The 55,461-nt window shown below is 59.2% G+C and carries 60 protein-coding genes and 1 riboswitch; of the genes, 31 read left to right on the top strand and 29 right to left on the bottom strand.

The annotated features are described in order from the left end of the window. Positions 1–57: 57 nt before the first annotated feature. The 3 genes from BOA8489_RS13765 to BOA8489_RS13755 are packed head-to-tail and all read right to left on the bottom strand — an operon-like array spanning position 58 to position 3,274. Positions 58–519 carry a DUF6173 family protein gene (locus tag BOA8489_RS13765; protein WP_093974735.1) on the bottom strand — a complete coding sequence of 154 codons (462 nt, stop codon included), beginning with the start codon at positions 517–519 and terminating at the stop codon, positions 58–60. After that, entirely contained in the window at positions 519–1,568 is a 1,050-nt protein-coding gene (locus BOA8489_RS13760; RefSeq protein WP_093974732.1) for an MBL fold metallo-hydrolase, read from the bottom strand. The genes BOA8489_RS13765 and BOA8489_RS13760 overlap by 1 nt, the downstream gene beginning before the upstream one ends. After that, positions 1,568–3,274: an acyl-CoA dehydrogenase family protein gene (locus tag BOA8489_RS13755; RefSeq protein WP_093974824.1), complete on the bottom strand. Its 1,707-nt coding sequence runs from the start codon at positions 3,272–3,274 to the stop codon at positions 1,568–1,570. Before BOA8489_RS13755 ends, BOA8489_RS13760 begins: the two co-directional genes overlap by 1 nt. A gap of 125 nt (positions 3,275–3,399) precedes the next feature. Here BOA8489_RS13755 and BOA8489_RS13750 point away from each other — a divergent pair, with 125 nt between their 5' ends. After that, entirely contained in the window at positions 3,400–4,350 is a 951-nt protein-coding gene (locus BOA8489_RS13750) for an L-threonylcarbamoyladenylate synthase (RefSeq protein WP_093974730.1), read from the top strand. A 256-nt stretch (positions 4,351–4,606) separates the two neighbouring features. Here the strand turns inward: BOA8489_RS13750 and BOA8489_RS13745 are convergent, their stop codons facing one another. The 4 genes from BOA8489_RS13745 to fabA all read right to left on the bottom strand — a co-directional run bounded on the left by BOA8489_RS13745 (position 4,607) and on the right by fabA (position 8,315). Further along, positions 4,607–5,395, bottom strand: a complete 789-nt coding sequence (locus tag BOA8489_RS13745; RefSeq protein ID WP_093974728.1) for an enoyl-ACP reductase FabI — start codon at positions 5,393–5,395, stop codon at positions 4,607–4,609. Between the two features lie 4 nt (positions 5,396–5,399). Further along, a complete protein-coding gene (gene fabB, locus BOA8489_RS13740) occupies positions 5,400–6,620 on the bottom strand; it encodes a beta-ketoacyl-ACP synthase I (RefSeq protein ID WP_093974726.1) in 1,221 nt (406 codons plus the stop codon). Between the two features lie 274 nt (positions 6,621–6,894). Next, positions 6,895–7,629: a CBU_0592 family membrane protein gene (locus tag BOA8489_RS13735; protein WP_176440306.1), complete on the bottom strand. Its 735-nt coding sequence runs from the start codon at positions 7,627–7,629 to the stop codon at positions 6,895–6,897. Between the two features lie 176 nt (positions 7,630–7,805). Beyond that, positions 7,806–8,315 (bottom strand): bifunctional 3-hydroxydecanoyl-ACP dehydratase/trans-2-decenoyl-ACP isomerase, encoded by a 510-nt coding sequence (gene fabA / locus BOA8489_RS13730; protein WP_093974822.1) that lies wholly within the window; start codon positions 8,313–8,315, stop codon positions 7,806–7,808. 184 nt (positions 8,316–8,499) lie between these two features. Here fabA and irrA point away from each other — a divergent pair, with 184 nt between their 5' ends. Continuing rightward, positions 8,500–8,916 (top strand): iron response transcriptional regulator IrrA, encoded by a 417-nt coding sequence (gene irrA, locus BOA8489_RS13725; protein WP_093974722.1) that lies wholly within the window; start codon positions 8,500–8,502, stop codon positions 8,914–8,916. Positions 8,917–9,095: 179 nt separating this feature from the next. Then, complete coding sequence (locus tag BOA8489_RS13720; RefSeq protein ID WP_370807221.1) at positions 9,096–10,979, top strand: SLC13 family permease; 1,884 nt, start codon at positions 9,096–9,098, stop codon at positions 10,977–10,979. 199 nt (positions 10,980–11,178) lie between these two features. On the opposite strand, the gene BOA8489_RS13715 is transcribed toward BOA8489_RS13720, so the two are convergent. Together BOA8489_RS13715 and BOA8489_RS13710 are read right to left on the bottom strand one after the other, a co-directional pair. After that, positions 11,179–11,838, bottom strand: a complete 660-nt coding sequence (locus BOA8489_RS13715) for an SOS response-associated peptidase (protein WP_093974720.1) — start codon at positions 11,836–11,838, stop codon at positions 11,179–11,181. Between the two features lie 60 nt (positions 11,839–11,898). Next, positions 11,899–13,461 carry a bifunctional metallophosphatase/5'-nucleotidase gene (locus BOA8489_RS13710; protein ID WP_093974718.1) on the bottom strand — a complete coding sequence of 521 codons (1,563 nt, stop codon included), beginning with the start codon at positions 13,459–13,461 and terminating at the stop codon, positions 11,899–11,901. Positions 13,462–13,589: 128 nt separating this feature from the next. Between BOA8489_RS13710 and BOA8489_RS13705 the strand changes: the two genes are divergently transcribed. Genes BOA8489_RS13705 through arsC form a run of 3 tightly spaced genes read left to right on the top strand, consistent with a single transcriptional unit; the run spans position 13,590 to position 15,312 of the window. Then, a complete protein-coding gene (locus BOA8489_RS13705; protein ID WP_093974818.1) occupies positions 13,590–13,928 on the top strand; it encodes a DUF952 domain-containing protein in 339 nt (112 codons plus the stop codon). Next, complete coding sequence (locus BOA8489_RS13700) at positions 13,925–14,971, top strand: quinone-dependent dihydroorotate dehydrogenase (protein ID WP_093974716.1); 1,047 nt, start codon at positions 13,925–13,927, stop codon at positions 14,969–14,971. Before BOA8489_RS13705 ends, BOA8489_RS13700 begins: the two co-directional genes overlap by 4 nt. Beyond that, on the top strand, positions 14,968–15,312 hold the full coding sequence (gene arsC, locus BOA8489_RS13695) for an arsenate reductase (glutaredoxin) (RefSeq protein ID WP_093974714.1): 345 nt from the start codon (positions 14,968–14,970) through the stop codon (positions 15,310–15,312). Before BOA8489_RS13700 ends, arsC begins: the two co-directional genes overlap by 4 nt. Here the strand turns inward: arsC and BOA8489_RS13690 are convergent. The 3 genes from BOA8489_RS13690 to BOA8489_RS13680 are packed head-to-tail and all read right to left on the bottom strand — an operon-like array spanning position 15,309 to position 17,569. Then, positions 15,309–16,643 (bottom strand): MATE family efflux transporter, encoded by a 1,335-nt coding sequence (locus BOA8489_RS13690; protein WP_370807218.1) that lies wholly within the window; start codon positions 16,641–16,643, stop codon positions 15,309–15,311. The two genes, arsC and BOA8489_RS13690, sit on opposite strands and share 4 nt — an antisense overlap. Continuing rightward, positions 16,644–17,135, bottom strand: a complete 492-nt coding sequence (locus BOA8489_RS13685; protein ID WP_093974713.1) for a PaaI family thioesterase — start codon at positions 17,133–17,135, stop codon at positions 16,644–16,646. Continuing rightward, the gene (locus BOA8489_RS13680) at positions 17,132–17,569 is read right to left on the bottom strand and encodes a PaaI family thioesterase (protein WP_093974814.1); all 438 of its coding nucleotides are present in this window, start codon (positions 17,567–17,569) and stop codon (positions 17,132–17,134) included. Before BOA8489_RS13680 ends, BOA8489_RS13685 begins: the two co-directional genes overlap by 4 nt. A 118-nt stretch (positions 17,570–17,687) precedes the next feature. On the opposite strand from BOA8489_RS13680, the gene BOA8489_RS13675 reads away from it, so the two are divergent. From BOA8489_RS13675 to BOA8489_RS13630, 10 genes are all read left to right on the top strand, one after another. Beyond that, positions 17,688–18,056, top strand: coding sequence for a MerR family DNA-binding protein (locus BOA8489_RS13675; RefSeq protein ID WP_093974711.1), 369 nt, complete (start codon positions 17,688–17,690; stop codon positions 18,054–18,056). A 166-nt stretch (positions 18,057–18,222) separates the two neighbouring features. Next, positions 18,223–18,627: a MerR family transcriptional regulator gene (locus BOA8489_RS13670; protein WP_093974709.1), complete on the top strand. Its 405-nt coding sequence runs from the start codon at positions 18,223–18,225 to the stop codon at positions 18,625–18,627. Between the two features lie 26 nt (positions 18,628–18,653). Further along, positions 18,654–20,432, top strand: a complete 1,779-nt coding sequence (locus BOA8489_RS13665; protein WP_093974707.1) for an acyl-CoA dehydrogenase C-terminal domain-containing protein — start codon at positions 18,654–18,656, stop codon at positions 20,430–20,432. A gap of 13 nt (positions 20,433–20,445) precedes the next feature. After that, on the top strand, positions 20,446–20,658 hold the full coding sequence (locus BOA8489_RS13660) for a hypothetical protein (protein ID WP_093974705.1): 213 nt from the start codon (positions 20,446–20,448) through the stop codon (positions 20,656–20,658). A gap of 3 nt (positions 20,659–20,661) precedes the next feature. Further along, a complete protein-coding gene (locus BOA8489_RS13655) occupies positions 20,662–21,177 on the top strand; it encodes a hypothetical protein (protein WP_093974702.1) in 516 nt (171 codons plus the stop codon). Next, entirely contained in the window at positions 21,174–21,809 is a 636-nt protein-coding gene (locus BOA8489_RS13650) for a glutathione S-transferase family protein (RefSeq protein WP_093974699.1), read from the top strand. The genes BOA8489_RS13655 and BOA8489_RS13650 overlap by 4 nt, the downstream gene beginning before the upstream one ends. Before the next feature lie 16 nt (positions 21,810–21,825). Next, a complete protein-coding gene (locus tag BOA8489_RS13645; protein ID WP_093974696.1) occupies positions 21,826–23,037 on the top strand; it encodes an acetyl-CoA C-acetyltransferase in 1,212 nt (403 codons plus the stop codon). A gap of 47 nt (positions 23,038–23,084) precedes the next feature. Beyond that, a complete protein-coding gene (locus tag BOA8489_RS13640; protein WP_093974694.1) occupies positions 23,085–23,597 on the top strand; it encodes a hypothetical protein in 513 nt (170 codons plus the stop codon). Continuing rightward, positions 23,590–25,797: a 3-hydroxyacyl-CoA dehydrogenase NAD-binding domain-containing protein gene (locus BOA8489_RS13635; RefSeq protein ID WP_093974692.1), complete on the top strand. Its 2,208-nt coding sequence runs from the start codon at positions 23,590–23,592 to the stop codon at positions 25,795–25,797. Before BOA8489_RS13640 ends, BOA8489_RS13635 begins: the two co-directional genes overlap by 8 nt. A 104-nt stretch (positions 25,798–25,901) precedes the next feature. Continuing rightward, positions 25,902–25,988: riboswitch (glycine riboswitch) on the top strand. Positions 25,989–26,137: 149 nt separating this feature from the next. Then, positions 26,138–27,364 carry a D-amino acid dehydrogenase gene (locus BOA8489_RS13630; protein WP_093974690.1) on the top strand — a complete coding sequence of 409 codons (1,227 nt, stop codon included), beginning with the start codon at positions 26,138–26,140 and terminating at the stop codon, positions 27,362–27,364. 94 nt (positions 27,365–27,458) lie between these two features. Here the strand turns inward: BOA8489_RS13630 and rpsD are convergent, their stop codons facing one another. After that, positions 27,459–28,079, bottom strand: a complete 621-nt coding sequence (gene rpsD / locus BOA8489_RS13625) for a 30S ribosomal protein S4 (RefSeq protein WP_093974688.1) — start codon at positions 28,077–28,079, stop codon at positions 27,459–27,461. Between the two features lie 188 nt (positions 28,080–28,267). Next, positions 28,268–29,173, bottom strand: coding sequence for a lipid A-modifier LpxR family protein (locus BOA8489_RS13620; RefSeq protein ID WP_093974686.1), 906 nt, complete (start codon positions 29,171–29,173; stop codon positions 28,268–28,270). Between the two features lie 129 nt (positions 29,174–29,302). Here BOA8489_RS13620 and BOA8489_RS20495 point away from each other — a divergent pair, with 129 nt between their 5' ends. Continuing rightward, on the top strand, positions 29,303–29,443 hold the full coding sequence (locus BOA8489_RS20495) for a hypothetical protein (protein WP_176440305.1): 141 nt from the start codon (positions 29,303–29,305) through the stop codon (positions 29,441–29,443). Positions 29,444–29,447: 4 nt separating this feature from the next. Here BOA8489_RS20495 and BOA8489_RS13615 read toward each other — a convergent pair whose 3' ends face one another. From BOA8489_RS13615 to BOA8489_RS13595, 6 genes are all read right to left on the bottom strand, one after another. Further along, positions 29,448–29,801, bottom strand: coding sequence for a hypothetical protein (locus BOA8489_RS13615; protein ID WP_141138301.1), 354 nt, complete (start codon positions 29,799–29,801; stop codon positions 29,448–29,450). 71 nt (positions 29,802–29,872) lie between these two features. Continuing rightward, entirely contained in the window at positions 29,873–30,004 is a 132-nt protein-coding gene (locus BOA8489_RS20955; RefSeq protein ID WP_281256198.1) for a hypothetical protein, read from the bottom strand. Between the two features lie 121 nt (positions 30,005–30,125). Beyond that, the gene (locus BOA8489_RS13610) at positions 30,126–30,866 is read right to left on the bottom strand and encodes a hypothetical protein (RefSeq protein ID WP_141138300.1); all 741 of its coding nucleotides are present in this window, start codon (positions 30,864–30,866) and stop codon (positions 30,126–30,128) included. Between the two features lie 66 nt (positions 30,867–30,932). Then, the gene (gene lepA / locus BOA8489_RS13605) at positions 30,933–32,732 is read right to left on the bottom strand and encodes a translation elongation factor 4 (RefSeq protein WP_093974680.1); all 1,800 of its coding nucleotides are present in this window, start codon (positions 32,730–32,732) and stop codon (positions 30,933–30,935) included. Positions 32,733–32,792: 60 nt separating this feature from the next. Continuing rightward, positions 32,793–34,040, bottom strand: a complete 1,248-nt coding sequence (locus BOA8489_RS13600) for a hypothetical protein (protein ID WP_093974678.1) — start codon at positions 34,038–34,040, stop codon at positions 32,793–32,795. Between the two features lie 341 nt (positions 34,041–34,381). Further along, complete coding sequence (locus BOA8489_RS13595; RefSeq protein WP_093974675.1) at positions 34,382–34,690, bottom strand: DUF4389 domain-containing protein; 309 nt, start codon at positions 34,688–34,690, stop codon at positions 34,382–34,384. A 295-nt stretch (positions 34,691–34,985) separates the two neighbouring features. Here BOA8489_RS13595 and BOA8489_RS13590 point away from each other — a divergent pair, with 295 nt between their 5' ends. Both BOA8489_RS13590 and BOA8489_RS13585 read left to right on the top strand, forming a co-directional pair. Next, positions 34,986–35,234: a ParB N-terminal domain-containing protein gene (locus BOA8489_RS13590; RefSeq protein WP_093974673.1), complete on the top strand. Its 249-nt coding sequence runs from the start codon at positions 34,986–34,988 to the stop codon at positions 35,232–35,234. A 15-nt stretch (positions 35,235–35,249) separates the two neighbouring features. After that, on the top strand, positions 35,250–36,179 hold the full coding sequence (locus BOA8489_RS13585; RefSeq protein ID WP_093974671.1) for a ketopantoate reductase family protein: 930 nt from the start codon (positions 35,250–35,252) through the stop codon (positions 36,177–36,179). A 3-nt stretch (positions 36,180–36,182) separates the two neighbouring features. Here the strand turns inward: BOA8489_RS13585 and argF are convergent, their stop codons facing one another. Beyond that, on the bottom strand, positions 36,183–37,109 hold the full coding sequence (gene argF / locus BOA8489_RS13580; RefSeq protein ID WP_093974669.1) for an ornithine carbamoyltransferase: 927 nt from the start codon (positions 37,107–37,109) through the stop codon (positions 36,183–36,185). A gap of 85 nt (positions 37,110–37,194) precedes the next feature. Further along, on the bottom strand, positions 37,195–38,358 hold the full coding sequence (locus tag BOA8489_RS13575; RefSeq protein ID WP_093974667.1) for an aspartate aminotransferase family protein: 1,164 nt from the start codon (positions 38,356–38,358) through the stop codon (positions 37,195–37,197). Between the two features lie 337 nt (positions 38,359–38,695). Between BOA8489_RS13575 and BOA8489_RS13570 the strand changes: the two genes are divergently transcribed. From BOA8489_RS13570 to rimO, 5 genes are all read left to right on the top strand, one after another. Further along, positions 38,696–39,247 (top strand): GcrA family cell cycle regulator, encoded by a 552-nt coding sequence (locus BOA8489_RS13570; RefSeq protein ID WP_093974665.1) that lies wholly within the window; start codon positions 38,696–38,698, stop codon positions 39,245–39,247. A gap of 473 nt (positions 39,248–39,720) precedes the next feature. After that, positions 39,721–40,137: a GGDEF domain-containing protein gene (locus tag BOA8489_RS21100; RefSeq protein ID WP_093974663.1), complete on the top strand. Its 417-nt coding sequence runs from the start codon at positions 39,721–39,723 to the stop codon at positions 40,135–40,137. A gap of 72 nt (positions 40,138–40,209) precedes the next feature. Further along, on the top strand, positions 40,210–40,353 hold the full coding sequence (locus tag BOA8489_RS20490; protein WP_176440304.1) for a hypothetical protein: 144 nt from the start codon (positions 40,210–40,212) through the stop codon (positions 40,351–40,353). A 228-nt stretch (positions 40,354–40,581) separates the two neighbouring features. Next, complete coding sequence (locus BOA8489_RS13560; RefSeq protein ID WP_306345762.1) at positions 40,582–40,827, top strand: EAL domain-containing protein; 246 nt, start codon at positions 40,582–40,584, stop codon at positions 40,825–40,827. 201 nt (positions 40,828–41,028) lie between these two features. Continuing rightward, on the top strand, positions 41,029–42,393 hold the full coding sequence (gene rimO / locus BOA8489_RS13555) for a 30S ribosomal protein S12 methylthiotransferase RimO (protein ID WP_093974659.1): 1,365 nt from the start codon (positions 41,029–41,031) through the stop codon (positions 42,391–42,393). A 54-nt stretch (positions 42,394–42,447) separates the two neighbouring features. Here rimO and BOA8489_RS13550 read toward each other — a convergent pair whose 3' ends face one another. Together BOA8489_RS13550 and BOA8489_RS13545 are read right to left on the bottom strand one after the other, a co-directional pair. After that, on the bottom strand, positions 42,448–42,702 hold the full coding sequence (locus BOA8489_RS13550; protein ID WP_093974656.1) for a DUF6455 family protein: 255 nt from the start codon (positions 42,700–42,702) through the stop codon (positions 42,448–42,450). A 77-nt stretch (positions 42,703–42,779) separates the two neighbouring features. Further along, a complete protein-coding gene (locus tag BOA8489_RS13545; RefSeq protein ID WP_093974654.1) occupies positions 42,780–43,490 on the bottom strand; it encodes a M48 family metallopeptidase in 711 nt (236 codons plus the stop codon). Between the two features lie 114 nt (positions 43,491–43,604). Here BOA8489_RS13545 and BOA8489_RS13540 point away from each other — a divergent pair, with 114 nt between their 5' ends. From BOA8489_RS13540 to BOA8489_RS13525, 4 genes are all read left to right on the top strand, one after another. Beyond that, on the top strand, positions 43,605–43,850 hold the full coding sequence (locus tag BOA8489_RS13540; protein WP_093974652.1) for a DUF8831 family protein: 246 nt from the start codon (positions 43,605–43,607) through the stop codon (positions 43,848–43,850). 22 nt (positions 43,851–43,872) lie between these two features. Then, positions 43,873–44,976 carry a histone deacetylase-like amidohydrolase gene (locus tag BOA8489_RS13535; protein ID WP_093974651.1) on the top strand — a complete coding sequence of 368 codons (1,104 nt, stop codon included), beginning with the start codon at positions 43,873–43,875 and terminating at the stop codon, positions 44,974–44,976. Between the two features lie 70 nt (positions 44,977–45,046). Next, positions 45,047–45,619 carry a nitroreductase family protein gene (locus BOA8489_RS13530; RefSeq protein ID WP_093974649.1) on the top strand — a complete coding sequence of 191 codons (573 nt, stop codon included), beginning with the start codon at positions 45,047–45,049 and terminating at the stop codon, positions 45,617–45,619. Further along, positions 45,616–46,302 carry an EI24 domain-containing protein gene (locus BOA8489_RS13525; RefSeq protein ID WP_093974647.1) on the top strand — a complete coding sequence of 229 codons (687 nt, stop codon included), beginning with the start codon at positions 45,616–45,618 and terminating at the stop codon, positions 46,300–46,302. The genes BOA8489_RS13530 and BOA8489_RS13525 overlap by 4 nt, the downstream gene beginning before the upstream one ends. Here BOA8489_RS13525 and BOA8489_RS13520 read toward each other — a convergent pair. Both BOA8489_RS13520 and mce read right to left on the bottom strand, forming a co-directional pair. Further along, on the bottom strand, positions 46,299–46,580 hold the full coding sequence (locus BOA8489_RS13520) for a DUF1467 family protein (protein WP_093974645.1): 282 nt from the start codon (positions 46,578–46,580) through the stop codon (positions 46,299–46,301). The two genes, BOA8489_RS13525 and BOA8489_RS13520, sit on opposite strands and share 4 nt — an antisense overlap. Further along, positions 46,580–46,984 (bottom strand): methylmalonyl-CoA epimerase, encoded by a 405-nt coding sequence (mce, locus tag BOA8489_RS13515; RefSeq protein ID WP_093974812.1) that lies wholly within the window; start codon positions 46,982–46,984, stop codon positions 46,580–46,582. The genes BOA8489_RS13520 and mce overlap by 1 nt, the downstream gene beginning before the upstream one ends. A gap of 150 nt (positions 46,985–47,134) precedes the next feature. On the opposite strand from mce, the gene BOA8489_RS13510 reads away from it, so the two are divergent. Further along, positions 47,135–47,836 (top strand): response regulator, encoded by a 702-nt coding sequence (locus BOA8489_RS13510; protein WP_093974643.1) that lies wholly within the window; start codon positions 47,135–47,137, stop codon positions 47,834–47,836. On the opposite strand, the gene BOA8489_RS13505 is transcribed toward BOA8489_RS13510, so the two are convergent. Then, a complete protein-coding gene (locus BOA8489_RS13505) occupies positions 47,833–48,531 on the bottom strand; it encodes a GNAT family N-acetyltransferase (protein WP_093974641.1) in 699 nt (232 codons plus the stop codon). The two genes, BOA8489_RS13510 and BOA8489_RS13505, sit on opposite strands and share 4 nt — an antisense overlap. A gap of 119 nt (positions 48,532–48,650) precedes the next feature. Here BOA8489_RS13505 and BOA8489_RS13500 point away from each other — a divergent pair, with 119 nt between their 5' ends. Then, complete coding sequence (locus BOA8489_RS13500; RefSeq protein ID WP_093974810.1) at positions 48,651–49,283, top strand: MT-A70 family methyltransferase; 633 nt, start codon at positions 48,651–48,653, stop codon at positions 49,281–49,283. Here the strand turns inward: BOA8489_RS13500 and BOA8489_RS13495 are convergent, their stop codons facing one another. Next, positions 49,284–50,015: a BglII/BstYI family type II restriction endonuclease gene (locus tag BOA8489_RS13495; RefSeq protein WP_093974639.1), complete on the bottom strand. Its 732-nt coding sequence runs from the start codon at positions 50,013–50,015 to the stop codon at positions 49,284–49,286. After that, positions 50,015–51,793 (bottom strand): aspartate--tRNA ligase, encoded by a 1,779-nt coding sequence (gene aspS, locus BOA8489_RS13490; protein ID WP_093974637.1) that lies wholly within the window; start codon positions 51,791–51,793, stop codon positions 50,015–50,017. The genes BOA8489_RS13495 and aspS overlap by 1 nt, the downstream gene beginning before the upstream one ends. 173 nt (positions 51,794–51,966) lie before the next feature. Between aspS and carB the strand changes: the two genes are divergently transcribed. Then, positions 51,967–55,299, top strand: a complete 3,333-nt coding sequence (gene carB / locus BOA8489_RS13485) for a carbamoyl-phosphate synthase large subunit (RefSeq protein WP_093974635.1) — start codon at positions 51,967–51,969, stop codon at positions 55,297–55,299. The last annotated feature ends 162 nt before the right edge of the window (positions 55,300–55,461 follow it).

Raw genomic sequence — 55,461 nt, 5'->3', positions numbered from 1 at the left:
TGCTATCGCAATCTTTTGCCGGTGTCACGACCGAACCGCACGACCTATGGCCGCACCTCAGCCGTTGTCCAGCGCTTTGACCAGATCAAAACCGATGCGGCGCGCCGGTGTGGCATTATCCGGCTTTGGGTTGGCGCGCAGTACGACATTCAACTGGCTTACGTGCTGCACCAGTTGTATGCGCGCGCCCATACCGTCAGTGCCGTAAAACGTCACAATATCGGGATCGAAATACCCCAAACCCTCGATCCGCAAAATCCCCGCACCCGTGTCCGTCAGGCCCATCGCGACCTCTTGTTCGCCGTCGAGCTGTTCTTCGAAATTCTTGATGTAAAGGATCAGCCGCTCATAGGCCCATTCGGCCTCAGATTTCTGCGCGACGGGCTTCTTGGCAATCGCGTCCGGCAGAGGCGCATCTTCCGGGCCGGGACACGGCCCCTCGCCGGTATGCACCGCGCGCGCCAAACGCATTGCCGCGGCTTCGGCATGCTCTGCGGTAGTCTCGATCTTTTCATCCATCACACGTCTCCCCGCACCTGCCATGCCCAGACGCCATCCTCGCGCATCTCGCGTGTCACGCGACCATCATGCCAAAGATGCAGGCAATGTGCCATGGCCTCGACCAGAGCCAGCCCGTATTCGCCGCTCGGTATGTCGCGCTTGAACAGAGTGCGGAAACACTCCGCTGCTGTGTGCGGCTCAACCAGAAATGCTTCCAGCCGCTGCAACGCCCCGTGATGGTTCTGAATCAACTGATCCAGCCGCGTCTCGGTGCCGATGAATGGCAGCTTATGCCCAGGCAATACCAACTGCCCCGGGGTCGCGAAGGTCTGAAACCGCTCGCATGACTCCAGCCACTCTGCCAACGGATCGGCCTCCGGCTCCGTCGCATAGACCCCGATGTTGGGCGAGATCGACGGGATGATCTGATCCCCCGCCAGAACGACCTGCGAATCCTCGGACCAAAGCGTCAGATGCTCCGGCGCATGACCGTTGCCCTCCAGGACCAGCCATCCACGCCCCCCTAGCACCAACCGGCTATCGCCTGTGACACGCGTGTACCCAAGCGGTATCGGCGCGACCGCATCCGCAAAGTTGAAAGGTCGCTCATTGGCGCGGCTTGCCAGTATCTCGGCCGACATCCCCGCAGATTTCCAGAACGCCATCGTCTCTGGCGGCGGCACCGCTTGCTCGTCCAGCGTCAGCATCCGCGCCATCAGCCACGCCGTGCGCGACATCAGCAACTCGGCCCCATGCTCGGTGACGAACCAGCCCGCAAGCCCGACATGATCGGGATGATGATGCGTCACCAAAACCCGCGCGACGGGTTTGCCTGCCAATGGCCCCTCCAGCAACTTTTGCCAGATCGCCCGCGTACGCCGCGAATTGAAGCCGGTATCGACGATGGTCCAGCCATCATCGCCATCCAGAATATAGACGTTCACATGATCCAGAGCCATCGGCAGCGGCAAGCGCGCCCAGAGGATTCCATCAACCACCTCAGTGACTTCACCTTCAGGAGGCGGTGTCTCGAACGGATAACGTAGTTTTCGGGTCAGTTTTGCCATCAGGCAAGTAGGTCATCCACGCTCAGGTCGTAAAGCCCTTTATCCCCGACCCGCACCTGTGCGCAGAGCGCGTCATGTTCAGGCAACAACCGGTCGATATAGAACCGGGCCAAACCCGCCCGCGGCCCTTTTCCATCTTCCGCCAAAGCCGCCTTCAAATGCGCATCCGCGCCCAGGACCCGCGCAAAAGCGCGCAGGAACGGAACCGCCACTGCATTACGCGCGCCCTGATCCTGCGCGACCAACCACTCGGATGTCTCGCGCAGCGTCTCCGCCGCACTCCAGACCGGCTCACCAAGCTCGGGCAGGACCGCGCGCGCAGCCTCGGCATTCGCTTCGACCTCGTCCAGAAGCCTGAACGCCGCCTCGCCGCCGTCGGACAATTTACGCCCCACCAGATCCATCGCCTGAATACCGTTGGTACCTTCATAAATCGGCGTGATCCGCGCGTCGCGCACAAACTGCGCTGCGCCGGTTTCCTCGACAAACCCCATGCCACCGTGAATCTGCAGCCCCGTTCCCGAGACCTCAACCCCCACATCCGAACCAAAGGCTTTGGCAATCGGCGTCAGAAACGCCGCCCGCGCCATCCAGGCCTCGTCGCCTGTGGCCTTCTCCATGTCCAAAGCCACCGCGCAGGCATAGCAAATCGCCCGCGCCGCAAAGACGTCGGCCTTCATGCCCATCAACATCCGACGCACATCGGCGAACTCGATAATCGCCCCCGTGCCGCCGACAGCCCCCTGCTTGCGCTCCGAGGCAAAAGCCGCCGCCTTCTGATACGCCGCCTCGGCCACTCCGACCCCCTGAAAACCGACGGCAAGCCGAGCCGCGTTCATCATCGTGAACATCGCCGCCATCCCACCGTTCTCGGGACCGACAAGCCAGCCCGTCGCGCCGTCATAATTCATGACTGCCGTTGGCGATCCGTGCAGACCCATCTTGTGCTCAAGACTGACCACGTTCAGCGCATTGGCAGTTCCTAGCGTGCCATCCGGATTGGGAAGATACTTCGGAACCATGAACAGACTGATCCCCCGCGTTCCCGCAGCCGCATCCGGCAGTCGCGCCAGAACCAGATGACAGATGTTTTCCGAAAGATCATGGTCACCCCACGAGATGAAAATCTTCTGCCCGCTGATCGCAAAACTGCCGTCCCCATTCAGCTCGGCCTTGGTGCGCAACGCGCCGACGTCACTCCCCGCCTGCGGTTCGGTCAGGTTCATCGTGCCCGACCATTTGCCGGTCAACAGCTTGGGCATGTACAGCGCCTTGATCTCTTCCGAGGCGTGGGCTTCCAAAGCTTCGATCTGCCCCTGCGACAGCAACGGGAGCAACTGAAATGACAGACACGCGCCCGACAGAAACTCATTCACCGCAAACTGAACCGTCTCCGGCAACCCCATGCCGCCACGTTCCGGCGACGCAGCCAGACCAACCCAGCCACCGTCACAAAACGCCGCATATGCCGCATCAAAACCGGGCGTGACACGCACAACACCGTCTTCCAGACGCGCACCCTGCAAATCCGAGGCCCTGTTCAAAGGCGCGACAACCTCGTCGCAAAGACGACCCGCTTCCCCAAGAACCGCAGAAACGGTCTCGGCGCCTGCATCTTCAAAACGTTTGGTTTCAGCAAGTTGATTATACCCGACAACCGCCGAAAGCACGAACTCAACATCTGAAACTGGCGAACGAAAGGACATCCCGACCTCATCTGTCAGCTTGGCAATTTCCCCCGGCGGCGCTAAGCCCACCCCCGAGGCTGCCCGCACATTGCGCGCAAGCACAGCAGCCCCACAACCTGAACGCAGCGTCACGAAAGCGGCAAATGAACGAAACGGTCGAAACACGCATCCTTGGCACAAGCCAGGCCGAGATTGCCGAGGCGGGTCAAAGACTTGCCGACGGCGAACTGGTCGCGTTCCCCACCGAAACCGTCTACGGCCTTGGAGCAGACGCAACGAACGACCTTGCCGTCGCAGGTATCTTCGCTGCCAAAGGCCGGCCAAGCTTCAACCCGCTGATCGCGCATGTCGCCGACCTTCGGGCCGCCGAAACACTCTGCGACTTCAATGAGGATGCACTCCGGCTTGCCGCCACCTTCTGGCCGGGCGCACTCACGCTGGTCCTGCCACTGAAGCCAAATACACGGGTCTCGAAGTTGGTCACGGCAGGCGGCGCGCATCTCGCCCTGCGCGTGCCATCAAGCCCCATCGCGACCGCGCTTCTGCAGGCCGCCAAAACACCCATCGCCGCACCGTCGGCGAACCCCTCCGGCAAGATTTCTCCCACCACCGCTGCACATGTCCTGAACGGACTTTCCGGTCGGATCGACGCCGTAATCGACGCAGGCCCCTGCCCGGTCGGTCTTGAAAGCACCATCGTGGGGTTTGACGAAGGCCCTGTCCTGCTGCGCGCAGGCGGTATTCCTGCCGAAGCCATCGAGGCATGCCTTGGAACCAAACTGCGAACGCACACGGAAAAAGGCATGCCAACAGCCCCGGGACAACTCGCTTCGCACTACGCACCGAAAAGCCGGGTTCGGCTGAATGCAACCAAGCCTGAAGCTGAGGAATTCCATATCGGCTTCGGGCCCATCGACGGTGACATTTCGCTGTCGCGAAACGGGGACCTTCAGGAAGCCGCCGCGCATCTGTTCGAAGCCCTTCACATTGCGGATGCCACAGGGCGCGCCATTTGCGTCGCCCCAGTTCCGAACACAGGCCTTGGGCGTGCGATAAACGACCGCCTCACCCGGGCCGCTGCGCCGCGCAACTGACTCTTTTATTGCGCCACCTCCGATGTCGCGGTGGCGGGGCTCCGCCCTGCTCGTCGCCGAAGGCTCCTCGCCCCCAGGATTTTTCTGACCCAAAGGACTGACGATGGGAAAGGATTGCCTTTTCAAGTGCGCAACACGGCGGCGCGCGACTGCTGGACAAGCGTCCACCGCTCATCACGGCGCCGACAATTTTATTCAAATTGTCTTTCTTTTTGGCTTAAATATCCAATTCTCTGCCGGTTGGTTCAGGTCCCCTTCAGAGATTCTCTGCCTGCATCATACCAAGAATGTGATACCCGCCATCGACGCGGATAATCTCGCCAGTGGTAAACGCTCCATGATCTGACGCCAAATACACCGCTGTGCCACCGACCGCTTCCAGAGTCGCGTTGGACCTCAAAGGCGCGTTCATTTCCGTGGTCTTGTAGGTCTTGCGCGCACCGCCAATCGCCGCCCCCGCTAGCGTCTTCATTGGCCCCGGTGAGATCGCATTCACACGAATACCCTCGGGCCCCAGATCGTTCGCCAGATACCGCACCGCCGATTCCAAAGCCGCCTTCGCAACCCCCATGACGTTGTAATTCGGCTGTACCCGGATCGACCCCATATACGTCAGCGTCATCATCGACCCGCCATTTGTCATCAACGGCCGCGCCCTGCGCGCCACGTCGACAAACGAATAGCAAGAAATATCCAGCGAGTTCCTGAAGTTCGCGCGACTGGTGTCGATGAAACGCCCCGTCAACTCGTTCTTGTCCGAATAGGCAATCGAATGCACCAGAAAGTCCAATGACCCCCAACGCTCCGACAGAACCTTGAACGCCGCGTCCATCGACGCGTCATCCGTCACATCCACATCCACCAGAATGTCCGACCCGACGCTCTCGGCCAAAGGCTGAAGGCGCTTGCCGAACGCCTCGCCCTGATATGAAAACGCCAGCTCGGCGCCTTCTTCCGCCAAAGCCTTCGCAATCCCCCAAGCGATCGAACGCTCGTTCGCGACGCCCATGACCAGCCCGCGTTTTCCTGTCATCAATCCCGGCATTCTATCACCCGTGGTATTTGCTCATCGCAAGTGTCGCATTCGTGCCGCCAAATCCAAAGCTGTTTGACAACACCGTATCGAGATCCGCATCCCGCGTCTCGGTCACGATCTCTTCAGGGCGCAGCGCGGGGTCCAGCTCGGTCACATTGATCGACGGCGCGATAAACCCGCCCTGCATCATGATCAGCGAATAGATCGCCTCGTGCACGCCCGTCGCGCCCAGCGAATGCCCGGTCATCGACTTAGTCGAGGAAATCGGCGCGTGATCGTCGCCGAACACGCGGCGTACCGCTTCGACCTCGGTGATGTCACCGACCGGCGTCGACGTCCCGTGCGCATTAATGTAATCGACCTTGCGATCCCCGATCGTCGAGATCGCCTGACGCATCGACCGCTCGCCGCCCTCGCCGGACGGCGCGACCATGTCGTAACCATCGGACGTCGCCCCATAGCCCGTCACTTCCGCGTAAATCTTGGCACCGCGCGCCTTGGCATGTTCCAGTTCTTCCAAAACAACCATGCCGCCACCGCCGCCAATGACGAAGCCATCGCGTGTCGCATCGAACGCCCGCGCGGCTTTCTCCGGCGTGTCGTTATACTTTGATGACATAGCGCCCATCGCGTCGAACAGGCAGGACAGCGTCCAGTCCAGTTCCTCACCGCCACCGGCAAAAACGACATCCTGCTTACCCATCTGGATCAGTTCGGCACCATTGCCGATGCAATGCGCCGACGTCGAACAGGCCGACGTAATGGAATAGTTCACGCCCTTGATCTTGAACGGCGTCGCAAGGCATGCCGACACGGTCGACGACATACAGCGCGTCACCATGAACGGCCCCATGCGCTTGGGCGCACCCTTATTGATCACGCAATCGAACGCCGTGAAAAAGTTCGAGGTCGACGGGCCACCCGATCCGGCGACCAGACCGGCACGCTCGTTCGAAACCTCCGCCTCTTTCAGCCCGGAATCCGCAATCGCCTGCTCCATCGACAGATAGGCATAAGCCGCCGTCGGCCCCATAAAGCGCAACTGACGCTTGTCGATATGATCGGCCAATTCGATCTGCGGCTTGCCGTGAATCTGACTGCGAAACCCATGCTCGGCATATTCCGGCGCGGCAACCACACCCGACTTGCCGGCGCGCAGACTCGCCTCGACCTCCGAGGCCGAATTTCCAATGGGTGAGACGATTCCGATCCCGGTAATAACGACGCGACGCATGTTCTCTCCTGCTTCAAGGCTCCTGCCTATCTAGGACAGGCGAGCGTGAAGGGGCAAGCAGATAGGAGAAGGGGGCACGAGACCAAAAATCGGTGAAGGCCTGCTTCAAGCCCGAATTAGCCAGTTTTTGCAGAATGCAGTCTTCAGTAACCTTAGGTGGCGAACAGCAAATACCTTCGCTTCGCCCCCTTCGACAGCCGAGTCGAACAAAGAGCCTTTCAATTCTGTCTCGATCCCATGACAGCCGGACTGAACCGGCCTCATTTCCGGACGCTCAATTCGACAAAGTACTTCCGTCTCCCAATGCACTCGATAGCCGCGTTGATGTATCTGTCAGCTTCAACCGCAAGTCTCCCGCAATTGATCGCTCCATATCCGCCATGGCTTCGGGATTGCGCTGCAAGAATCCCCAAAGCACATTACGACTTATCAGAAACAATCGTGACGGGACCACACACCGAACGGTTGCCGTGGAAGGCGCGCCAGTGGCAAGTGTCAATTCACCGACCAAAGCCCCGACTGAAATCGAGGCAATATGCTTGCCATTCCTTTCAATGTGGCAAAGGCCGCCCATGATCATCGCCACATCGACAACGGACTTTCCCTGCTCAGTAAGGATGGTTCCTTCGTCAGCATCCGTAAAACGCCCAAGCTTCAGCAACCTCCTGGCACTATCCTTTTTCAGGGACGGAACAATACGGCGGGCGACCTCGGCTTCCTCTTCGGTCAATCTTACGAAGCGATGGATGATATATATCCGCGTTATTCCGATCACGCTTATCACTGACCAGCAAATCTCGATCGTGACCGAAAAAGGGTTGAAGTCGCCCGTAAGACTGAAAAGAACAGCGAGGGAAGCCGCAAGATTGACCGATGGAAAGATGTAAACGTCGCCTTTAACCACGCCAAGTTGCAACGCAAGATACGCGCCGACATAGGCAAGCACCCCGGCCGTTCCCACTCCGTCGAGAAAATCAAGGCCGCCTATCAACTCATTGATATTAGGCAAAGATGCGACTCCCCGACCAGGGCGTTTGCCCCAAAACGCACTCCAAACAGGAATGCTCATGGCCAGACGTTAGGTCCGGGGATACTCACAAAGCAATATCAATAACTGTGCGGCGATGCCACCGAGCATCGAACCGATTCAAACTGCCTTTTTTCGTGCCAATGCCTGATCCGCACTCAGCTCTCGCTCAGCGCCACCTTCATGTCCTTGACCAGATAGATCGTCTCGCCATCCGCCTCGACACGTCCGTCCGCGACACCCATCGTCAGACGGCGGTTCTGGATGGCCTTGGTGAAATCCACATAATAGGTCAGCATCTTGCGATCGGGCCGCACCATCCCCGTCAGCTTCACCTCACCCACGCCCAGCGCATAGCCACGCCCCTGCCAGCCGCGCCAGCCAAGGTTGAAGCCCGTCAACTGCCACAAACCATCCAGACCCAGACAGCCCGGCATGATCGGGTTGCCGGGGAAATGACAGTCAAAGAACCAAAGGTCCGGCTTGATATCGAACTCGGCAACCACATGCCCCTTGCCGTGCTCTCCACCGTCCGCGGAAATGTCCGTGATCCGGTCCATCATCAACATCGGAGGCTCGGGCAATTGCGCGTTCCCGGGGCCGAAAAGCTCGCCGCGTGCGCATTTCAAAAGACCCTCGCGGTCGAATGAGGTTGGATAATCAGCCATGTCTGCACGTCCCGTCATGTTATCGTTGTTGCAGTTTGTCACATCGTCAGACGCCCATATCAAGGCCGATGAATGTGGCGCAAGTGCCCAGATGGGTGTGACATTCCTGTAAAACGTCGGTTTTCACATTGAAACCAAGACCCCAAGCACCCTATATTCTTCCAAACAAGGTGGTTTGAGACCGATGGATACCGACACACAGACACGCGTCACTGATTGGCTTGCAAAGGCCGACCTGCGCCCGACCCGCCAACGCCTCGCTTTGGCGTCGCTTCTGGTGGGTGACGGTCAAAACCGCCACGTCACCGCCGAAAGCCTCCACGCCGCCTCGCAATCCAGCGATGACGCCGTGTCGCTGGCTACAGTCTACAACACGCTGCGGGCTTTCTGCGACGCGGGCCTGGTGCGGGAAGTCACCGTGGACGGCTCGAAAAGCTACTTCGACACCCGCGTCGACGATCACCCGCATTTCTACTGGGAAGAAGACGCCCGCCTTACCGACGCGCCCGCCGACCAGCTTGAAATCCTGCGCCTGCCCGATGCCCCCGAAGGCACCGAGATCGCAAAAGTCGACGTCGTGATCCGCCTGCGCAAGCGCTAGGCCTCTATTCTAAATCGCAATTGAACTCGCCCGCGAACTGCTTTTCGCGCGTGTATCCCTGCGCGCAATCATCACGGCAATAGACAGACACCCCAAAACAAGTGCAAAGTCTCTGAACAACCGCCACCGCGAAAGCCACACTCAAGCTGGCCCGCGAAAAGAGCGAGGGAGGGACAGCCTTGGAGGCAATTACACTCACCTACCCGATGATGGTCGTTCTGGGCCTGCTTGCCTTCACAGTCATCCTCTTTGTCTCCGAAATCGTCCGGATAGACTTCGCCGCCATCCTCGTCATGGTACTCCTCGGCCTCATCAGCCAACTGCCGGGCCTGCACAATCTCGCTGACGTCAGTCAGTTGTTCAACGGCCTCGCCTCGAACGCGGTCGTGTCGATCATCGCCGTGATGATCATCGGCGCAGGACTCGACAAAACCGGCCTCATGAGCAAAGTCGCCGCTTTCATCCTCAAACACGGCGGCAGCACCGAAACCCGCGTCGTGCCGATCATCTCCGGTACCGTCGGCATCATCTCGTCCTTCATGCAGAACGTCGGCGCCGCAGCCCTGTTCCTGCCCGTGGTCAGCCGCATATCCGTGCGTACCGAACTGCCGCTCAGCCGGCTCCTCATGCCGATGGGCTTTTGCGCGATCCTTGGCGGCACCATGACCATGGTCGGCTCGTCTCCGCTGATCCTCCTCAACGACCTCATCCTGACGGCCAACCAAGCCCTGCCCGCCGCCGCGCAGATGGAACCCTTCGGCCTGTTCTCGGTCACCCCCGTCGGCATCGCTCTTGTGGCCACCGGCATCCTCTATTTCACCATCTTTGGCCGCTGGGTCCTGCCAAGCGGTCAAAAAGACGGCGAAGCCACCAGCGCGCAATCCACCAAGGAATACCTGCAAAGCCTCTACGGGCTGAAAACCGACATCTTCGAAATCACCATCCCCGAAGGTCACCGGGTCGCCGGACAAACCTTCGATGACCTCATCAAGCAGTACCATATCTACATCATCGGCAGCGCCTACCACGGCAAGACATGGTTCGCGCCCGTCATCCAGACCGAGATTACCACCCCTTGCCGCCTCGCCATTCTGGGCAACCGGAAAGACGTCGTTCATATGACCGAGGACATGGGCTTCACGCTCCACGCCAAACTCGACGTCTTCGCCGAGGACTACGCTCCGACAAAATCCGGGGTCGCCGAAATCGTCATTCCGCCCGGCTCGTCGGTTATTGGCAAATGCGCCCACGATCTGGTCTTCCGCAAGACCTATGGCGCCAGCATGCTGGCCATCCATCGCGGCGAAGAAACCCTCAGCCTCGTCGAATCCGAAGACCACACGCACACCCAGATCGGCGAAGTCCCCTTCCGCGCGGGCGACACTCTGGTCATCCTCACCACATGGGACGCACTGACGCGCCTCAGCCGCAACCGCGATTTCGTCGTCGTCACCACCGACTACCCGCAAGAAGAACTGCGCCCCACCAAGGTCGGCTGGGCTCTGTTGTTTTTCGTCATAGCCCTGTCCCTGATCCTGTTCACCGATCTGCGCCTGTCGCTGTGCCTGCTCACGGGTGCGGCAGGCATGATCCTCACCAAAGTCCTCGACATCGACGAAGCCTACGAAGCCGTCAGTTGGAGCACCGTGTTCCTCCTCGCCAGCCTTATCCCGCTGGGTCAGGCCGTCCAAAGCTCGGGCACCGCCGGTTGGATTGCGCAACAAATCCTGCTTTTGCTCGATGGCTGGCCGATCTGGTCGCTTCAGGCAGGCCTCGCCGTGCTCGCGACGATCTTCACGCTTATCATGTCCAACGTTGGCGCCACGGTGCTTCTGGTCCCGCTCGCCGTCTCCATCGCCATCGCCGCAGGCGGAGACCCCGCGATTTTCGCCCTCACCGTCGCGATTTCGACGTCCAATTCGTTCCTTATCCCGACCCATCAGGTGAACGCCCTCATCATGGGTCCAGCGGGCTACAAGGTGATCGACTTCGTTAAGAGCGGAGGCATCATGACCATCCTGTTCCTGGTCGTGTCGCTTTTCGTGATGAACGTGGTGTTCTGAAGCCCTGAAAGACCGCGCGGCGCGGTCTCGAACACTTAATCAAGGTTAACGTGCGCACCACATCTTGCGGTTCTATCTTAACGCACCGAACGGTCGCACCGACGTGATACCGACGTCATACCGACGTTGTACCGACGTTCAGCAGAACGCCTCAAACTCCTCATTTCATTAAATTAACCTTTGAGATCCGCGCGCGCAGCTACACCGGCTCGATCAACCCCGGTCCCGACGCCCGGTTCGAATTCACTGCCCGGTCGACGCGATGAAACGCCAAAGCATCCTCCGCCGGCGGATGCATCAAAGTCGCCGCCCCTTTTCCGGCCTCACCCAGCCACAATGGCCAATCCTCGGCGCGTAAAATCACTGGCATCCTATGATGGATCGACGACATCTTCTGGTTCGCGCCGGTCGTCACGATCGCGCAGGTTACCAGCGGCTCCTCGCCCTTGTCCCAAACCTGCCAAACCCCCGCAAAGGCTAGCATTTCGCCCTCGCTGGGATGGATATACCAAGGCAGCCGGTTACCCTCGCTGTCCTTTGTCCATTCATAAAACCCCGTCGCCGGAACAAGGCACCGACGCTCCCGGGCCGCCGTGCGAAACGCGGGCTTTTCGGCAATCGTTTCTGACCGGGCATTGATCAGCAAAGGCCCGTCTGTCGGCGTCTTGTACCAATGCGGCACAAACCCCCAGCGCATTGGCCTCAACCGCCGTACACCTTCGTCGGACGTGACGGTATGAACCTGCACGGTCGGACAGACATTATAGTTCGGAATATGGGGTAGATCGTTGGCCGGGGACGCCTCGAACAAGGCCGCCATCGCGTCATCTGGAAGGGTGATCGCAAACCGCCCACACATCCGAAAACGCCCTCCCGAAAGGCGCGGCGCGAAAGGCTAACCCCCCGCGCCGCAAAGCTTTTATTGCTTGGTAATCCGACCCTCAACCATCGGATTCGCCGGAGCGATCGCGGCCATATACTCGGCCAGAACATCTGCCAGGTCGGGCCCGAAGTCATAGGCATTCATCGCTTCGGTCGAGAACATCTTGTATCCATCGCCACCGTTGCGAACATAGTTGTTCGTCACAACGCCATAGGTCGCTGCAGGATCAATCGGCTCACCGCCAACCATCACTTCCACGATCCGGCTTCCGGGTTCCGCAGCAGAATTCCAGGTGAAGGTCATACCCGCCACCTGCGGGAAACGCCCCGCAACTTCCTCGACCTGGCTCACACCGTTTTCAAGCGCATCGATGATCACCTGGCCCGTGGTCTGGAACGTCGACAAGGTGTTCTGGAACGGCAGCACCGTCATCACTTCACCCATCGTCACTTCACCACCGTCAATCGACGCCCGGATACCGCCCGAGTTGGCGAAGGCAATCTGGATACCCTGATCCTTCACCCGCTCAAGCATCGCGTCCGCGACAAGGTTGCCCATTGGGCATTCCTCGACACGGCACACAGAACGGTCGCCCTCAATCGGCGCCGCCGCAGAGGCCACAACAGCGTTCCGGATTTCCTCCAGAGGGGCCGCCATTTCCTTCACACGCGCCTTGATCGTCTCGTCTTCAGACACGAAACGGTCCATCAGGATCGGCTCGCCGGTTGCGGATGAGATGACACCTTCATCGTCAAAAACAACCTTCAGTTCACCAAGGTATTTGCCGTACGCATAGGCCTGCACAACAGCCGTTTCGCCAACCATTGTCGGGTACGGACCGGCCGCGCGATCATTGACGTTCGACAAAAGCGTATTCGAGTGACCCCCAACGATCACATCAACACCGGTTGTGCCTTCAGCCACCCGAAGGTCCGTCTGATAGCCCGAATGCGACAGAACGACGATCTTGTTCACGCCCATTTCCGTCAGCATGTCGACCTCGGCCTGAACCGCCTCAACGGGATCGGTGAAGATTACATTCGGACCGGGGCTTGCCAGTTCATCCGTGTCCTGTGGTGTCAGACCGATCAGGCCGATCCGCTCACCGCCCTTGGCGACAATCGTCGACTTCTGGATCGCTCCGGCCAGCAAAGGCTCGCCCGAGATATCGGCGTTTGACATAAGGATCGGGAAGTTCGTTGCGTTCACGAACCCACGCAGAACTTCCGGGCCGTCGTCAAACTCGTGGTTGCCCACGGTCATCGCATCATAGCCCATGTTGTTCATCATCTCAGCAGCCGCAGCACCCTTATAGTACTGATAGAAAAGCGTGCCCTGAAACTGATCGCCGCCGTCAACAAGCAGCCAGTTGTCGGTGCGCTCTTTCGCGGTTTCGATCGCCGTCATCAGGCGCGCTGAGCCACCAAAGCAGCTTCCCGCCAGGTTATCTTCTTCGCCGCAGCCACTGTCGAACCGGCTGATTGGCTCGAACCGCGCGTGAAAATCGTTTGTGTGTAGAATCGTAAGGCTGAAATCAGCCATGGCAGCGCCGGCGCTAAGTGCCAGAATGGCTCCGCCGGACATGAATTTTTTGATCATCTTGGAAGACTCCCCTGTCGTAATCAATTTCAACACTGACCCTTTAGCGCGCCCGAGTCAAAAAAAGATGACACGACTTGACGTAAACTCGCTTGACCGAACGCGGCGCGCGCGCCACAGACGGGTCCATGCTCATTTTCAAGATATTCCGCCCATCCGAATGGCAATTGATGCATGTCAATGGCACAACGCAGGGCGCGCCGATTGACGTCACGGATGGCTACATCCATTTCTCAACCGCCGCCCAGATCACCGAGACTGCCGCCAAGCATTTTGCAGGCGCCGGCGACCTAATGGTTCTTGCACTTGATGCAGACCTACTTGGAGCGGACCTGAAATGGGAGCCATCGCGCGGCGGCCAACTGTTTCCTCATCTGTATCGTGAAATGCGGCTTTCGGACATCCTGTGGGCCCGCCCCTATCCCAAGGGCAAAGACGGCCATATCCTTCCCGAGGGCGTCGAATGAGCGGGTTAGAACGCATTGGTCTGGCCGCACTGCGCCGCATCGATCCCGAAACAGCCCACAGCCTCGCCCTGAGGGCCCTGAAATCCCCATTTGCGCCCAATATCACGCCTCCGACTTCGCCTGCACTGGCGACCAGCATCGCTGGCTTAAAGATGCCCAATCCGGTCGGGCTCGCAGCGGGCTTTGACAAAAACGCCGAGGTCATCGCCCCCTTGATGCGGTCGGGCTTTGGCTTTCTCGAAGTCGGCGCCGCCACGCCACGTCCGCAGCCGGGCAACCCGCGCCCGCGCCTGTTTCGCCTGTCCGAGGATCGCGCTGCAATAAATCGTTTTGGCTTTAACAATGAAGGCGTCGAGGCCATCACAGAGCGCCTCGCAAACCGCCCCCATGACATTCCGGTTGGCCTGAACCTTGGCGCCAATAAAGACAGCGCCGACAAGGCGCGCGACTTTGTCGAGGTGCTGCGTATCGCTGCACCCCACATCGATTTCGCCACCGTCAATGTCTCGTCGCCCAACACCGAGAAACTTCGCGACCTGCAAGGGGCCGACGCCCTGCGCGCCCTTCTTGCAGGCGTGATGGAGATCAAGGGCGACACGCCGGTCTTCCTCAAGATCGCGCCAGATCTCACAGATGGCGAAATCGCGGAAATCGCCCAGGTCGCCGCTGAAACACGCGTTGATGCGATCATCGCAACCAATACAACGCTTTCGCGCGAAGGCCTTCAAAGCGCACATAAAAATCAGGCCGGGGGTCTGTCGGGCCGGCCGCTTTTCGCCCCCTCAACCCGCGTTCTGGGCCGGCTTTATCTCGAAACCGGAGGTAAGATTCCCCTGATCGGCGTCGGTGGCATCGCCTCCGCCACCGATGCCTACGCCAAAATCCGCGCTGGCGCTTCAGCCGTCCAGCTTTACACAGCGATGGTGTATTTGGGCATGTCCCTGATCCCGCGCATCGTGCACGGCCTTGATGAACGCCTTGCGCACGATGACTTCAAACATATCAGCGAAGCCGTCGGCACGACGGCAAAGGACTACGCATGACGGTCACGATCTGGCACAATCCGCGCTGTACGAAGTCGCGCCAAACGCTTGCCCTGCTCGAAGCGAGGGACACTTCCGTCGAAGTGCGCCACTATCTGCAATCGCCCCCGACCGAGGCGGAGCTCCATTGGGCGCTGTCTCAGCTTGGTCTGCCGGCCAAAGACCTGCTGCGCAAAGGTGAGAAACTGTTCAAGGATCTTGGCCTGAAAGACGTGGCGGACGAAAACGTCCTCATCGCTGCGATGGCGACCCACCCGAGCCTGATTGAACGCCCCATTGTTTTCGCGAACGCAAAAGCACGCATCGGACGCCCCCCGGAGGCCGTGCTCGACATCCTCTAGACCCGCGCCGAACGTTCCAAGGCCGGATAGCGCACGGCCAGTGTGACACCGCGCGCAATGAACGAAATCAAAAGCGCCATCCAAAGCCCGTGGTTGCCGTAGGCCGGCACCAACGCCCAGGCCGCGACAGCATAAATCGCTGCGGAAACCACCATCATGTTGCGCATGTCGGCGGTGCGTGTCGCGCCGATGAATATGCCGTCCAGCATCCATGACGCCACGCCCAGCACCGGAGCCGCGATCATCCACGGCAGGTAAATGCGCGCCTCTGCTCGCACATCCTCGGAGGTCGTCATCAAATCGATTACTGCCGGACCGAACACCCAGACGCCAAGCGCGAAGAAGACCATCACGCCACCGCCCCAAATGCTTGTCACCACCGCTCCCCGCCTCAGCCGCGCCACGGATTTTGCGCCCATCGCCTGCCCCACCAAGGCCTCGGCGGCAAAAGCGAACCCGTCAAGCGCATAGGCAGTCACATGCAGAAACTGCAACAACACCTGATTGGCCGCCAAGGGCACATCGCCGAAATCCGCGCCCAGAAACAGGAACGACACGAAAATCGCCTGCAACAGCAACGACCGTATCAGGATATCACCGTTGACTGCCGCCATGCGGATCAATCGCGTCCGGTCCAGAACCCGGCCCCATTGCTTCCAGAAGGGCCGCAGAAACGCATCGCGGCAAAACCATAACCCGACGGCAAACCCGGACCACTCTGCCACGAACGTTGCGATGGCGACCCCGTTCACACCCCAACCGAACCCCAGCACAAAGACGAAATTCAGGATGATGTTCAGTCCGTTCATCCAAACCTGAATGACCAGCACCGCCTTGGTCTTCTCGGCTGCAATCAGCCAGCCTGTAATGCCATAAAGCGCAATGGCCGCCGGCGCCGACCAGACCCGGATCTCCATATAGCCGCGCGCCATGGCCTCGACCTCGGCCGACGCGGGCGACAGTTGAAACGCCCCGGCGAACAAAGCCGCCTGCAAGATGATGATCACCGCACCGCCCGTTAATCCGATCAGCAACGCGCGGCTCAAGAGCGCGTCCGCTTCCGCCTGATCATCGGCACCCAGCGCCTGCCCGGTCAGCCCGACCGTACCCATCCGCAAGAACCCAAACACCCAGTAGATCGCCGACAAAATGATCGCGCCGATGCCCACCGCGCCAATCGGAACCGGATCACCCAATTGGCCAACCACCGCTGTATCCACGATCCCCAATATCGGGATCGTCGCATTCGATACGACGATGGGGATCGCAATCGCCAGAACCCGCCGATGCGTGATCGGCCTGGCGACTTTTCCAGCATCCGCCATGCTCATCTAGGTGTCCGAAGGCATCAGGAAATGGCCCGTCGCTTGCGCAAACAAACGGCTGCGATTGTCCTGCCACGCCTCGACATGCACACTTGCATAGCGCCGTCCCGAGCGGTTCACACGCGCCCGCGCATAGGCATCCCGAGGCAAGCCCGACCGCAGATAATCGACCGTGAAATCAATCGTTTTCGGCAACCGAGGCAAACTGTGTGGCACCGATGCGTCGCCGCCCTCGATCTCTTGCCACAACTCCTGCCATCCAAGCTGGATGATCGCCGTTGTTTCCAGAAACGCCGCCGTGACGCCTCCATGAATTGCGGGAAGCGTCGGATTGCCAATGATCTGATCGTCAAAATTCAATACCGAGGTCAGCTCATCCCCGCGCCGATCAAAGGTGATATTCAAGAACCGGATATAGGGAACACCCGCAACCAAAGTCGCCAGCGCAGCATCCCGCCGCTTCTTGACGACCTGCATCGGTTCGGGTCGCCGCCTCATACGTCTGCCCCCGCGATCTCGACGGTAAACGCACCCGTCGCGGTGGCCACTGGATTGTCGCGATTATCATCCATCGCCACGGCGCGTACAAAGGCGACTGTGCGCGTCACATGATAACACTCGGCCCGTGCAACCAATGTCTGTCCGGGCGTCGCCGCGCGCATGTAGTCAATCCGCAAATCCAGCGTCGCCGTGCTGCCCGGATTGACCGGATGCGCCATCACCGCAGCCCCGCTGCACGTGTCCATTAGCGTTGAAATCGCCCCACCGTGGACAACACCGGTTGCCGGATCGCCAATCAGGCGTTTGTCATACGGCATCGACAGTTCCGCCGTGCCGGCGCCGATCTCGACAAAGGACATCCCCAATGCACGGGCATGCGGAATGCTTTCGATAAACTGTCGCGCCACCTGCGCCCTGAGATCGTCAGACACCAAATCTCTCCCAATCTGTCACTATCAATCAGCGCCGCGCTGTCGTTGCAAGCGTCGTCTTCATCATGGCCGTTGATCAACGCCGAAACCACCGTTAACCTGATCCAAGGGAGAGCCCATGGCTGGAGAACGCTTGAATTTCAAGGAAATGTGCGCACGTTTCGACGTTACGCCACGGACCTTGCGTTATTACGAATATATCGAGCTTCTTCAGCCGGAAAAAGAAGGCAGGTCCCGGTTTTACGGCACGCGCGAAATTGCCCGCATGACCCTCATTCTTCGCGGACGCCGCTGGGGCTTCAGTCTTGAAGAAATTCGCCAGTGGCTCCTGATCTACGAATCCGAGGGAACCGCGCCGCAATATCACGAATTCGTGCGGCTTGCAGATCGTCAGATCGAGGTTCTGGACGCTGAGTTCGCGACCTTGAAAAAGACCATCGAAGATCTGAAGCGTGCCCGCGCTGATGTTCTGAAATCGCTCGAATAAGGCGCTTTTCGGCACGCAGCAGCACTCAAACCGCGCGCTGATCCGCCGAACCGACTTGTGACGCAACGTATCCCTTACGTTCACGTCAACTTCACTTGCGAGACTCACTCCGGATTGTCATGTCAGCTACCAAATCAATTGGTCTGACCAACTATTGGAGAGATCCATGCCAGAACACTACCTAACCATTCGCCAGATGTGCGACGCCTACGACGTAACCCCCCGCACGCTCAGGTTCTATGAGGCCAAAGAGCTTTTGTCGCCTGTTCGCCAGGGCACACGCCGCCTGTATACACGCCGCGAACGCGCGCGCCTGAAACTGGTACTGCGCGGGAAACGCTTTGGTTTTAGCCTTGAAGACATACGTCAGTTGCTCGACCTCTACGATACATCCGGCCAGAACCTCGCGCAGATACAACGTGCGCATGAACTGGCCAAAGAGCGTCTGGGCGACATGATCCGCCAACGCGACGAACTGACAGTCGCCATCGACGATCTGCGCCAGCAGATGGACTGGGGCAGCGAAGTAATTGCCTCCTTGACGTCCACGTCAACCTCCGCCGCAGAATAGACACATCCGATACGAAGGACCGCCCGATGCCAACCTTTACACCCCCCGTCAAAGACATTCAGTTCCTGCTCCACGAAGTACTGAAGGTTTCTGAAAGCGACACCCCCGGCTACGACGAACTGGAAGCTGATTTCACCGGCGCCGTTCTTGAAGAAGCCGGCAAGATCGCCGCCAATGTTCTGCAACCCCTGAACACCGTCGGTGACGAAGAAGGCTGCACGCTGGAAAATGGCGTCGTGCGCACGCCCAAAGGCTTCAAAGAGGCCTTTGCCACCTTGGCGGAAGGTGGCTGGATGGGTCTGGACTGTGACCCCGAGTACGGTGGCCAAGGCATGCCTCACCTCTTGAACACCGCAACGGGCGAGATGTTCTCCTCCGCCAACATGGCCTTCCAGATGTATGTCGGCCTGACCCACGGCGCGGCCTCGGCGCTCCACGAACATGGTTCGGACGAACAAAAGGCCACCTATCTGCCCAAGCTCTATTCCGGCGAATGGACCGGCACGATGAACCTGACCGAACCGCACTGCGGCACGGATCTGGGCCTCATCCGCACGAAAGCCGAACCGCAGGACGACGGCAGCTACAAGATTTCCGGTCAGAAGATCTGGATTTCAGGCGGCGAGAACGACCTTGGCAAGAACATCGTCCACCTTGTGCTTGCGAAAATCCCGAACGGCCCAGACGGCGTCAAAGGCATCTCGCTCTTTGTCGTGCCCAAGTTCCTCGTGAACGAAGACGGCTCGCTTGGTGATCGCAACGCGGTGACCTGCGGAGGTTTGGAATCCAAGATGGGTATCCACGGCAACTCGACCTGCGTAATGAACTATGACGGCGCCACGGGCTGGCTTGTTGGTGAAATGCACAAAGGCATGCGCGCCATGTTCACCATGATGAACGAAGCCCGCCTGTCGGTCGCGCTTCAAGGCTACGCGCAAGCAGAAGTCGCCTATCAGAACGCGCTTGGATTTGCCCGCGACCGTCTGCAAGGTCGCGACGTGACCGGTACGAAAAACCCAAACGGCACGGCCGATCCGATCATCGTCCACCCGGACGTACGCCGGAACCTTCTCGACCAGAAGTCCATCGCTGAAGGTGGTCGGGCGCTGGTCTATTGGGGCGCGACCATGATCGACCGTTCGCAGCGCGCCGACGACAAAGATGCCGAAGCGATGATCTCGCTGTTGATTCCGGTGATGAAAGGCTTCCTGACCGATAAGGGCTTCGAAGCCACCGTTCTGGCCCAACAAACCCTCGGCGGCTCCGGCTTCACCAAGGAATGGGGCATGGAGCAGTTTGTGCGCGATGCCCGCATTGCGATGATCTACGAAGGCACGAACGGCATCCAGTCGCTTGACCTTGTGGGTCGCAAGCTCGGTCAGGACGGCGGCAAAGCCATCATGGCGTTCTTTGAAATGGTGAAATCCTTTATCAAGGAAAACGACGGCAACGACACGCTGAAAGCCCAGTTCCTCGATCCGCTGAAAGCGGCCTCGAAGGATCTGCAAACCGCTGCGATGTATTTCATGTCCGACGGCCTGAAGAACCCCAACAACGCGCTCGCCGGGTCGTATGACTTTATGCACCTCTTTGGTCATGTCGCCACCGGCCTGATGTGGGCGCAAATGGCGAAAGCTGCGCAAGACGCCCTGGCCAACGGCGCCACCGACACGGCCTTCTACACGGCCAAGATCGAAACCGGGCGCTTTTACATGGCGCGGCAACTGCCCATGACATCGACGCATCTTGCGCGTATTCAGTCCGGGGCCGACCCGGTAATGACGCTGGAGGCCGCAAACTTCTAAAACCGGAGCCGACATGCCCAAACGCCTTCGCCTGACCCGCCGCTTTCCTGTCGCCATGACCGAAGACGGCTATCGACGCCTCAAGAAGTTTTCCGCCGAGGCCGGGCTGGACGAAGGCGAGGCGCTCAGCTTCCTGTTTGAAAATTTCAACTCGGTGATGGACCACGACAACCTCTACACCCGCCTGAGATTGTTTAACGCTGAACTAGATTCGAGAAAGAGATAAAAAATGCGCTTTATCAAATCATTATCAGCGGCTCTTTTGATCGCATCTCCGGCAATTGCCTTTGACGGCGACGAACAGACCCGACTTGAACAAGCTCTCGCCGCCTATGCAAACAGCCTTGAAACCGCCGACTACAAAGCCGTCGTCGATGCTCTCCCGCCCGGGGTCATTGAACTTCTTTCCGAACAGGCCAAACTGTCGCCGGAAATCATCCGCACCTCGGTCACGGCGCAGTTGGTGACGATCATGCAAAGCGCGACCATCGAAAGCTTTGACATGGATGTCGACACCATGACCAGCGGCACTACCGGGGCCGGCACCAACTACGCCTTCCTGCCAACGACGACACGCATCGCCGTCGGCGACGCGCCAATCCAGCAAGCTAACACCCTGACCCTTGCCGTCGAAGACAACAACATGTGGCACCTGATGCGGATCGAGTTGGACCAGCATTACTTCATCTTCCGCGCAGCCTATCCCGACTTCGCCGACGTGCCCTTGCCGGAGATCGCCAAATGACGATGCACCTCCACTGCTTTGGCGAAAGTGGCAACAGTTACAAAGCGGCCCTCGCACTGGAACTGTCCGGCCTCGACTGGGAACCGGTCTGGGTCGACTTCTTCAACGGTGCCGCCCGCACGCCGGAATACGCCGCCCTGAATCCGATGGGCGAAGCGCCCGTCCTCGTCGACGGCGACACCCGCATCACGCAATCCGGGGTCATCCAGTCCTACATCACCGAGAAGACCGGAAAATTCGGCGGCACAACGCCTGAAGAAAACCGCGAAATCCTGCGCTGGGTGCTTTGGGACAACCACAAACTCTCCAGTCAGGCCGGAATGCTGCGATTCCTGATGAACTTTCTCGCCCCGGAAAAGCGCCCCGAACAGGTGATCGCCTTCACCCAAGGCCGCCTCAAAGCCGCCTATACAGTCCTCGACACCCATCTCACGTCACGTGACTTCATTGTCGGTCGCAACGTCACAAATGCGGATCTCTCGTGCTGTGGCTACCTCTACTACCCGGAACCCTTCGGTTTCGATCGCGCCGACTGGCCCAACATTGACCGCTGGCTTGACCGCCTTGCCGATACACCCGGATGGAAACATCCCTACGACTTGATGCCCGGATCCCCTGCGGATCGGGCCTGAACACAAGGATTTCGCCATGCGCGACGCATACATTTTCGACGCCGTTCGCTCCCCTCGCGGCAAAGGCCGTGCCAACGGCAGCCTGCACGAAGTGACACCCGCCAAGCTGTCCGCCCACATGCTGAACGCACTGAAATCGCGCAACAACCTTGAAGGCCATACCGTTGAAGACGTGATCTGGGGCAACGCAACCCAGGTCATGGAACAAGGCGGATGCCTTGCACGCACCGCGGTTCTCGCTTCGAACCTCGACGAACGTATCCCCGGTCTCTCGATCAACCGCTTCTGCGCCTCCGGCATGGAAGCCGTGAACCTCGCCGCCAATCAGGTCAAAGGTGGTGCCGGCGACGGTTACATCGCAGGAGGCGTCGAATGCATGAGCCGCGTCGCTATGGGTGCCGACGGTGCCGCAATCGCAGTCGATCCCTCCATCGCCATGAACACCTACTTCGTCCCGCAAGGCATCTCGGCCGACATCATCGCGACGGAATACGGCATCTCCCGTGATGATGCCGACGCACTCGCCGTCGCAAGCCAGGACCGCGCCGCCAAGGCGTGGCAGGAAAAACGGTTCGACCGCTCGATCATCGCCATCAAGGACATGAACGGCCTGCCTATCCTCGATCACGACGAATACATGCGCCCCGGCACCGACATGCAGGCGTTGGGTGCCTTGAAGCCGGCCTTCAAAGATCAGGGCGAAGTCATGCCCGGCTTCGACGCCGTCGCGATGATGAAGTATCCGCACCTTGAGAAGATCAACCACATCCACCACGCCGGAAACTCATCCGGCATCGTCGATGGTGCGGCAGGTGTTCTGATCGGCTCGAAAGAGTTCGGCCAAGCCCACGGCCTCAAGCCTCGCGCCGTCATCCGCGCCACGGCCAAAATCGGCACTGATCCCACGATCATGCTGACCGGCCCCGTGCCCGCGACCCAGAAAATCCTCGCCGACAGCGGAATCTCAATCAGCGATATCGATCTTTTCGAGGTGAACGAGGCCTTCTCGTCCGTCGTCCTGCGCTTCATGCAGGCCTTCGACGTCGACCATAGCAAGGTCAACGTGAACGGCGGCGCCATCGCCATGGGCCATCCACTCGGGGCTTCCGGCGCGATCATCATCGGCACCCTGCTGGATGAATTGGAACGCGCTGACAAAACGCTCGGTTTGGCCACTCTCTGCGTGGCCTCCGGAATGGGGGCCGCGACGATTATCGAACGGGTCTGACATCCGTCGGCGCCCGAGACCCTTGCAAGCCGGAAGTATTGCCAATCATGAAGCCCGAAACCGAAACTTTGAAAGAGTCTTTCAAAACGATCGAGTCCGCACTCGTGCTTGGCGAATTCGCTGTTCTTGCCGACCAATTTTCGATGCCCACTGTGGCCTACAGCCCTGCGCGTGTTGTGATCATAGATAACGAAGCACAGTTGGCGGAAATGTTCAGCAACGACAAAGACCTGCTCGTTTCCAATCAGGTCACCCAGTCGCATCACCAGAACTTCGACGAGGAACCAACGAAAGACCAACGCAAAGAGGTTTCGGACAAATTCACCAAGTCGCACAGCAAAGATGAGAGTTCTGTTTCCAATGACGTAAGGTTCTTCCGATCTTCGAAGACGACGGCGCGCAGAAATTCGAAATACTCGAGTTCCTCACCTTGCCCACGACGGTGGAAGATATCCGAACCCTGCTGCCTTCAAACGGCGACACCAAAAAAAGTTCAAGCCGCGCCCCTGTTTCTGGGACGGCGATCTAGAAAGACCCGAAAGGTTCAATACTATGTCTGATTTCACCTACGACCTCCACGACGACGGCGTCGCCGTCATCACTTGGGACGTTCCCGGCAAGTCGATGAACGTCCTGTCGCGCGAGGCCTTCGAGACCTTCGAAGCGGCGCTCGACAAGGGCCTGAACGACGGCGCCGTCAAAGGCATCGTGATCACCTCCGGCAAAGACACCTTCGCAGGCGGCATGGACCTGAACACATTGGCGACCATCCGCGCGGAAGGCGGCGAAAACCCAGCCCCCGCCCTGTTCGAATTTACGATGAACGGCCACCGCATCTTGCGCAAAGTTGAACGCGCGGGCATGGACCCCAAGACCAACAAGGGCGGCAAACCCATCGCTTGCGCCATCCCCGGCCTTTGCGCCGGCATCGGCACCGAGATCGCCCTCGCCTGCCACTACCGCGTCATGGCCGACACCCCGAAAGGCAGAATCGGCCTGCCGGAAATCCTTCTCGGCCTCTTCCCCGGGGCCGGCGGCACGACCCGCTATTCCCGTATGGTCGGCGCAATGGCTGCCGCTCCCGTCCTCCTTGAAGGCAAGATGCTGGACCCAAAGAAAGCCAAATCAGCGCAACTCATCGACGCGGTCGTCCCTGCCGAAGACCTGATGTCCGCCGCCAAGGAATGGGTGCTGAACGCCACCGACGCCGATATCGTCAAACCCTGGGACCAAAAAGGCTGGAAAATGCCCGGCGGCGCGCCCTACCACCCTGCCGGCTTCATGACCTTCGTCGGAGCCTCGGCGATGATCAACGGTAAGACCAAAGGCGTCTACCCGGCAGCCAAAGCCCTCCTCAGCTCGATCTATGAAGGCGCACTTGTCCCCTTCGACACCGCGCTCAAGATCGAAGCTCGCTGGTTCACCTCGATCCTGATGGACCCACGCTCCTCCGCAATGATCCGCTCGCTGTTCGTCAACAAACAGGCACTTGAGAAAGGCGCGAACCGCCCCGATGTCGCTGATGAAACCGTCCAGAAGGTCGGCATCCTCGGTGCAGGCATGATGGGCGCGGGCATCGCTTATGTCTCGGCCAATGCCGGGATCGAAGTCGTCCTCATAGACCGCGATCAGGACGCCGCCGACCGTGGCAAGGCCCATGCGGAAGGCATCCTCGAGAAAGGCATCCAACGCCGCAAGGTGACCGAAGAAAAGAAAGTAGAAGTCCTCAACCGCATCACTGCGACCACCGACCTCGACGCCCTGAAAGGCTGTGACCTTATCGTCGAAGCCGTCTTCGAGGACCCGAAAGTCAAAGCGGAAATGACAGCCAAAGTCGAACCGATCATCCCCGACACGGCGATCTTCGCGACCAACACCTCGACCCTGCCGATTACCGAGCTTGCCAAGGCCAGCGCGCGCCCCGAGCAATTTATCGGCATCCACTTCTTCTCACCGGTCGACAAGATGCTGCTCGTCGAGATCATCAAAGGTGCCAAGACCGGCGACCGCGCCGTGGCCAAGGCGCTCGACTTCGTGCGCCAGATTCGCAAGACGCCGATCGCCGTCAACGATGCGCGCTTCTTCTACGCCAATCGTTGCATCCTGCCCTATGGCCGCGAAGGTCTGCGCATGGTCGGCGAGGGCGTGGAACCTGCGCTGATCGAAAATGCAGCCAAACTCCTTGGCTTCCCTGTCGGCCCCTTGCAGCTTATCGACGACACAACGATTACCCTGAACGCCTCTATCGCCCGCGCGACCAAGGCCGCCATGGGCGACGCCTACTCGGATGCCTTCACCGATGAAATCCTGTTCTGGCTCGAAAGCGAAGGCCGTCTTGGACGCGGTGCCAAAGCCGGTCTGTATGCCTACGACGAAGCCGGCAAACGCACCGGCACGTGGGACGGCCTGCACGATAAATACCCGCTGCTCGAAGACCAACCTACCCTCACCGAGGTCCAGCACCGCCTATTGATGGCCCAAACCCTCGAAGCTGTCCGCTCTTTCGAAGACGGCGTGCTGACCGACATCCGCGAAGGCGACGTCGGCGCCATCCTCGGCTGGGGCTTCGCGCCTTGGTCCGGCGGTCCGTTCTCATGGCTCGACATGATCGGCGCTGCCAAAGCTGTCGAAATCTGCGACGCTCTGGCAGAAACCCACGGAATACGCTTTGAGACCCCCGCGCTGCTGCGCGACCTCGCGGAAACCGGCGAAACCTTCTATGGACGCTACGGCTCGGGCCACGCCGCGAAAGCCGCCTGAGGCAACAAAGCCACGCAAAAACGGTCGACCCGCTGCGGCTGGGTCGACCGCACATAAAATCGCTTGCTCCGAATCAACAATGCTCCTATCGGAGCGATGTCGCGAAGGTCTGTGCAGGAGAGATCGGTTCATCCCGGCGCCGAAGGAGCAACCCCCCGGAAACTCTCAGGCAAATGAACTGCACTATGGACTGACAATCTGGAAAGCGGCCTGACACATCAGGTCCACCGACGGAGAAAGCAAAAGACCTCTTTTGCGTAAACTCTCAGGTTCAGGGACAGAGGGGATCGCCGGTGCGGATATCCGCATCTGATCTGAATCTGTTTTGGGGGGAACCCTTATGAAGAAAATTGCTGTCATCGGCGCCGGTGTGACCGGTGTAACCACGGCCTATTCCCTGATGAACCGGGGATTTGACGTCACCGTCTTCGACCAGAACCGCTACGCTGCGATGGATACCTCCTTTGCGAACGGTGGCCAACTTTCCGCGTCGAACGCCGAGGTCTGGAACCGCTGGTCCACCGTCTTCAAGGGCATGAAATGGATGTTCAAACGCGGCGCTCCGCTCCTCGTCAATCCAAAGCCAAGCTGGCACAAATACTCATGGATGGCAGAATTCGTCGCCAACATCCCGCACTATCGCCAGAACACCATCGACACTGTGCGCCTTGCAATCGCCGCGCGCGAATTGCTGCGGACGACGGCTGCAAAAGAGGGTTTTGCCTTCGATATCGAAGAGCGCGGCATACTTCATATCTACAACACCAAGAAAGAATACGACCACGCCACCGAAGTGAACGCGCTTTTGGCGGAAGGCGGCCTCACCCGCGAAGCCGTCACGCCTGAAGACATCAAAAAGCTGGAGCCTGCGATCAAAAGCGACTTCTACGGCGGTTATTACACGGCGTCCGACGCAACCGGTGATATCCACCTCTACAGCCGGGGCCTGTCCGAAGCTTGTCGCAAAAAGGGCGTCAACTTCCACTTCAACGCCGATGTGACCGAGATCACCCAAAAGGATTGCGGCCACGTCGTGGCATGGAAAGACTCAAAGAAACTCCGCCACGAAGCGGCCTTTGACGGCATCGTCGTCTGCGCCGGCGTTGGCAGCCGCAAGTTCGGCAAAATCCTCGGCGACCGGATCAACGTCTACCCCGTAAAAGGCTATTCCATCACCGTGAAACTCGACGACGAGGAAAGCCAGGCTGCTGCCCCTTGGGTCAGCCTTCTCGATGACGAAGCCAAAGTCGTGACCAGCCGCCTCGGCAAAGACCGTTTCCGCGTTGCCGGAACAGCCGAATTCAACGGCTACAACTGGGATATCCGAGACGACCGCGTCAGACCGCTTGTGAAATGGGTCGAAGACGTCTTCCCGGACGTTCAAACCGAACACGCCGTCCCGTGGGCCGGACTGCGCCCGATGATGCCAAATATGGTGCCCATCGTCGCTCCCGGCAAACGCCCCGGCGTCTACTACAATACTGGCCACGGCCACCTCGGCTGGACACTCTCCGCCGCGACCGCCGAGATCATCGCCGACAAGATTCTCGCCGACTATCCGCAGTAATGGCGCTCCGCTCAACCCAGCGCCACCAAGCCAATAAACGAAAAAGGCCGCCCTGTTGGGGCGGCCTTTCCAATCTCGGCACTCAGAAGAACGATTAGTTCTGAGCGTAATATTCGATAACCAGGTTTGGTTCCATCTGAACCGGATAAGGCACATCACCCAGACCAGGCGTACGCACGAAGGACGCAGTCATCTTCGAGTGATCGACTTCCAGATAATCTGGAACGTCACGCTCGGGCAGGCCAGCGGCTTCAAGAACCAGAGCCATCTGCTTGGAACGCTCACGCACTTCGATCACGTCACCCTCTTTTACGCGGTAGGACGGGATGTTGACGCGCTTGCCGTTCACTGTCACGTGGCCGTGATTCACGAACTGGCGCGCTGCGAAAACGGTCGGTACGAACTTGGCACGGTAAACAACAGCGTCCAGACGACGCTCCAGAAGACCGATCAGGTTCTCGCCGGTGTCACCCTTCACACGGGCAGCTTCGACGTAGATGCGCTTGAACTGCTTTTCCGTCAGGTCGCCGTAGTAACCTTTCAGCTTCTGCTTGGCACGCAGCTGCAGACCAAAGTCGGACAACTTGCCCTTGCGGCGCTGACCGTGCTGGCCGGGGCCGTATTCGCGGCGGTTGACGGGGGATTTCGGACGACCCCAGATGTTTTCACCCATCCGGCGGTCAATTTTGTACTTGGCAGACGTGCGTTTGGTCACGGCTGATCTCCTTCTTAGAGCGTCCCCATCCGGGAACTATGAAGGGCGTTGTCCTCTGGCTTCGGGCTGTTCTTGCGATCCGCCGTGGCCTGACAGGGATCCTCTTGCGAGGGCCACCAACACCAATGAAGCCCGGCGTATAGGCCGGGGCATCACCCCTGTCAACATGCTAGAAATAACGGGCTGGCTCAGAATGGCCACGCAATCTGGAAGGTCCCCACAAGCTGCCCTTCAGGCTGCGCTTCAAACTCCTCGCCAAGCCAGGCAATGCCGTAAAACACATCCCACGGATCAGCCCCAAAATGCACCCCGGCCCGCACACGCTTGCGCAAAGGCGTCAGCTCATATCCAAGGTTTTCGGGCAGATAAATGCTGTCCACCACGCGCGCCACATCCGCTCCAAAAACAAAGCTGAACCCGTCATCGGTCCCAAGGCCCACCGGCACCCGATGCCCGGTCGTCACCGACCGAACCATCTGATCCCCGCGCCCCAAAGCCCCAAACGTCACATCAAAACCAGCCCGCACGAAATCCTCGGACCCCACCTGCGCCGCAACAAACGGTCGTACCCGCGCCGCCCCGAAATCCCAGACCCGCGCTACCTCACCACTGAAATCGAGCCGCGCCGTATCCTCTATCTGGAAATCCTCCAGCTCGGGCACCGTGAACCCCAAAACCTTGTGCGATTCCCGCTGCAAACCCAGCAAACCCGTCTGCGGCCCAACAACCACCAGATCGACGCCGCCCTGCACCTCCAAGGCCCCCGGCGTCGCGTACGTATGCACGCCAAACGCCAAAACCCCGGCGTGGCGGCGATCATCGGGATCGGGCGCATCCAAACTGGCCGGTGTCAGAATATCCGTGCGAAACCGGAACTCCAGCATCTCGCCAAACCGCTCCGGTGCCACCCCCGACCACTCCGGCCCGTAAAACGTCCCGAACTGCACCGAAGAACTCTGCCACCGGTCCAGAAACTCGCCGATCGAATCATTCGAGATCGCCAGGGACCAGCCAAGCCGCTCCCGCGCGTCCGCCGCGCTCAGACCAAGCCCAAGCCCCAGTAACGCCACACCACCGATCTGCCAGAACCGCAAAGCCGTCTCCTACCCGTTCTCACAGCGATTGAATCACGCCAACCTGGCCCCATCAACCCCAACGAACCCCGGAAATCCCCTTGCCGCGCGTCAAAACCACAGCCAAGCTGGCAGGCAAAGGAGACCACAATGTCCAAGACCCTCGCCCGCCTCGCAGTCCTGATCGCCGCGCTCACAGCCCTGTCGGGCTGCGTCCCGGTCGCAATCGGCGCGGTTGGCGCCGTCGCCATCGACTCGGCCTCCGAAGACCGCGGTCGCGACCTGTTCTGACCGCCTAAAGCAGGATCGCCAGAACCGACGCCAGTCCGGTCAGACCGATCAGCGTGCTTGAGATCATCTTGAGCTTGCCAAAGTCGCGCGCCTCGATCCCTTTGCCATAGCCCGTTGCGCGGATCTCGTCCGTCATGTCGCTCTTGAGGTTTGCCAGATCGTCCAGCGCCACCCCGCCAGCGAGCACGCCGAAGACTGTCACTGTCAGCGTCAGCACCATCAAAGGCGCCGAATAGGCCCCGTCGCCCAAATGCAGAACGCCCCCGATGATTGCAAAAACGAGGATCGTGGCCGTCATTATGGAAATGTAATTCGTCGTGCGTGAATGCACGATTGATTGGCGTAGTTCTGGTGACATGGTTGATTGCTCCCCTATTATTATGAGGAAAGCCTGCGCCTTTTACGCACCCCTGTCGAGAAAAACCGCGCTCAGACGTCCGCGCTGTCGCGGTTCCGGCGGATCGTGCGGACCATCAGTTTGTACATTAGGATCACACCACAGGTGTATCCAAGGATAAGGACCGCCCAACCAAGAGGCGTGAGGCTCCAGACAATTTCCACGTGCTTTTCCCTTTTAGGTTGCGTGCAGCGAGGGAGATGACAGGGAATTGTGGCATGGGTTTGGCGGTGTATTGCAACCGTAGGGTACCAAAAAGAGAAGAAAACCCCTGTCGGCGTTGAGTTATTGCGTGCTCACAGCAACGGCGCCAGCATTCGTCAAATCATCGATGACAAGAAAGGTCGTGATAATCGTCGGCACCAGCATCACGCAGATGCCAATTCCCAAGAAGCAGAATACTGAAAGCCGCATCGCGGGTCTGGAGTAGTCCGCGACAAGGTATTCAATACGGTAGATGTCGACCGCATTCTGTGGCATCGCGGCGAAAAGGTGCTTCCAAATACTACGCTGAGACGGCTCTCGGTGGTGCATGATCTGCAAGATTCGATCAATTGCTGGCTCGTCATTGTCCTTTAGAAGCTGATGTTCGCTTAGCTCTTCGCGGCTAAGCGCATTCTCCAGCAAAGCCGCCATGCTCTCGTTAAATCGTCTCGGAAAGCTTGCTTTATGGCCATGTGGATCGACGAGGGCCGGTTCCTCACGAGATGCCGCCAGAAATTTCTCCAAAGACAGTCGGAGGCTTCCAATGACTGAATTCGGACTTTGCGAGCGCAGCTTTGCCTCAAGAAATGCATCATAGCTCCGATAACCAGTGACCTGCTTCGGACTGAAAAGAGAGAATAGCCCAACCCCCAGCCCGATAATAATCAGTCCGAGATAAAAAATATCGAAGCGTGCAAGTGCCAGATAATCAATAACGGGATTCGAATGTCGGTTGTCGGAAAGTTCAAGAACAGGCTGAAGAGGTTCGTTGTGCAGGATTATGAACGCGACGAAAGGCGCAACTATCGTAAGCTTAGGCAAATTCCCGGAAGCAAGCCGCGCAAGGTTCGACCACTTTGTCAGTTCATTGAAACCTGTGGTTCGCACTCACCCATCCATCTTCAGCGCATTGATAAACGCTTCCTGCGGGATCTCGACCTTCCCGAACTGGCGCATCTTCTTTTTACCCGCCTTTTGTTTATCCAGCAATTTGCGCTTCCGGGACGCGTCGCCGCCGTAACACTTCGCTGTCACGTCTTTGCGCATCGCTGACAAGGTCTCGCGCGCGATCACGCGGCCGCCAATAGCCGCCTGGATCGGGATTTTGAACATGTGGCGCGGGATCAGCTCTTTCAGCTTTTCCACCATCGCCCGCCCCCGTGTCTCGGCCCGATCGCGGTGCACCATCATCGACAGCGCATCGACAGGCTCGTCGTTCACAAGGATGGACATTTTTACCAAAGCATCCGCCGCATAACCGATCATCTGGTAATCGAAAGACGCATATCCCTTGGTCACCGACTTCAGCCGGTCATAAAAATCGAACACCACCTCGTTCAGCGGCAGGTCATACACCACCATTGCCCGGCTGCCCGCATAGGTCAGATCCAACTGCACCCCGCGCCGGTCCTGACACAGCTTCAGGATATCCCCGAGATACTCGTCCGGCACCAGAATGGTCGCCTTGATGCGCGGCTCCTCGATGTGATCCACAAGGCTCATATCTGGCATATCCGCCGGGTTGTGCAGCTTGATCTTCGAGCCGTCGCGCATGAACACGTCATAAATAACGCTCGGTGCCGTGGTGATCAGATCAATGTCATACTCGCGCTCGATCCGGTCCCGGATCACCTCAAGATGCAACAGCCCAAGGAACCCGCAGCGAAACCCAAAGCCCAGCGCGGCTGAAGTTTCCATCTCATAGGTGAAAGACGCATCGTTCAACGCAAGTTTCTCGATCGCATCGCGCAAGTCTTCGAAGTCGTTCGAATCCACCGGAAACAGCCCGCAGAATACCACCGGAACCGATGGCGCAAATCCAGGCAAGGGCTTGGCACAAGGCTTCTTTTCATGAGTGATCGTATCGCCGACCTTGGTATCGCGCACCTGCTTGATCGAGGCCGTCAGAATACCGATCTCGCCCGGTCCAAGCTCTTTGATATCGACCATCTGCGGCTTCAGCACGGCCAGCTTGTCGATCCCGTATTTCGCGCCAGTCTGCATCATCTTGACCTGGTCACCCTTGCGGATCACCCCGTCAATCACCCGGATCATCACGACGACACCCAGATAGGAATCATACCAGCTGTCCACCAGCATCGCCTTCAACGGTGCATCCCGGTCACCCTTGGGCGCAGGCAACCGCGCGACGATCGCCTCAAGCACTTCCGGAATACCCAGCCCCGTCTTGGCCGAAATCTGCACCGCGTCCGAAGCATCGATCCCGATCACATCCTCGATCTGCTCCGACACCCGCTGAACATCCGCTGCCGGCAGGTCGATCTTGTTCAGAACCGGCACGATCTCGTGGTCCGCATCAATCGCCTGATACACGTTCGCCAAGGTCTGCGCCTCGACGCCCTGCGACGCATCCACAACCAGCAAAGACCCTTCAACGGCCTGCATTGACCGCGAAACCTCATAGGCAAAGTCCACATGTCCGGGCGTGTCGATCAGGTTCAGAATATAGGTCTGCCCATCTTTTGCCGGATATTCGATGCGCACGGTGTTGGCCTTGATCGTGATCCCGCGCTCACGCTCAATGTCCATGCTGTCCAGCATCTGCGCTTTCATATCGCGCTCGGCAACAGTGCCCGTCAGCTGGATCAGGCGATCCGCCAAAGTGGATTTTCCGTGGTCAATATGCGCCACGATCGAGAAGTTCCGGATATGTGCGAGATCGGTCATACCGGTGATATGTAGGGGTTTGGAGAGGTTGGCAAGTGGCCGCGATCGCCTGCGGGCACCCTACTCCACCGTCACTTCCAAAATTGCCAGATCGTTCGGGCCCTCATGCGTCCAGACAGGAGTATAAAAGCGGTCACCCACCCAGATATTTCGCCCCCCGAATGCCAGATTTCGCGACCCCAACAGGCCCTCGGCATCCAACACCTCAACGCATTTCCCGCCACCCACAGGTGCCCGCCAGATTGCCGCGCGACTGTTGTTGTTGGATACGAAATAGACGTCCTTCCCGTCCGGTGAAACCGTCATATTGAACAACCGCCACCAATTCTCTCCGCAAGACGTCCCGCCCCGCAACCGCTTTTCCGACTTAGTCTGGACCGGGAAGACTTCTTTCGACTTGGCCAGTAAAACAAGGATCAAATCCGGGTTCGCCGTCGCCACGATCATCCCGACCTCTTCGTCTTCCGAAATCCCGGACACCAAAGGCGTCGTCTCTCCTGTTTGCGCATCAAAATGAAGAAATGCCTGCGCCTCACCCGGCGTCCCCCCGAGGTAATACACATCCCCTTCCGCATCGACGTGAAACGCATAAGACACCCGCGGCGAATGCCCGATGGCCAATACGCTCCCCGTCCTAAGATCAAGCCGCAACAGCGCGCCGTTGTCGTGTGCCATCAGATAAAGCATGTCTTCAAACTCGACATGCGCTCCCAGCCCCTTGATCCCCAACTCCTCCAGTAAAACACCACGACCGCCGACAATCTTTCCCTCTCGCGTTACCGTGTACGGCAACTGCGACGAGACGTCCTCAATCTGCTCGGTCGCAGGATCAAGCGCATAGAGATGCGCGCCGCGACGTCCCGCAGGCTTGGTCGCCGGCATAGTCGCGAAATATAACCGCCCGTCCGAAGCTTGCTCAAGGAATGTGTGGACCTTGTACTGTCCCTCACCCTCCAGCCAATTGCCCGCGGCTTCGGACACAGATTTGATGTCATTGACGAAACGCATTCGATCCGCCCCCGGATCAAGCGCAAAAATCGCGACATTTCCAAGCACTTCATCATGGTTGGACACCGCAATGAAAATCGTGCCGAACTCGGCTTGCCCCATGCCCGACCACACGGAATGCATCGCAAAGCCGGGCAACAAAGGCGTGCCGCCCTGGCGTCCGTCTTCTGTGAAGTGGATCAACCGCGCCTCTGTTTCGGCCACGACCGCAAAGGGCAAAACCGTCAGGGCAACGACCAGACCAAATCGGACCAGCCAGGCGGCAGCGTCGTACCCGGAACGCCCAAACTTCTCACCCAATGTTACGCCTCCTACACTCACCGACAGTTTGTCCGACGGCCTAAGCTCCACACATATCACAATTTTTCGCTGAAATGCATCAAAGCACAGATGACTAAGGAAAGGTGCTCAAGAACCGCGCCGCCTTGTCCGTCGCGTGCTCCACCCCAAGTAAACCAACCCGAACCGACGCACTAACCAAGGGCGTCCGCTCGCCTGCACAACGACTTGGTGCGCGTCGTCAAATACAATCGCCTTCAGCCCGGACGCCCCAAGATCAAGCCACAGATATCTCGTACCTCACGTTTCCGGCCATCGGTTCCGGAGCTTCAGACCGGCGACGTCGCAACGCCGGACAAACCTCAGTCCAGTTCTGTCCAGGGCCAGGGCTTTACCTGACTTGCAGCGGTCTGAAAGCGCGCGGCCTTGGCGATCCAGATACCCAAGTCCGTGCCGAACTCGGCAATGCGTTCATTCGGCTCCTTGTTATTGATCAGCATGATCACGAACTGCACCACGGTCATGAACCCAAGAACCGTTTGCGCGATGGAAATCATCAGCGCGATGATGATCATATAGACCAGTCGCAGGAACAGGTTCTCGTCCCCTGTCGGCTCAATCTGTTCGCCGTTCAGACGACCCTCAGTTTTGTCTTCGTCGGACTGTGCCATGTCGCACCCCTCAAATCGCCGGTTCGACCCACTATAAGACCGATCCGCCTTCCGCGTTAAGAGCTTGTTCACCTTTCTGACGTCAAACACCACATCTCGTGGTGTTGCCGGCGTGAATAGCAACGTGCACCGACGTGATACCAACGTTGCACCGACGCGATACCGACGTTGTAATTTGCCGGGATACCCCTTGTTTTCCTGGCCGCCCCATTTCGCACCGTTTCAGGGCGAGGCCGCCCACCGCGCGTTGCGAAAATCCGATACAGGCCCCAAACTTCGTGCTAGGCTTTCGCGCATGTTGCAGAAACAGAACCTTGCCATTGACGACATTCGCGTGCCGGTCAAACGGGCGAAAACACTTGATCCCGACAAGGTCGAAGCCCTTGCGACAGACATCCTGGAACACGGCCAGATCACCCCGATCCGCGTCCGCAAGGACGGCGATAAGTTCGTATTGATTGAAGGATATCATAGACTTGAAGCCATGCGCGCCTTGGGTGAAGAAGCGATCTCGGCCTACATCGTCCACGCGCGCTTGCACTGACTTACGGAGAGCTCCATGAAAATCGCAGTTATCGGCGCCGGTGGAATTGGCGGCTATCTTGGTGGACGGCTGTCGCAAACCGGCAACCAGGTCACCCTTGTGGCGCGCGGCGGTCATCTGAACGCGATCAGACAGAACGGACTGCGGATCGAAAGCCCCTTTGGCTGCGCACATCTCACCAGCATCGAAGCCACCGACAACATCGCCGCGATCGGCCCGGTCGACATCATTCTGGCAACCGTCAAATTGCCGGACCTCAATGACGTCGCACGTCAGTTTTCCTCAATGATTACAGAAACTACACGCATTATAACCCTGCAAAACGGTATTGATGCCAAGCCGATGATCGCACAGTTCACCAACGCAGACCGCATCGCTCAGGGTGTCATCTACCTTGCCGCCGATATTAAGGAACCCGGCACGATCATGACCCCCGGCGGCAAGCATCAAATGCTTGTGGATGATCTGAACGGCGACGCAACCATGGCCGCGCTCTTCGACGAAATCGACCGCGCCGAAGCCATCGACGTCACGCGCTCGCGGGATGCGGAAAAGGTTGTCTGGAGCAAATTCACGGCCCAGGCGTCAATCGCCGGCGTCACCGCGCTCACCCGGCTCCCCTTGGGCGGGGTCTTTGCCTCGCAGGAAGCAAAAGTCCTTTTGGCTCAGATGATTGACGAAGCCATCGCAGTTGCATCTGCCAAGGGCATCCAGCTTGATCCAGACCACCGCGAGACAGTTTTCCGGACATACGGCGCGCAGCCCGGCGCACAGTCGTCGTCGCTTTTGGTGGACATCGAGGCGGGCAAACCTACCGAACTTCAATGGCTCTCGGGCCGCGTGCACGCTTTGGGCAAGGAACTCGGAGTTCCAACGCCTGCGCATTCCGTTACCTGGAACGCTCTGGCCGCCGTCAAGGACGGGCCGGCAACGATCCGCGCCTGACCGCTAAACGCCCAGACACCACCGCATGATGGCCTTCTGGGCATGCAGCCGGTTTTCGGCTTCGTCGAAGATCACCGAGTTTGGTCCGTCCATCACAGCACTCGTCGCCTCTTCCTCGCGGTGAGCCGGAAGACAATGCATGAACAAGGCGTCCGTCTTGGCGTGTGACATCAACGCCTCGTTCACCTGGTAAGGGCGCAACTGGTTGTGGCGCCGCTCTTTCGTCGTCTGACTGTCATGCATCGACACCCAGGTGTCCGTCACCACCAGATCGGCACCGTCGACGGCTTCAACCGGATCACGGACGATCTCGACCTTGACGCCTTTCGAGCGCGCCAGCGCGACAAACTCGGCTTCAGGATCAAGCGTCGGAGGGCCCGCGAAAGTCAGGTCAAATCCGAACTGACCAGCCGCATGCGCGAAACTGGCAAAGACGTTGTTTCCGTCGCCTAACCATGTGACTTTCTTACCCTTAATCGGGCCGCGATGCTCTTCAAAGGTCAGAATATCGGCCATGATCTGGCAGGGATGGCTGCGGTTCGTCAGTCCGTTTATCACCGGCACGGTGGCATGGTCGGCAAGCTCGAGCAGGGCCTCTTCTTCGAATGTGCGGATCATTATCAGGTCCACGTACCGGCTGAGAACACGCGCCGTATCAGCGATCGTCTCGCCGCTGCCCAGTTGCATTTCCTTGCCCGACAGGACCATCACTTCCCCGCCCATCTGCCGCACGCCGACATCGAAAGAAACGCGCGTCCGGGTCGAAGGTTTTTCGAAAATCAACGCGACCATCCGCCCCTCGAGAGCAGGGTCATCGTCCTTTGCCCCTCGCGTGCGCCCTGCACGGGCGGATTTCATGTTTGCCGCTGATGTGAGGATAGACCGCAGCGCCTCTGGCGGGGTTTTGTGGATATCGAGAAAATGGCTCATGTCAGTATCGCTTTCGATGCCGGAGTTGGGGCTCTGCCCCTCGCGCTTCGCGGACTCCCCCGGGATATTTGGACCAAAAAGAAAGTCAGAGGCTTGCCGCCACCTGGTCAAGACGTCGTAGCGCCTCGGAGATATCCTCATCGGGGATATTCAGTGGCGGCAGGATGCGGATGGCGTTATCGCCAGCCGGGACGGTCAGGATTTGCGCGTCATAGCCAGCCTTTACGACGTCCGTATTGGGCACTTTGCATTTGAGGCCAAGCATGAGGCCCGCGCCGCGCACGGCCTCAAAGACATCCGGGTGATTTGCCACCAGACCTTCAAGCCCCTGCCGCATCGCACCGGATTTCCGGTTTACCTCGGCGAGAAAAGCGTCGTCTGCGACGATCTTCATAACGGCATTTCCAACCGCCATCGCAAGCGGATTGCCACCATAGGTCGACCCGTGGCTGCCCGCTGTCATGCCAACCGCAGCCGCTTCGGTCGCCAGCACGGCGCCGAGCGGGAAGCCGCCGCCAATTCCTTTTGCAACCATCATGATGTCAGGCGTGACACCGGACCACTCATGCGCAAAAAGCTTGCCCGTACGGCCCATGCCGCATTGCACCTCGTCAAAGATCAACAAGGCGCCGACAGCGTCACAGGCATCGCGCAGCCCCTTGAGGCACTGATCAGGCACGGGAATAATTCCTCCCTCGCCCTGGATGGGTTCGATGATGACGGCCGCTGTCTTGTCGTTCAACGCCGCACGCAGCCCCTCGTGGTCGCCGAATGCGACATGGGTGAAGCCCGGCAGTAACGGACCGAAGCCCTTGGTCATTTTTTCAGACCCGGCTGCTGCGATTCCCGCAGCCGAACGCCCGTGAAAAGACCCGGTGAAGGCGATGATCTCAAAGCGATCCTCGCCCTTCTCGAACCAGTGTTTCCGCGCCATTTTCACCGCCAACTCACAAGCCTCGGTGCCGGAGTTGGTAAAGAACACCGTATCCGCAAAAGTCGCATCAACGAGGCGGTCCGCCAACTCCTGCTGGCCCGGGATCTCATAGAGGTTCGAAGTATGCCAAAGCTTGCCCGCCTGCTCGGTCAGGGCCGCGACCAGATCGGGGTTTGCGTGCCCGAGTGAGTTCACCGCGATCCCGGCGCCAAGATCCAGAAATCGGCGGCCATCCTTCTCGATCAGCCAGGCGCCTTCGCCGGCTACAAAGGACATCGGCGCGCGGTTGTAAGTGGGCAGGATCGACGGGATCATCGGCTTGAACCTTTATTCAGAAGCCTGAGACGTGCCAGTGGCGGTCAGGCGTGTCAACATTTTGGAAGGCATGAAAGACTGGACGCACAGGTAAGTGCGGAAAAGCGACGCTTCAGCGTCGGCGTCGAAGCGCGGTATGTCCAGTCATCGTCATGGCGCCCGGATAGGCGATCCATGGCGTCTTGTCGAGCGTGATATTGGCGTAAAACCGGTGCATCCCTGCGTCAGGCCGCAAACTTTGCGCGGATCTCTGGGTTATTCATGCGTCACGCGCCTTGTGACCGCCTGCGCCGGTGCTTAATATAAGCCTTCAACAATCGAGGCCGAGGAAAAATCCATGTCGTGGACTGACGAGCGGGTAGAGACACTGAAAAAGATGTGGGGCGAAGGCCAGTCGGCCAGCCAGATCGCCAAAGAACTTGGTGGTGTGACCCGCAATGCCGTCATTGGAAAGGTGCATCGCCTTGGCCTTTCGAACCGCGCTGGCGCCTCATCGACCCCCGCGCCCGAACGCAAGGCGGCAAAAGCGGACACCTCCGCGCCCGCAGCCAAGCCGGCGGCGAAAGTCGCGCCGCAGGACAAGGTTATCGAGGTGACAGTCACGCCCAGAAAACCGATTGTCCCGGCGGGCCAACCGCTTCCGCCACAGCCCTCGGCAAACGAAATCAGCCCCGAAACGCTCGCCAATGTGCGCGAGGTCGAAAAGACCGCCAAGCGGATCGGTCTGATGGATTTGACTGAACGGACCTGCAAATGGCCAATCGGCGATCCCGCAACCGAGGACTTCTGGTTCTGCGGCCTGTCGGTGCAGCAGGGCAAGCCCTACTGCGAAGCACACGTCAGTGTCGCGTTCCAGCCCATGAGCAGCCGCCGCGACCGCCGCCGCTAGGCCAAGCAGCGTCAGACTGTTTAGTCAGCCGTTTACCAATGCTCGCTGATTGTCGTGATTTGAGAGCATCCGACCTGTTCCAAGCCCTGAGGGGTGCAGTACGAATTGGTAGAATGATGGTATTGACCCGGCTGGCAAATCGCTGGTCGCTACAGCAGATGGTATTGGCCGGTCTGGTTTGTCTCTTTGCAGGCCTTTGTGGCGCGCCCTGTCGTCAACCAATGGCTTGAACCCTCCGTAGGGTCAGAATCGCGGCAATAGGCCGATCTCATATTCGATGGCCTGGAAGCCGCAGCATTAATACCATCGCCGCCCTTCATGCCTTGTTAGAAGGGAATTCCTCGGGACGCTTACAAAGCGATCCACCGGAAACCGCTATCCCCTCAGAAGCCAAAAGGGAGATTGCGCAATCATCCGACGTCGACACCCGGGTCACCTTATACTGCTATCCGTCTCTTCATGGTGAACGCCTGATGGGAAGTGTGAACAGAACCCAGACTCTCATCGGCGGTCGGACATTCACTCTGCACATGGTTCACGACATAACGGACCATGCCATCCCGTTTCGAGGTATTTTCTGGATCGTCACAGGGGTTCCCGTCGGCATCACCTCCAGCTTTGAGGTCATTGCCTTTCACGCGGTCGCAAAATCGCGCCGGGCGGAAGAGATATTTGAGCAGCATGCCCGTTTTCTTGCCGAGCGCGATCCATTGACCAGAACGCTCAACAGATTTGGCTTCAGCAACAAGGTAAATCGCATGATCCAGGACTGCGATTTGGCGTGCCGCCGTGCTTGCCTTGTCCAGATCGACGCGAATAAATTCAAGGAAATCAATGATCAATACGGGCCCCCGTGGGCGATCTTGCCCTCAGTGCAATTGCCGAACTGATGAAAGCCGCGGACCTGCCCTTTAAAGCTTCAAGAAAGATCAGCGTTCCGGCTTCGGGGACGCTCGCAAGGCATGACCGGCGCTTTCGAACGCCGACTATGGGAAATCAACAGCACTCAGAACGCCGCTTGCGCTGGCGATATCGCGGCCGATGTTCAGCCAATCATCAACGCGCAAAGCGGTGTGTTCGAGGGCGTCGACGCCTTGGTCAGATAGCATCATCTGACACTTGGATTTCTGGCCCGCGCCGTTGTCAACGATCTCACAGCTTAGGCTTAGACATCAGCGCGTGCCTGAACCTCGGCAAAAGCCACCTCAAGTACACCGATTTGGTTAAGACGCTCACGACGATGGACAGGGAACGCAATCTCCCGGCCCGTTTTCTGGCGATGAGGTGACCGAAAGCGACCGGAACGCGTTCAATCTGGATGATTTGCCCCCCTCCTGAAGGCGATCCGCAAAATGGGCATGTTCTTTGCGCTCGATGATTTCGGTACCGGCAGCTCGTCGATATCAATCCGGAAACTCCTGCGCTGCACGGCTTTGAAAATCGACACGAACTTCGTGATTGGCCTCGTGAATGACCCGAAAGACTACGCCATTGTGCAGGCCCTCACCGATCTCGGCCACAACATGCAACGACAATCATCACCGAGGGTGTCGAAACCGGAAGCCAGCGTCCAATCCTGAGACGTATCAGCGTCGACATGCTTCAGGGCCACCCTATTGGCAAAGCCGCCCCGTCCATAAGATCACCCGCTACATTGGGAACTGGTCCGTCGCCGCGGCGCCACAAAGTTTCCCGACCCGCGCCATCGCAAGCTGAATCCGCCCCACGTATGCGGCACCTGCGTCGTTGAGCCTTCCAGATTCTCCCGCTATAGCGCAGCTATGACCCAAAACCCGCCAAACCTGCGCCCCGACCTTGCCCGCGCCCGCGTCCCCGATGCCGCGCGCCCCGGACAACCGACCATTGGCATGGTCTCCCTCGGCTGCCCCAAAGCCCTGGTCGACAGCGAACGCATCCTCACACGCCTGCGCGCAGAAGGCTACGCGATCAGCCCTGACTATTCCGGCGCGGACGCGGTCATCGTGAACACCTGCGGCTTCCTCGACAGCGCCAAGGCCGAAAGCCTCGACGCCATCGGCGAAGCACTGACCGAAAATGGCCGAGTCATCGTCACCGGTTGCCTCGGCGCCGAACCCGACTACATCACCGGCGCGCATCCCAAAGTGCTCGCCGTCACCGGCCCGCACCAATACGAACACGTCCTCGACGCCGTCCATAACGCCGTCCCGCCAAGCCCCGATCCCTTCATCGACTTGATGCCGGCCACAGGCATCAAACTCACGCCAAGGCACTACAGCTACCTGAAGATCTCCGAAGGCTGTAACCACAAATGCAAATTCTGCATCATCCCCGACATGCGCGGCCGCCTCTCCTCGCGCCCGCTGAAGGCGGTGATGCGCGAAGCCGAAAAGTTGGTCGAAAACGGCGTGAAGGAACTCCTCGTCATCAGTCAGGACACCTCCGCCTACGGCACCGACTGGAAAGACCGCGACACCAAAGCCCCGATTCTAGACCTTGCCCGCGACCTCGGCACCCTCGGCGTCTGGACCCGCTTCCACTACGTTTACCCCTACCCTCACGTGCGCGAGATGATCCCACTTATGGCAGAGCAGAAAATCCTGCCCTACCTCGACATACCCTTCCAACACGCACACCCCGACGTGCTGAAACGTATGGCCCGCCCCGCAGCATCCGCCCGCACACTGGACGAAATCCAAGCGTGGCGCGCCGACTGCCCGGACATCACTCTGCGCTCAACCTTCATCGTCGGCTACCCGGGCGAAACCGAAGCCGAATTCCAGACACTTCTGGACTGGCTCGACGAAGCAAAACTCGACCGCGTCGGCTGTTTCAAATACGAAAACGTCGACGGCGCGCGTTCAAACGCGCTGCCGGATCATGTCGCCGACGACATCAAGCAAGACCGCTGGAACCGCTTCATGGAAAAGGCCCAATCCATTTCCGCTGCCAAACTGGCCGCGAAAGTCGGCACCACCCTGCAAGTCATCGTGGATGACATCGACGAGGACGGCATCGCCACCTGCCGCACCATGGCAGACGCCCCCGAAATCGACGGCAACCTGTTTATCGACGAAAGCACGAATGACCTCGCACCCGGCGATCTCGTCACCGTCGAGATTGACGAAGCCAGCGAGTATGACCTCTGGGGTCAGCGCAATAGCTAACTTCTTTTTGGCAAAAATATCCAAAACAGAGGCCCGCAAGGGCCTCTAGAAAACTCAATGTGTCAAAGCTTCCACGCGCTGGATCATGGACACGTTGCGGCAATAGTCGGGAAAGCCCGGCACATCACGATCCAGCCGAGATTTGCAGCCGCCAGCGTCGCTGCAACCCATGCAAGCCACCAAAGCCTCGACGATTTCCGTCCCGTCGATCAAACCGGACTGACGCGCAAGATCAAGATCCGCGCCATTTCGCGTGGCCATACGCTCCAAAAGCTGCTCATGGTGGGCCGTCTTGGATGTTGTGCTCATCGGGTTTCTCCTGTCTGGTTGCCTCAAGCCTGCCTGACAGAAAACCCCACCGCTCTGATCCAGATCAAATTTCCGGCCTAGCCACCGATGGCGCGTCGTACGGTGTTGATCCGGTCCGCGTTCGGGGGATGGGTGCGCAGAAACCGGTCACCGGGGTCGGCGGATCGGGCAAAATACAAGACGCCCCGCAAAGGATCATACCCGGACCGCTGCGCGATGCGTGCGCCAAGAGAATCGGCTTCAAGCTCAAACCCCTTTGAATAGCGTCGGGCACCAATCGTCCCGCCTATGTTCTGCGCAGTCTCAACACCTGCCTGATCGAGCCCCGCCAAGGACCCGATCAGCGTGCCCAAAATCGCGCCTGCGGCCGCAGAATTCTGGATTTGCGGAATGTGCCCCTCGATATGGTGCGCCGCCTCATGGGACAAAGCAAAAGCCAACTCATCCCGGTTGCGCATCTCGGCAAACAGCGCAGGCGTGAATCCAATCAAAGGTCGCCCGTTTTCATCCAGCGTCTGATAGGCGTTCGGCGGCAATCCTTCACGATCATCAATGAAAATGCGGAAATCGCAGTTCGCGCGGGGCCGTAGCTCGCGGCAGGTGCGCTCGGCCACGGGCTCAACCTGACGCACCACGGCACGGAAATCGGCCAAAGACTGAGGCCCGCCCGTGCGCGACTGGCTGACCGGCGCCTCGGTCGGCCGCGAGACTCCGGAAGGCCCTTCGACCTGTATATCGCAGGCCGCCAGACCCAGAATCGCCACAAGAGAAATACACACCGACCGCATCACCGAAACTCCTCACTCAGCTGATAGGTTCACCTCTGGCACGATAACGAAAAGACCGCCACTCTCAAGCAGTTGCCCTTGCGAAGACCCGCCGATGCCGTCACGTTAGCGGCCATGTTTACCATCGAGCACGAATTCGACGCCACGGTCGTCACCCTTGTGGATGATGCCGCAGCACACCGTCAGGAAGACATCATCGTCACGGCGTTTGATGATTGCGTGACCATTGAACAACTCGATCCGCGCACCGACACCATGCAGAAGATAACGTTGTCGCTGGCACAGATCGCCGATCTGACAGCGTCGCTCAATCTTCCCGAAGGTGTGTACCTGCGCAACAAACCCGACGCGCCTAAATGATCCAGTCAACCGAGTTCCCGACATGAGCACCGCCTTTTTTTACGACGAGCAAAGCTTCTGGCATTCTGGTGGCAATTATTCCTTCTTGGCGCCCGTCGGCGGTTTGATACAACCGGCCGCCACGGGCGGCTTGCCCGAAAATCCCGAAACCAAGCGTCGCCTCGTCAACCTGATGAACGTCACGCGCCTGATGGACGATCTCACCGTCATGCGCGCTCCACCCGCAAGCCAGATCGACCTGATCCGGGTCCACACCGGCGATTTCCTCACGACCTTCAGGAAGACCTCGGACAAGGGCGGCGGTGAAACCGGCCTGCGCGCGCCCTACGGCCCCGGTGGCTACGAACTTGCCGCGCTTTCCGCAGGGCAGGCCAAAGCCGCGCTCTTTTCGGTCTTGGACGGCGAATTCACCAACGCCTACGCCCTCACGCGCCCGCCAGGTCACCACTGCCTTCGCGACTGGCAAAACGGCTTCTGTCTCCTCGCCAACATCGCGATCGCCGTCGAAGCCGCCATTGCCGACGGCAAAACAGGCCGCGTCGCAGTGCTTGACTGGGACGTCCACCACGGCAACGGCACCGAAGCCATCTTTTATGACCGCGACGACGTCCTGACGGTCTCTTTGCATCAGGAACGCAACTATCCCCTCGACACAGGTGATTTCAAAGACCGCGGCGAGGGCCACGGCGAAGGCACCAACCTCAACATTCCGCTGCCGCCCGGCGCAGGGCACAACACCTGGCTGGAAGCCATCGACCGCCTCGCGATCCCGGCGATTCAGTCCTTCAAGCCTGACGTGATCGTCATCGCCTGCGGCTTTGACGCCGCAGCCTTCGATCCTTTGGGGCGCATGCTTTGCTCGGTCGACACCTTCCGGCAAATGACCCGCCGCGTGCTCGACCTTGCCGGCGACATCTGCCAGGGCCGCCTCGTCATGGCGCATGAAGGCGGCTATTCCGAAATGTACGTCCCGTTTTGCGGCCACGCCACGTTGCAGGAAATGTCCGGGTCATCCATCGACGCTCCCGACCCCTTCGCGGAAACCCTCAGAGAACGCCAGCCTGGCAAGGCGTTCGAGGCCTTCGCAAGCGGCCTGATCGCAGAAATGGCCGACGCCCTACCCTGATCTGCGCGCCCCCTCTGGAAATCCGGGGCGTGCGCGAATACCTCTTGCCTCGAACCAAGGAGCCGACCCCATGCCAGAGGCAAATCCCGCCGCCGTGTCTTTCCTCGCTAACCGCCGCTCGCGGCCAGCGAAAACGCTGACGACACCGGTCCCGACAAGGCCCGAATTGCAGGACCTTCTGACCATCGCCGCCCGCACACCGGACCACGGCAAACTGGAACCCTGGCGCTTTATCGTGCTAGAAAAGGCCGCCCTGCAACGGCTTGCCGACACAGTCCCGGCCTATTGCACCGACATGGACCCCGAGAAAACCGACAAACTAGTCGCGCAATTCGCCAACGCCGATCTATCCGTCGCGGTGATCTCCAGTCCCAAACCCTCTGACAAAATCCCCGTGATCGAGCAAACGCTCTCTGCAGGGGCCGTCGCCATGAACCTGTTGTCTGCCGCCCTTGCGGCAGGCTGGGGCGCCAACTGGCTGTCTGGATGGATCAGCCACCAACCGGCTTGGCGCGAAAAACACCTGGGCCTCGCACCCCACGAATGGATCGCCGGATTCATCCACATCGGCACAGAACGCTTGGCGCCGCCAGAGCGCCCGCGCCCCGACCTTTCAACCATCGTCACATGGGTCGAGACATGATCTTTTCGTCCATCGCCGACGCAATTGCTCAACTGTCCGATCCGCGCTTCCGCAGCGTCCTGATCAAAGGCGTGGGCCTGACGCTCGGCCTGCTGGCCGCCACCTACGCCATTATCTTCTTCGCGATCCAACTACTCTTTCCCGAGAGCATTACCCTGCCCTTTATTGGCGAAATCACTTTCGTCGACACACTTCTGTCGTGGGCCTCGGTCGTTTTAATGCTCGGATTGTCTGTTTTCCTAATGGTGCCCGTTGCCTCCGCCTTCACGGGTCTGTTTCTCGAAGACGTGGCCGATGCCGTCGAGGACCGCCACTATCCGAACGTCGCAACTGCGCCGCGTGTCGGATTGCCCGAAGCCCTGCGCGAAGGCGCGAGCTTCCTCGCGGTCCTCATCCTCGCAAATATCGCAGCACTTGTGCTCTATTTCACGCCGCTCGCCCCCTTCGTTTTCTACGGGCTGAACGGTTTCCTTCTGGGGCGTGAATATTTCCGCCTGATCGCGGTGCGACGAATCGGACGCGCCGGCGCGAAAAAGGCTTTTCGCTCAAATCTAATGACGATCTGGTCAGCCGGTGCGCTGATGGCGGTACCGCTTACGATACCCGTTCTGAACCTGCTGGTGCCCGTCGTCGGAGCAGCAGCCTTCACGCATCTTTATCACCGGATCGACGCGCGAGCCTAACCCTCGCGGCGTTCCATCCGATTAAAAACGTCGAAATCCTCGACCGAAATGCCGCCCCAAAGGATCACGCTGGCGATCACCGCAAAGGCGATCGCAGCAATCCAGGTGGTCGTGACGAACTTCCGCTTCATCGAAAACGCGGAAGACGGCGCGCCCGCTGGCGTGCCTGCGACTTTTTCGCCCGCTTCAGCCTGCGATTCCACACGGATCGGCAGGACAATGAACAAGACCATGAACCAGATCACGGCAAAGAGAACGATCCCGGAAACAATCGACATCAGACCTGCTCCAATTCGATCAACGTGCCGTTGAAGTCCTTGGGGTGCAGAAACAGAACCGGCTTGCCATGCGCCCCGATTTTCGGCGCGCCGCCTCCGAGAACCCGCGCACCCTTTTCGATCAACTGCTTTGAGGCCGCATGAATGTCATCCACTTCGTAGCAGACATGATGAATGCCGCCCGATGGGTTCTTTTCAAGAAATCCGTTGATCGGGGAATCTTCTCCCAAAGGATAAAGCAGCTCGATCTTCGTATTGGGCAATTCGATAAAGACGACGGTCACACCGTGGTCCGGCTCTTCCTGAGGCGCGCCGACATTGGCCCCCAGCATGTCACGGTATTGCGCGGCGGCGGCCTCAAGATCCGGCACCGCAATCGCCACATGATTCAATCGTCCGATCATCGTTCGCTCCATTGGTTTGGGGCGCGTTATCGACTGTCCCACGACCCGCCACAAGTGACAGTCCGACGCATCTCGCTATCGGTTAGCAATTTATTAAGTTAAAGTCCCAATATTTGAACCCGGTCGGACAAGCGGCCCGGAGGTCATACGATGCCGGAATCCCTAGAAGACTTTCTAATCACACGCCCGCCAACGGCGGAACGCCCGTTATTGGGTCAAACCGTTCTGGTGGTGGAAGACAGCCGTTTTGCCTGCGAAGCTTTGCGCATGATCTGCCAGCGGTCCGGCGCTCGCATCCGCCGCGCAGACAGCCTGAAATCGGCTGCGCGCCACCTGCGTACGTATCGCCCCGGCATCATAATGATTGACGTTGGCCTGCCTGACGGCTCGGGACTCGATCTTGTGCGCGACCTTTCGGTCAATGAAGCGCGAATCGGCGTCATAATCGCCATGTCCGGGGACGACGCCAATGCGCAGCCCGCCATGCAAAGCGGCGCGGATGCCTTTATTTCCAAGCCGATCACTTCAGTCTCGGCGTTTCAGGCCGCAATCATCGCCGAGCTTCCCAAAGACGAGCGCCCCACTGCTTTGCGTCCTGTTTCAACGGATGAAATCGTGCCGGACCGAATTGCCTATCGCGACGATCTGGTTCTGGCCGCCGACCTGCTGACAACCGATCCGGACGCGGAAACGGTCGCCTACGTCACGTCCTTTCTCATTGGCCTCGGCAACAGCGCCAATGACCCCGATCTCGCAAGTATCGCCAGCAAGGTCGAAGACGCTAAGTCCCCCGGCCTACACGATTTACGTGCCATCATAGATAAGCGCCTGAACGCGGTGGTTTCCGTTTAGTCGCGCGTCGGATCCGCACTGACCAGAATCGGCGCGGTCAATGAGCGCAAGCTCTGTATTTGCAGTCCTTTGGCATCGAAATTTTCCGCCCGCAACCAGGCCTCGAACGCGGCGCACAACGCCGGCCACTCGCCATCGATTGTCGCGAACCACGCCGTATCCCGATTGCGACCCTTCACAACGCTTGCCTGTCGAAACACGCCTTCAAAACTCAGCCCAAATCGCTCCGCCGCCCGCCGAGACGGAATATTCGTCGCGTCGCACTTCCACTCAAACCGCCGATAGCCAGCCTCGAACGCCCATTTCATCAAAAGATAAACAGCTTCCGTCGCCTCTCGCGTGCGCTGAAGCCGTGGCGCAAACGTCAGCCATCCCGTCTCGATCGTCCCCGCTGCTGGCGTGATCCGCATCAGACTAAGCGTGCCGCCAAGCCGCCCGTCCGCCATCCGAACCGCGAAATGCAACGGATCAGCAAGGCCGCAGTTCGCCGCGACCCAAGCCCGATAGCCCGCCTCATCAAACGGCCCGACCGGCAAATAGGTCCACATCGCATTGCTCTCATCCTCCAGGTGCGCCTCCCGAAGACCTGCCACATGCTCAACCGACAAAGGCTCCAGCCGCACATACCGACCCGCAAGAACACGCCGTGTCGGCACATCCGGCGGCGTCCAGCCCGCCAACGGTCGATCATTCATCCCACTTCCCCACCAATTTCCCGGTTCAGTTCTTCTTAATCATGTTCTACCATTGTTCTCCACGCCGCGCACCAGATCGCACATTGCAAATCGCCAAGGGTCATCGCATCATGTTGGACATGACAAGCTCTCCGACACAAGACCTGTCCAGGTTCCTGGGCGACGATCGCTTCGGCTGCGTGATGGCCGATCCGCCCTGGCGGTTCACCAACCGCACCGGCAAAGTCGCGCCCGAGCACAAACGCCTGTCGCGCTATCCCACGATGACGCTTGACGAGATTTGCGATCTGCCCGTCGCCGAGCACATGGAAGATCGCGCGCACTGCTACATGTGGGTGCCAAACGCGCTTTTGCCGGACGGTCTGCGCGTTCTGAATGCCTGGGGTTTTGAGTATAAATCCAACATCATCTGGCACAAGATCCGCAAGGATGGCGGCTCGGATGGTCGAGGTGTCGGCTTTTACTTCCGCAATGTCACCGAGGTTCTGCTATTCGGCACGCGCGGCAAGAATGCCCGCACCCTTGCACCCGGTCGGCGTCAGGTGAACATGATGCAAACCCGCAAACGCGAACATTCCCGCAAACCGGATGAGCAATACGAACTGATCGAAGGCTGTTCCTGGGGTCCGTACCTCGAACTGTTCGGGCGCGGCGTGCGCGATGGCTGGACCGTTTGGGGCAATCAGGCCGACGCCGACTACAAGCCAAGCTGGAAAACCTACGCTCACAATTCCGGCGTCGCCGCCGAGTAATCAGCCCACCAGGCAGCTTTCCGGCAACCCTATCAATAACAGCGGACAGGGGTTACCGACCCCACGCTCAAGGCGTTCCTCCAGCTTGCGCCAATGCGTCGTCGACTGCCCGTATTTGCTGGCGACAAACGTCTGGGTAAACGCCTCCACAAACGATGCGCCATCTTCCATCATCCGCGCAACGGACCGCCGCTGCGCCGCCGTGCGTTCGGTGACGCCATAGGCTGCCAAATCCTCTTCTGAGGCAACGCCCGCACGATGCAAAAGGTCCCCAATCCGCCGTACAAACGCCGATTGCATCGACGCGCCGCGGGTCACAATGATCCCGACACTAACCGCCGACTGAACGTGAAGCCTTTGAAAACTCTCAAGATCCCGGTCGTAAAAGGGATCCTTGTTGTTCCACTCAATCTCCAACGCAAGCGTGCCCGCGTCAGCGCGCATCACATGATCCACCTCATGCCCGATCCCGACCCGCTGCACTCCGTCCACCGAAGTCGAGACCCGAAACGTGTGCTTCGGCCAGCCAAGATCATAGAGCCGATGCCGAAGACGTTGCGTGAAGACCGCTTCGCCACCGCCGCCGCTGATAAGCTCGGTCGTCTCAATCTGAAAGTCAGCCAGAGCCGCCACCAGTTCCGCCGTCTCTTCCGGGAAATCGACCGACAGTATCGCACTCGCATGGTTGCGCGTTCGAACGTCGAACCCCTTGGCGACAAGCGTCTCCAGCATCAATCCTCCGGCGGTAACACCCGAAGGCGCAACTCGCGCAACTGCTCATTCGTCGGAGCAGACGGCGCATCCATCATCAGATCTTCGGCGCGCTGGTTCATCGGGAACAGGATCACTTCGCGAATGTTCTGCTCATCTGCCAAAAGCATAACGATCCGGTCGATGCCCGCAGCACACCCCCCGTGCGGCGGCGCGCCAAAGCGGAACGCATTGACCATCCCGCCAAAGCGCTTTTTCACCTCGTCCTCGCCATATCCGGCAATCTCGAACGCCTTGAACATGATCTCGGGACGGTGGTTCCGGATCGCGCCAGAAACCAGTTCATAGCCGTTGCACGCCAGATCATACTGATAGCCCAGTACCTCCAGCGGGTCGCCATTCAACGCGTCCATACCGCCCTGCGGCATCGAGAACGGGTTGTGCTCGAAGTCGATCTCTCCGGTCTCGTCGTCCTTCTCATAGATCGGGAAGTCCACGATCCACGCAAAGGCAAATCGGTCCTTATCCGTCAGCCCAAGCTCATTGCCGATCTCAACCCGCGCTTTGCCGGCCACGGCCTCGAACGCCTTCGCCTTGCCGCCAAGGAAAAACGCCGCATCGCCGATGCCAAGGCCAAGCTGCTCACGGATTGCTTCGGTGCGCTCCGGTCCGATGTTCTTGGCCAGTGGTCCGGCAGCTTCCATACCCGCGCCTTGATCGCGCCAGAAGATATACCCCATCCCAGGCAAACCTTCCTTCTGCGCGAACGCATTCATCCGGTCACAGAACTTGCGGCTGCCACCCGTCGGTGCCGGAATAGCGCGGATTTCTGTGCCGTCCTGCTCCAAAATCTTCGCAAAAATCGCAAACCCAGACCCGCGAAAATGCTCGGACACATCCTGCATCTTGATCGGGTTGCGAAGGTCCGGTTTGTCGGTGCCATACCAAAGCGCCGCATCGCGATACGAGATCTGCGGCCATTCGCTGTCGACCGCACGACCGCCACCAAACTCCTCGAAAATACCCTGCAAAACCGGCTGGATCGTGTCGAACACGTCCTGCTGGCTTACGAACGACATTTCCAAATCAAGTTGGTAGAAATCCGTCGGCGAACGATCCGCGCGCGGATCTTCATCGCGGAAACACGGCGCAATCTGGAAGTATTTGTCAAAACCCGACACCATCAACAGCTGCTTGAACTGCTGCGGCGCCTGCGGCAGCGCGTAAAACTTGCCCGGATGCAGACGCGACGGTACCAGAAAGTCGCGCGCGCCCTCAGGCGACGAGGCCGTGATGATCGGCGTCTGGAACTCCCGGAAATCCAGCCCCCACATCCGTTTGCGGATGCTTGCCACGACGTCCGAGCGCAGCTTCATGTTGTTCTGCATCGCTTCACGGCGCAGATCGAGGAAGCGGTACTTCAGCCGCGTTTCTTCCGGGTATTCCTGATCGCCAAAGACGATCAAAGGCAATTCCTCAGACGCGCCGAGAACCTCAAGGTCGCGAACAAAGACTTCAACCTCACCCGTTGGGATCTTGGGGTTCACCAGCTCCGGGTCGCGCGCCTTCACGTTGCCATCAATGCGGATACACCACTCCGAGCGCACCTTCTCCATATCAGCGAAAACCGGGCTGTCGGGGTCGCACAGAACCTGCGTGATGCCATAGTGATCGCGAAGGTCGACAAACAGTATGCCTCCGTGGTCACGGATGCGGTGGACCCAGCCGGATAGACGGACAGTATCACTGACATGAGAGGCATTCAGTTCGGCGCAGGTGTGGCTGCGATAGGCGTGCATGAGGGATCCCTTCGGGGGCGCTTGCGGAAAGTTCGAGCCGATACACATGGAAGGACCGCCAAAGTCAAGCACCGGGGGCTGAAAACAAAGCGGCAAACGGGCACGCATACCCTTGCGCCCGCCGGACCAATCCCTATAACCCACGACAATTTGCGCGACCTAGGGGATGACCGATGCCTAAAAGAACCGACATCAAGTCGATCATGATTATCGGAGCAGGCCCAATCGTCATCGGACAAGCCTGTGAATTCGACTACTCCGGCGCTCAGGCCTGCAAGGCCCTTCGCGAAGAAGGCTTCCGCGTCATCCTTGTCAATTCCAACCCGGCCACCATCATGACCGACCCGGAACTTGCCGACGCCACCTACATCGAACCCATCACACCGGAAGTCGTTGCCAAGATCATCGCGAAAGAACGCCCCGACGCGCTCTTGCCGACAATGGGCGGTCAGACCGGCCTCAACACCTCGCTGGCGCTTGAAGAAATGGGCGTCCTCGAAAAATACGGTGTCGAGATGATCGGTGCGACGCGCGACGCCATCGAAATGGCCGAAGACCGCAAGCTGTTCCGCGAAGCCATGGAACGCATCGGCCTCGAAAACCCCAAAGCCACCATCATCTCAGCGCCCAAGAAAGCAAACGGTCGCTACGACATCCCAAAGGGCCTTGAAGAGGCGATGGCGGCCATCGACTACGTCGGCCTGCCCGCCATTATCCGCCCGGCCTTCACGCTTGGCGGCACCGGCGGCGGCATCGCCTACAACCGCGACGACTATTTCGAGATCTGCCGCCGTGGCCTTGAAGCCTCGCCCGTCGCGCAAATCCTCATCGACGAGTCCCTCCTCGGCTGGAAAGAATACGAAATGGAGGTCGTCCGCGACAAAGCCGACAACGCCATCATCGTCTGTTCCATCGAAAACGTGGACCCCATGGGCGTCCACACCGGCGACAGCATCACCGTCGCCCCGGCCCTGACGCTGACGGACAAAGAGTACCAGATGATGCGTTCGGCCAGCATCGCCGTCCTGCGCGAGATCGGCGTCGAAACCGGCGGTTCCAACGTCCAGTGGGCCGTTAACCCTGCCGACGGACGCATGGTAGTCATCGAAATGAACCCCCGCGTGTCGCGTTCCTCGGCGCTTGCCTCCAAGGCCACCGGCTTCCCGATCGCCAAGATCGCCGCGAAACTGGCCATCGGCTATACGCTCGATGAACTCGACAACGATATCACCAAAGTCACGCCCGCGTCCTTCGAGCCGACCATCGACTACGTAGTGACCAAAATCCCGCGCTTTGCGTTTGAGAAATTCCCCGGCTCGGAACCAAACCTCACCACAGCGATGAAATCAGTAGGCGAGGCCATGGCCATCGGCCGCACCTTCCACGAGTCGATGCAAAAGGCGCTCGCCTCGCTGGAAACCGGCCTGACGGGCTTCGACGACATCGCCATTCCCGGAGCACCTGATCGCGCCGCAATCATCAACGCGCTTTCCAAACAAACGCCCGACCGCATCCGCGTCATCGCTCAGGCCATGCGCGAAGGCCTGACAAACGACGACATCCAGGCCGTCACATCCTTCGATCCGTGGTTTCTCGCCCGTATCCGCGAGATCATCGGCACCGAAGCTCAAGTCAAAAAGGACGGTCTGCCGGTCACCGAACACGGACTGCGCGCCCTCAAGATGCTCGGCTTTACAGATGCGCGCCTCGCCAAATTGACGGGCCGCACGGAAACCAACGTCCGCAACGCCCGCCAAAACCTCGGCGTCACGGCCGTGTTTAAACGCATCGACACTTGCGCCGCCGAATTCGAGGCGCAGACCCCTTATATGTATTCGACCTACGAAAGCCCCGTCATGGGCGATGTCGAATGCGAAGCGCGCCCCTCAAATGCCAAGAAAGTCGTCATCCTCGGCGGCGGACCCAACCGCATCGGCCAAGGGATCGAGTTCGACTACTGCTGCTGTCATGCCTGTTTCGCCCTGTCCGATCAGGGCTATGAAACGATCATGATCAACTGCAATCCCGAGACCGTCTCGACCGACTACGACACCTCGGATCGCCTGTATTTCGAACCGCTGACCTTCGAACACGTCATGGAAATCCTGCGTGTCGAACAGGAAAACGGAACGCTTCACGGCGTCATCGTCCAGTTCGGCGGACAGACTCCGCTCAAACTCGCCAATGCGCTGAACGACGCGGGTATCCCGATCCTCGGGACCACGCCCGACGCCATCGACCTCGCCGAAGATCGCGAGCGTTTTCAGGACCTTGTGAACCGCCTAGGCCTCAAGCAACCCAACAACGCCATCGCATCGACCGACGAAGCGGCTATGCTGGCCGCCGAAAAAATCGGCTATCCACTGGTGATCCGCCCCTCGTATGTGCTGGGGGGCCGCGCCATGGAAATCGTGCGCGACACGCCACAGCTTGAACGCTATATCCGCGATGCCGTCGTCGTTTCCGGCGACAGCCCTGTCCTGCTCGACAGCTACCTTGGTGGCGCGGTCGAAGTTGACGTGGACGCGCTTGCAGACGGCGAAAACGTCCACGTCGCCGGTATCATGCAGCACATCGAAGAAGCCGGCGTCCACTCCGGTGACAGCGCATGTTCGCTTCCGCCGCACACTCTCTCGCAAGACATAATCGCGCGCCTGACCGAGCAAACCGTTGCCCTCGCAAGAGAACTCAAGGTCGTCGGTCTGATGAACGTGCAGTTCGCCATTAAGAAAGACGAGATCTACCTCATCGAGGTCAACCCGCGCGCCTCGCGCACCGTGCCGTTCGTGGCCAAAGCTACCGATTCCGCGATCGCTTCGATCGCCGCACGCCTCATGGCAGGTGAAAAACTGACCGATTTCCCCATCGCAGAACCGCACCAACCGGTTAGCGATGACGTCACGATCCCAATCGGTGATCCCATGCGGCTCGCCGATTTCCGCACACCGTGGTTCTCCGTCAAAGAGGCCGTTCTGCCGTTTGCCCGCTTCCCCGGCGTCGACACATTGCTCGGCCCCGAGATGCGCTCGACCGGCGAAGTCATGGGCTGGGACCGTTCCTTTGCCCGCGCATTTCTCAAGGCGCAGCTTGGCGCCGGCGTCGATCTGCCGACTTCCGGCACCGTGTTCTTCTCGATCAAGGACGACGATAAGACCGACGAACTTATCGACACCGCCCGTATGCTCACGGAACTTGGTCTGTCGATCCTTGCCACACGTGGCACTGCCGGTTTTCTCACCGAAAACGGGATCCCCTGTGACATCGTAAACAAGGCCTACGAAGGCGGTCGCACCATCGTCGATGTCATGAAGGATGGCGAGATCGCATTGGTGATGAACACTACCGAAGGCGCACAGGCAGTCGAGGACTCGCGCTCAATGCGCAATGTGGCATTGATGGACAAGATCCCCTACTACACCACGGCCGCTGCTGCCCATGCCGCAGCTCTGGCGATGGTTGCCCGTCGGGATGGCGAGATCGAAGTCCGCAGCTTGCAGGGCGCATAAAAGAGCTTCAAGAAACGTTACCGAGGCCTTAACGCCCGTTAACCTTTTGCCTTGGCTGTTGCGTAAGTCGTGCCATCCCAGAACGGGCGCACCGACGCGATACCGACGTCATACCGACGTTGCACCGACGTCGGGATTTCAGCCAATTCAACGCGTTAACTA

Source organism: Boseongicola aestuarii, assembly GCF_900184815.1.
GTDB classification, from domain to species: Bacteria; Pseudomonadota; Alphaproteobacteria; order Rhodobacterales; family Rhodobacteraceae; genus Boseongicola; species Boseongicola aestuarii.
This window is presented reverse-complemented; position numbering and strand designations above follow the sequence as displayed.

What these genes read in the sequence shown, in the direction of transcription:
- BOA8489_RS13765 (WP_093974735.1), bottom strand. Translation starts at nt 519, where the DNA reads ATGGATGAAAAGATCGAGACTACCGCAGAGCATGCCGAAGCCGCGGCA.
- BOA8489_RS13760 (WP_093974732.1), bottom strand. Translation starts at nt 1,568, where the DNA reads ATGGCAAAACTGACCCGAAAACTACGTTATCCGTTCGAGACACCGCCT.
- BOA8489_RS13755 (WP_093974824.1), bottom strand. Translation starts at nt 3,274, where the DNA reads ATGTCCTTTCGTTCGCCAGTTTCAGATGTTGAGTTCGTGCTTTCGGCG.
- BOA8489_RS13750 (WP_093974730.1), top strand. Translation starts at nt 3,400, where the DNA reads ATGAACGAAACGGTCGAAACACGCATCCTTGGCACAAGCCAGGCCGAG.
- BOA8489_RS13745 (WP_093974728.1), bottom strand. Translation starts at nt 5,395, where the DNA reads ATGCCGGGATTGATGACAGGAAAACGCGGGCTGGTCATGGGCGTCGCG.
- fabB (WP_093974726.1), bottom strand. Translation starts at nt 6,620, where the DNA reads ATGCGTCGCGTCGTTATTACCGGGATCGGAATCGTCTCACCCATTGGA.
- fabA (WP_093974822.1), bottom strand. Translation starts at nt 8,315, where the DNA reads ATGGCTGATTATCCAACCTCATTCGACCGCGAGGGTCTTTTGAAATGC.
- irrA (WP_093974722.1), top strand. Translation starts at nt 8,500, where the DNA reads ATGGATACCGACACACAGACACGCGTCACTGATTGGCTTGCAAAGGCC.
- BOA8489_RS13715 (WP_093974720.1), bottom strand. Translation starts at nt 11,838, where the DNA reads ATGTGTGGGCGGTTTGCGATCACCCTTCCAGATGACGCGATGGCGGCC.
- BOA8489_RS13710 (WP_093974718.1), bottom strand. Translation starts at nt 13,461, where the DNA reads ATGATCAAAAAATTCATGTCCGGCGGAGCCATTCTGGCACTTAGCGCC.
- BOA8489_RS13705 (WP_093974818.1), top strand. Translation starts at nt 13,590, where the DNA reads ATGCTCATTTTCAAGATATTCCGCCCATCCGAATGGCAATTGATGCAT.
- BOA8489_RS13700 (WP_093974716.1), top strand. Translation starts at nt 13,925, where the DNA reads ATGAGCGGGTTAGAACGCATTGGTCTGGCCGCACTGCGCCGCATCGAT.
- arsC (WP_093974714.1), top strand. Translation starts at nt 14,968, where the DNA reads ATGACGGTCACGATCTGGCACAATCCGCGCTGTACGAAGTCGCGCCAA.
- BOA8489_RS13690 (WP_370807218.1), bottom strand. Translation starts at nt 16,643, where the DNA reads ATGAGCATGGCGGATGCTGGAAAAGTCGCCAGGCCGATCACGCATCGG.
- BOA8489_RS13685 (WP_093974713.1), bottom strand. Translation starts at nt 17,135, where the DNA reads ATGAGGCGGCGACCCGAACCGATGCAGGTCGTCAAGAAGCGGCGGGAT.
- BOA8489_RS13675 (WP_093974711.1), top strand. Translation starts at nt 17,688, where the DNA reads ATGGCTGGAGAACGCTTGAATTTCAAGGAAATGTGCGCACGTTTCGAC.
- BOA8489_RS13670 (WP_093974709.1), top strand. Translation starts at nt 18,223, where the DNA reads ATGCCAGAACACTACCTAACCATTCGCCAGATGTGCGACGCCTACGAC.
- BOA8489_RS13665 (WP_093974707.1), top strand. Translation starts at nt 18,654, where the DNA reads ATGCCAACCTTTACACCCCCCGTCAAAGACATTCAGTTCCTGCTCCAC.
- BOA8489_RS13660 (WP_093974705.1), top strand. Translation starts at nt 20,446, where the DNA reads ATGCCCAAACGCCTTCGCCTGACCCGCCGCTTTCCTGTCGCCATGACC.
- BOA8489_RS13655 (WP_093974702.1), top strand. Translation starts at nt 20,662, where the DNA reads ATGCGCTTTATCAAATCATTATCAGCGGCTCTTTTGATCGCATCTCCG.
- BOA8489_RS13650 (WP_093974699.1), top strand. Translation starts at nt 21,174, where the DNA reads ATGACGATGCACCTCCACTGCTTTGGCGAAAGTGGCAACAGTTACAAA.
- BOA8489_RS13645 (WP_093974696.1), top strand. Translation starts at nt 21,826, where the DNA reads ATGCGCGACGCATACATTTTCGACGCCGTTCGCTCCCCTCGCGGCAAA.
- BOA8489_RS13640 (WP_093974694.1), top strand. Translation starts at nt 23,085, where the DNA reads ATGAAGCCCGAAACCGAAACTTTGAAAGAGTCTTTCAAAACGATCGAG.
- BOA8489_RS13635 (WP_093974692.1), top strand. Translation starts at nt 23,590, where the DNA reads ATGTCTGATTTCACCTACGACCTCCACGACGACGGCGTCGCCGTCATC.
- BOA8489_RS13630 (WP_093974690.1), top strand. Translation starts at nt 26,138, where the DNA reads ATGAAGAAAATTGCTGTCATCGGCGCCGGTGTGACCGGTGTAACCACG.
- BOA8489_RS20495 (WP_176440305.1), top strand. Translation starts at nt 29,303, where the DNA reads ATGTCCAAGACCCTCGCCCGCCTCGCAGTCCTGATCGCCGCGCTCACA.
- BOA8489_RS13615 (WP_141138301.1), bottom strand. Translation starts at nt 29,801, where the DNA reads ATGTCACCAGAACTACGCCAATCAATCGTGCATTCACGCACGACGAAT.
- lepA (WP_093974680.1), bottom strand. Translation starts at nt 32,732, where the DNA reads ATGACCGATCTCGCACATATCCGGAACTTCTCGATCGTGGCGCATATT.
- BOA8489_RS13595 (WP_093974675.1), bottom strand. Translation starts at nt 34,690, where the DNA reads ATGGCACAGTCCGACGAAGACAAAACTGAGGGTCGTCTGAACGGCGAA.
- BOA8489_RS13590 (WP_093974673.1), top strand. Translation starts at nt 34,986, where the DNA reads ATGTTGCAGAAACAGAACCTTGCCATTGACGACATTCGCGTGCCGGTC.
- BOA8489_RS13585 (WP_093974671.1), top strand. Translation starts at nt 35,250, where the DNA reads ATGAAAATCGCAGTTATCGGCGCCGGTGGAATTGGCGGCTATCTTGGT.
- argF (WP_093974669.1), bottom strand. Translation starts at nt 37,109, where the DNA reads ATGAGCCATTTTCTCGATATCCACAAAACCCCGCCAGAGGCGCTGCGG.
- BOA8489_RS13575 (WP_093974667.1), bottom strand. Translation starts at nt 38,358, where the DNA reads ATGATCCCGTCGATCCTGCCCACTTACAACCGCGCGCCGATGTCCTTT.
- BOA8489_RS13570 (WP_093974665.1), top strand. Translation starts at nt 38,696, where the DNA reads ATGTCGTGGACTGACGAGCGGGTAGAGACACTGAAAAAGATGTGGGGC.
- BOA8489_RS21100 (WP_093974663.1), top strand. Translation starts at nt 39,721, where the DNA reads ATGGGAAGTGTGAACAGAACCCAGACTCTCATCGGCGGTCGGACATTC.
- BOA8489_RS20490 (WP_176440304.1), top strand. Translation starts at nt 40,210, where the DNA reads ATGACCGGCGCTTTCGAACGCCGACTATGGGAAATCAACAGCACTCAG.
- rimO (WP_093974659.1), top strand. Translation starts at nt 41,029, where the DNA reads ATGACCCAAAACCCGCCAAACCTGCGCCCCGACCTTGCCCGCGCCCGC.
- BOA8489_RS13550 (WP_093974656.1), bottom strand. Translation starts at nt 42,702, where the DNA reads ATGAGCACAACATCCAAGACGGCCCACCATGAGCAGCTTTTGGAGCGT.
- BOA8489_RS13545 (WP_093974654.1), bottom strand. Translation starts at nt 43,490, where the DNA reads ATGCGGTCGGTGTGTATTTCTCTTGTGGCGATTCTGGGTCTGGCGGCC.
- BOA8489_RS13540 (WP_093974652.1), top strand. Translation starts at nt 43,605, where the DNA reads ATGTTTACCATCGAGCACGAATTCGACGCCACGGTCGTCACCCTTGTG.
- BOA8489_RS13535 (WP_093974651.1), top strand. Translation starts at nt 43,873, where the DNA reads ATGAGCACCGCCTTTTTTTACGACGAGCAAAGCTTCTGGCATTCTGGT.
- BOA8489_RS13530 (WP_093974649.1), top strand. Translation starts at nt 45,047, where the DNA reads ATGCCAGAGGCAAATCCCGCCGCCGTGTCTTTCCTCGCTAACCGCCGC.
- BOA8489_RS13525 (WP_093974647.1), top strand. Translation starts at nt 45,616, where the DNA reads ATGATCTTTTCGTCCATCGCCGACGCAATTGCTCAACTGTCCGATCCG.
- BOA8489_RS13520 (WP_093974645.1), bottom strand. Translation starts at nt 46,580, where the DNA reads ATGTCGATTGTTTCCGGGATCGTTCTCTTTGCCGTGATCTGGTTCATG.
- mce (WP_093974812.1), bottom strand. Translation starts at nt 46,984, where the DNA reads ATGATCGGACGATTGAATCATGTGGCGATTGCGGTGCCGGATCTTGAG.
- BOA8489_RS13510 (WP_093974643.1), top strand. Translation starts at nt 47,135, where the DNA reads ATGCCGGAATCCCTAGAAGACTTTCTAATCACACGCCCGCCAACGGCG.
- BOA8489_RS13505 (WP_093974641.1), bottom strand. Translation starts at nt 48,531, where the DNA reads ATGAATGATCGACCGTTGGCGGGCTGGACGCCGCCGGATGTGCCGACA.
- BOA8489_RS13500 (WP_093974810.1), top strand. Translation starts at nt 48,651, where the DNA reads ATGACAAGCTCTCCGACACAAGACCTGTCCAGGTTCCTGGGCGACGAT.
- BOA8489_RS13495 (WP_093974639.1), bottom strand. Translation starts at nt 50,015, where the DNA reads ATGCTGGAGACGCTTGTCGCCAAGGGGTTCGACGTTCGAACGCGCAAC.
- aspS (WP_093974637.1), bottom strand. Translation starts at nt 51,793, where the DNA reads ATGCACGCCTATCGCAGCCACACCTGCGCCGAACTGAATGCCTCTCAT.
- carB (WP_093974635.1), top strand. Translation starts at nt 51,967, where the DNA reads ATGCCTAAAAGAACCGACATCAAGTCGATCATGATTATCGGAGCAGGC.